Origin of the sequence: Burkholderia sp. BDU5 (assembly GCF_001522845.1) — a bacterium.
Lineage (GTDB): Bacteria > Pseudomonadota > Gammaproteobacteria > Burkholderiales > Burkholderiaceae > Burkholderia > Burkholderia mayonis.
This window is the reverse complement of record NZ_LOWC01000157.1, coordinates 114,355-171,276: the sequence shown is the minus strand read 5'-3', so window position 1 is coordinate 171,276 and position 56,922 is coordinate 114,355. Positions and strand designations below refer to the sequence as shown.

Here is a 56,922-nt window from a genome sequence, read left to right as displayed (position 1 = left end):
ACCTCTTCGGCGGTGTTGTGATCCGCAGCATCGTGAAGAAGATGGAGGACAACGAAAAACGAGACGCCGGCATCCTGCGCGAGTTCGCTGCGTTCCGCGAGACCGTGGCACGCGATTACGTTCCGCGCAGCGAGCACCGTGAGATGCGCGACGAATTCCGTGACGGGTTGGTGAGCATCGACATGAAGCTCGCCGACATCAATAACAAGCTGGACAGGAAACAGGACAAACCATGACCGAGGACGTGAAGTCGGGCGACAGCCCGGAAATGCGGATGCTGAAGAAGATCGACGCGGGGATCGACGAACTGAAGGATCAGGTCGCCAACGTCGAGAAGCGCGCCATCAAGTATGGGGCAGCAGCCGGTGCGGGTGCAGGTGCAGTTGCAGGCGGCATCGTCGCAATGGGCATCTCGTTCGCCCGCGCGAAGCTGGGTCTGTAACACATGGCTCACCCGAAGGAAATCCGGGACAAGGTCCGACGTGCGTTTGTGTTCGACCGCTTCTCGCTCGAAATTGCGGCGGCCAAGCATGGTGTCTCGTATGCGACAGCCCGTCGATGGAAGGCGGATGCGCTCATTCAGGGCGATGATTGGGACAAGGCCCAGGCTGCGCAACTGATGGCGGGTGGCGGCATTGAAGGCGCGGCTCGTCAGATGCTGGCCGGCCTGGTCACGCAATACCAGGCGACGATGGACGAGTTGGACGGCGCGGAGATGAAGCCGGCCGACAAGGTTGCGCTGCTCGCGAGTCTCGCTGACGCGTACAACAAGACGATCAACGCGTCGAAGCGCATCCTGCCCGAGACGAATGAACTGGCAATCGCGATGGGCGTTGTGCAGCGGTTGGCTGCGTTCATCAAGGAAAGGCATCCGGAACACGTCGGCGCATTTGCCGATGTCCTCGGCCCGTTCGGCGACGAGCTGGCCACTGCCTACGGTTAAAGGAGCGTCACATGGACAATCAGCATCGCATGATCGCGGGATACAGTGAGTTGGACCAAGAAGATATCGACGTGATAAACGCGATCAAATTGCAAGGTGAAAACCTTGGCACACTGTTTGACATGCTCGATCAGAGTCCAGACGTTGACAAGCGTTGGCTGGCGATTGCCAAGACGGATATCCAGAAGGGCTACATGGCGCTTGTTCGCGCGATTGCGCGGCCGACCACGTTCATCTAATGGTCCAGAAATTCACCGAAAAGGATTTCCACAAGGAAATCGCGGAGCTGCAGGCCGATCTGCGGCGCGACATCGAAGCCCATGCAACGGGCCTCGATCCGTCGCCGGCCGCGCGCCTGGAACGCCGTCGACGCGTGCTCGTCGACGGCGATTACCAGTTCTTCGCGTACACGTATTTCCCGCATCACATTCGCGGGACGCCGTCGCTGTTCCAGGCCCACTTCTGCGGCCGGTTTCCGAAGCTGCTGCGCCAGGCTGGCGGCACGCGCGAATGGTGGGTCGCGCCTCGCGGCGAGGCGAAATCGTCCATGTGCACGAAGATCGGCCCCGTGTACATCATCGTGCAGGGGCTGCTGCAGCGCGAGGAAATCCGGCGCGAGGTCGGCTGGACCGGCGAGCTGCCGTCGTTTCTCGACTACGTCATCTTGCTCGGCGCGGAGACATCGCTGCCGACCAAGCTGCTCGAAGTCGTTAAAACGGAGCTGACCGCTAACGCGGCGCTTCAGCTCGACTTCCCCGAGGTGTGCGGCAAGGGGCCGATGTGGAAGGTCGGCGAGTTCGTCACGAAGAACGGCGTGAAGGTCGAGCCGTTCGGTGCCGAGCAGGCGATTCGCGGCACGTTCCACGGCGCGAGCCGTCCCAAGGTGCTGATGGGCGATGACCTGATTACCGACGCGGAGGCGAAGAGCCCGACCGAGCGTCAGAATCGCTGGACATGGCTGGAAAAGGCGATCGACTACCTCGGTCCGCCCGATGGTAGCGTGAAATACATCGGCGTCGGCACGGTGCTGGACAAGGATGATCCGATCTCGCGCGCGAAGCGCACCATCGGTCACATCGTCCATCACTTCCGCGCGATTGCGCAGATGCCGACGAACATGGATCTGTGGCAGCGGTGCGAAGAGCTGATGCTCAACGACGACAAGCCGGCGATCGAAGAGGCCGCCGCGCGTGGTGAGGCGATCGCCGACACCGATCTCCCATCGTATCAGTTCTACCTGGAGCACCGGGCCGAGATGGACGCCGGCGCCGTCACGTCCTGGCCATCGGTGCGCACGCTGTTCTATCTGATGCGTCAGCGTGCGAAATCGCCGCGCGCGTTCGCGACCGAGATGCAGGGCGATCCGCGTACCGAAGAAGACAAGGTGTTCAGCCACATCACATTCTGGGTGCAGCGCCTGCCATCCTGGTTGATGTTCGGCGCATGCGACCCGTCGATGGGCCAAGGCAGGAAGTCGGACCCGTCCGCGATCCTGGTCGGCGGTCTGGACATCGTCAGTCGCAAGCTGCACGTCATCCATGCGGAGATCAAGCGCCGCGTACCGTCGAAGCTCGAAGCCGATCTAATCAGCGTCCAGCGTGAGTTTCGCTGCCGCGCGTTCGGCTTCGAGAACAACAACGCGTATGAATGGGCGCGACAGGACCTGATCAAGTCCGCACTGCGGGCCGGTGTGCCGCTGCCGCTCGTCGGCGTGACGGCCAGCGTCGCGCCCGAGTTGCGGATCGACTCACTGGAACCGTTCGTCACGGATCGGATTACGCCGTCGATTCTGTTCCACGCGACACAGACCGCACTGCTCGCCGAACTGGATGAATGGCCCGAACCGCAGGGGCATCACCACTTCGACGGCCTGACCGCGCTGCACATTCTCTGGATGATCGCGCAGTCGCGCGGCTACGGCATCACGGACGGTTACGAAGCCGTCACGTCCCGACCGATCGAGCGCGGTTCGGACGAGCCAGACGACGACTACGACTATCCGCAATCGAGCCGGCGCGGGTTTTGAGGAAATGAAAGATGGCACAAATTCTTGATATGTACGGGCAGCCGATCCAGCGCGAGGTGCTGTCCGAACCGCAGACGTCGAAGCTCGGCTGGATCACCCGCGACTTTGCGCAGCATCCGTCGCGAGGCCTCACGCCGAAGAAGCTGCATTCGATCCTGGAAGCAGCCGAGTACGGCGATCTGATGGCGCAGTCCGATCTGTTCACCGACATGGAAGAGCGTGACGCGCATCTGTTCGCGGACATGAGCAAGCGCAAGCGCGCACTGCTCACACTCGACTGGAACATCGTCGCGCCCGCGAATGCCAGCGCCGAAGAGAAGAAACAGGCTGCGCAGTTGGAGGAATGGTTCACTGACCTCGCAAACCTCGACGACGTGCTGTTCGATCAGATGGACGCGATCGGTCACGGCTTCTCGGCGCAGGAGATCGAGTGGCACCAGGTCGAGAAGGTGTGGCTCCCGAAAACGCTCACCCACCGGCCGCAGCGCTGGTTTCGCACGCCGCTGTATGACGGCAACGATCTGCGCCTGCGCGACAACTCGTCGGACGGTCAACCGCTCTGGCCGTTCGGCTGGCTCGTCCACAAGCATCGCGCGAAGAGCGGCTATCTGACCCGGGCGGGCCTGCATCGCGTGTTAGCGTGGCCGTACCTGTTCAAGACCTACGCGGTGTCGGACCTCGCCGAGTTCCTCGAAATCTACGGCTTGCCGCTGCGCGTCGGCAAGTATCCGCCCGGCTCGACGAAGGAAGAGAAAGCCACGCTGCTGCGCGCGGTCGCCGAGATCGGTCACAACGCCGCCGGCATCATCCCGGAGGGGATGCTGATCGAGTTCACGGAGGCCGCCGACGGTTCGAAAGACCCGTTCGAGGCAATGATCAACTGGTGCGAGAAGAGCGTGTCGAAGGCAATCCTCGGCGGCACGCTCACGTCGCAGGCCGACGGCAAGACGTCGACGAATGCGCTCGGCAAGACGCACAACGAGGTGCGACGCGACCTGTTGACGTCCGACGCGCGCCAGGCGCAGCGCACGCTCACGAACCTCTGCTACATGCTGTCGGCGCTGAACTTCGGCGCGTCCGATCCGCGCCGCTGTCCGCGCTTCGAGTTCGATACCCGCGACGCCGAAGACCTCGCGCTGTACGCTGATGCACTGCCGAAGCTGGTCGGCGCTGGCGTCAAGGTGCCGCGTCAGTGGGCGCAGGACAAGCTCATGATTCCCGAGCCAAAGGACGGTGAGGACATCCTGTCGGTCCCGAAGCCGCAGATGGCGCTCCCGCCGGCAGAACGACCGGACGAGCAGCCGCGCACCTCGACGATGCGCTATCGCGCCGTGCTGCGCAACGCGGCCGGCGAGATCGTCTATCCGGATCAGGACGAGCTGGATCAGACCGTCGCCGCGTTGCCGGCCGACGCGATCACGGACGCGTTGCGCGCCACGATCGGCCCGGCGATTGCCGCGCTGCGCCGAGGCGCGACTCCGGACGAAGCAATCGAGATGCTGCTCGAAGCGCAACCGGACATGGACGATACGGCGATGCAGGAGCTGCTCGCGCGCTGCATCTTCGTGGCCGATGTGTGGGGGCGGCTGAATGGCGGTTGATCTGGGCTATGCGATCAGTCTCGAACCGGAGAAGGCGATCGCCTACTTCGAATCGAAGGGCTACAAGATCGGTTTCCGCTGGCAGGATGTCGCCGCCGAGGCGCATGCGAAGGCGTTCACGGTTGCCGGCGTGATGAAGGTCGACGTGCTCCAGGACATTCGTCAGGCGCTTGCGACCTCGTTAAAAAAGGGCACGACGTTCGACGAGTTTAAACGGCAGCTCTCGCCTGTCCTGGAAAAGAAAGGCTGGCTCGGCCAGGGCATGATCGTCGACCAGGACACCGGCGAGATCGAAGGCAAGCGCCTGACGCCCCGCCGTTTGCAGACGATCTTCCAGACCAACATGCAGTCGGCCTACATGGCCGGCCGCTACGCGACGCAGCTCGAACAGGTCGACACACACCCGTATTGGGAATACGTCGCGGTGCTCGACAGCCGCACGCGGCCGGCGCACCGCGCGCTTGCTGGCGCGATCTACCGGTACGACGATCCATTCTGGCAGACGTTCTATCCGCCGAACGGCTACCGGTGCCGTTGCCGTGTGCGCACCCGCACGCGAGCCTACGTCGAGCAGAACGGTATCCCCGTGCGCAACAGCGACGGCGACCTGGTCGAAGTCGAGATCGTCGATCGTTCGGGCACGAAGCAGCCGGCGCTTGCCTACAAAGACCCGGCTACCGGGCAGAAGCTGCTGCCGGACCCTGGCTTCAGCTCGAACCCGGGCGCGCAGTGGATGAAGCCATTCACGCCGCCGCCGTCCGACAGCTTGCCGCGTACCTTCCCGGCCGGTGTCGAGCTGCCGACGTTGCCGACGCCGACCCCGGTGCCGGCGTCGACGCTGCTCCCGGCCGGTCTCGCGCCCGAGCAGTATGCGCTGGCGTTCCTTCGCGAGTTCGGCCTGAAGGCGGGCCAGTCAAAGGTGTTCGAAGACGTCACGCGTTCGGCGGTCACCATTTCGGAGGATCTGTTTCGGGCCGGCGACGGGAGCTGGAAGGCGGACAAGGATGGGCGCGGTGCGTACATGTCGCTGCTCGCCCGGGCGATCCAGGAACCCGACGAGATATGGCTGCGGTGGGAAGAGAGCCGCGCGCAGCCTGGCACGTGGCTGCTCAAGCGGCGTTACATCAAGTCCTGGTTGATCGATGGCCAGGACGGCGCGCAGTACGGTTTGAGCGTGTTCGAACTGGGGCAGGACAACTGGACCGGGTCGACGGCCATGATGGCGAATATCGAGCGCGGCGAGGAAGCGCGTCGCCGCTATATAGAGAAGCAGCGTGACGGCTTTCTGGCGTACCGCAAATAGAAAGGCCCGCGACGCCGACTCGTCGCGGGCCACCGTGCAGTTCCTTTGGTCGCGTCAGTCGGGAGCTTGTGCGACTGCAATCGGTATAGACGGAGTATAGCCCATGATCATTGAAATCGAGATCGATGACTCCCGGTACGCGGCGACCATGGAGCGCGTGCGGGCGCTGATGCAGGACGCGTCGCCCGTGACGGCGTTGATTTCCGGGCTGATGGCCGACGCGGTCGAAGAGAACTTCGCGCAGCAAGGCCGCCCGAAATGGCTGGGCCTGAGTCCGAAGACGCTCAAGCGCCGTCGCGAGGAAGCTGGCACCGGCAAGATTCTGCAACGCTCGGGGCGGCTGGCGTCCAGCATCACGTCGGCACACGACGCCACGACGGCGCGCGTCGGCACTAATATTGTATACGCGGCGATCCACCAGTTCGGTGGCGCGATCCAGCGTCATCCCATGTCCGGCTTCGTTAGACTGCGCAAGGATCGCAATGGCATGATCATGCGCCAGGCGAATCATCCGCACCTGGCCGTGTTCGCGAAGAATGGCCACAAGCGGGTCAAGATCGTGAAGTGGACCCGCAGCCAGGGCTGGACGATCAAGATTCCGGCGCGCCCGTTCTTCGCACTGACCGAGGCCGACAATATCGGGATCGAGTCGGAGGTTACCGCGTACCTGCGCCGATTGTTCGACCAGTAATTCCTGGCTGTTTTAACCGCCTGTCAGCATACCGGACACCCCAACATAGCCACTCGAGTGCGGGAGGCCGCTAAACCCCCCGCTAAATCGCGCCGAATCGGCATTTTGTCTGCGTATCTTCCCGCGCACCTCTATTCTCTGGCCTAGGTACTGACGCCGGTCGCCTAATTTTTGAGCGCCCCGACCGCCACCATGGCGGCATGGCTATCTTCTTCATCGCGGCGCTTTCGGCGCAAATCCAATCCACCGGCTCGACGCTCAAGCTGCTGCCGGCCGGCGAGTTCCGTGCGCGGGACGGCCGGCCGACCCAATGCGCAGCGTGGCGGCTCGATGCGGCTGGCGCGGAACGCCTCATCGCGGCGGCCAGCGCGCGCCAGACCCGCTATGTGATCGACTATGAGCACCAGACGCTGAACTCGGCAACGAACGGCCAGCCCGCGCCGGCCGCCGCGTGGTTCAAGACGCTGGAATGGCGTGAGGGCGATGGTCTGTACGCGACCGACGTCAAATGGACCGCTCGCGCTTCCTTGATGCTCGACGCGGACGAATACGCCTACATCTCTCCCGTGTTCGCCTTTGACAAGGCGGGCAACGTGACCGCGCTGCTCAATGCGGCGCTGACCAACGACCCCGCGCTCGACTGCCTCGACGAGGTGCAGCTTACGGCTGCCTGCTCGGCAGCGATGCATGCATTCGATTCCGCCGCAGTTGCGGCGCTTTCCACCGTCCCACCTATCGAGGTTCCCAATATGGAAGAACTCCTGGAACAACTGCGCTGGTTGCTGAACATGCCGGTCGGCGCGACTGCCGGCGACGTCACGGCCCAGCTCAAGAAGCTGATCGAATCGCTGTCCGGCGGCCAGGGCGTCGCGGCCGCGAGCGCCAACCTGCCGGCGTTGCTCGACGCGCAGCGCAGCCAGATCGCCACGCTCACGGCAAACCAGGCCGACCCGGCGCGCTTCGTGCCGATCGCGGTCATGACCGACCTGCGTACGCAGCTCGACGCCGCCAACGCGAAGCTCGCCGGCAACGAAGTCGAGGAACTGGTGACGGCCGCGCTGAAGAACGGCCGCCTGCTGCCTGCGCAGGAAGGCTGGGCGCGCGACCTGGGCAAGAGCAACGTCGCCGCGCTGAGGCAATTCATCTCGACCGCGCAGCCGATCCAGGCGCTCGGCGGCACGCAGACGGGCGGCAACCCGCCGGCCGACGACAGAACTGGCGCTGCCGCGCTGTCGGTCGAAGAACTCGCCGTGTGCAAGGCGCTCGGCCTCGATCCGGCGACCTACAAGACGTCGCAGCCGGCCGCCTGACGGTCGCGTGGCCGCTCGTTTCACTTCCACCAGGAGATTCACATGACTGCATTGACTGCCGACCGCGACACCGTCCATCGCGCCGGCCTGCTGTTCAGCTACCCGGCCAAGAGCGGCGTGCTGTTCTTTGTCGGCGCGATCGCCGCGATCGACACGGCGACCGGCTTCGCGACCAAGGGCGCGGAATCGACCACGCTCAAGGGCGCGGGCATCGTCCAGGAGCAGATCGACAACACGGCCGGCGCGGACGGCGCGACAAACGTGACGATCCGGCGCGGCCAGTGGCGTGTCGCGAATTCGCCCGGCGCTGACCAGCTCACGCTGAAGGACGTCGGCTCGACCGCGTACATCGTCGACGATCAAACCGTCGCGAAGACGGACGGCGGCGGCAAGCGCTCGGTCGCCGGCACCGTGGTCGACATCGACCCGGGCGGCGTCTGGATCGCGTTCTAACGCGATCCGCTACACCCCCATCGACTACTCCATAAGGAAAGCACATGGAAATCAATCGCGCCAACTTGCGCGTCCTGTTCACGGGATACAACACCGTATTCCAGCAAGCCTTCGACGGCGCGCCGTCCGACTGGAACCGCGTCGCGATGCCCGTGCCGTCGACCACTTCGCAGGAAGTCTATCCATGGCTCGGCCAGACCACGCGATTCCGCGAATGGATCGGCGATCGCGTGATCCAGAACCTGACGACGCACGACTTCGCAATCAAGAACAAGACGTTCGAGAACACGGTCGGCGTCGACCGCGAAGCGATCGCGGACGACACCTACGGCGTCTACAAGCCGGTGATCGCTCAGATGGGCCTGGACGCGAAACAGCATCCCGACGAGCTGGTGTTCAACCTGCTCAAGCAAGGCACGACAAAGACCTGCTACGACGGCCAGTACTTCTTCGACACTGATCACCCGGTGTTGCAGGAAAACGGCACGGTCGGCTCGGTCTCGAACTTCAAGGCCGGCGCAGGCCCGACCTGGTATCTGCTCGACATGACGCGCGTCGTCAAGCCGATCATCCTGCAGCAGCGCAAGCCGTACACGTTCGTCCCGATGGATCAGGAAACCGACGAAGTCGTGTTCTCGGCGAAGACGTACCGCTACGGCGTCGACGCGCGCTGCAACGTCGGCTTCGCTCTCTGGCAGCTCGCGTATGCGTCCCAGGAACCGTTGAACGAAGACAGCTACCAGGCTGCCCGCGAAGCGATGACCGGCATGAAGGGCGACAACGGCCGCCCGCTCGGCATCCGTCCGTCGCTGCTGGTCGTGCCGCCGATGTACGAAGGCGTCGGTCGGAAGATCCTTCACGCCGACTCGAACAACTACGGCGCGACCAACATCTGGAAGGGTTCGGCTGAGCTGCTGGCCACGCCGTGGCTGGCAGCGTAACGGGATAACACCCCGCGAGAGACGGCCGCGCGACGCCGATAAGCGCGGAGGAAGACTGTCCCGGAGCTGCGGCGCAATGGTGGGCTCCGGTTGGGTTCGAATTCACAGGAGAGGTTCATGAGCAAGAAACATCCGGCGATCAAGGTGGCGTCGGCGAAGGAAGGGTTTCGCCGCGCTGGCCATGTGTTCGGGATCGTGCCGAAAACGATCGCGCTGGCTGCGCTTCATCCGGACGCACACGCCGCAATCGTCGCCGACAAGTCCCTGGTCGTGGTCGACACGGCGATCCATCTCAGCGACGCGGAAGCGGCGGCGCTCCCGCATCACGACGCCGACCACGTGATCGCCGCGCTCGCAAATGCAGACACGCTGACGCTCGGCGTGAGCGAAGACGACGCGAAGCGCGCGCTGGCGCTGGCCGACATCGAAGCGGAGCTGGCGCAGCGCGAAGCGTCGATCAAGCTGCGCGAGGGCGATCTGAAGGCCGCCGAAGACGAATTCGAAGCTGCCGAAGCGGACCTGAAACGCCGCATTGCCGAATTCGACGAGCGCCACGCGGGCCTCGTCACGCGCGAAAGCGATCTGCTCGCGCGCATCCAGGCATTCGAGGCCGAGCAGGAAGCCGCGAAATCCGGCGGCAAGTCCGCGCAGTCGGCCGGCAAGAAGAGCTAACGCGCCATGTACGCCACCGTCGAATTCATGATCGGCCGCTTCGGACAGCGCGAGGCAATCTCGCTGTGCGATCGCGAGCGCACTGGCGACGTGAACGCCGTCGTGCTGTCCGACGCGCTCGACGAAGCGAGCGCCGAGATCGATACGTATCTGGCGGGCCGGTACGCGCTACCGCTCGATCCGCAGCCGAAGATGCTCGCGGGCGTGTGTTGCGACATCGCGCGCTATCGCCTGTGCGGCGGCGAAACCGTCATGACCGACGAAATCGACAAGCGTTACAAGGCCGCGATCGCGTTCCTGAAGCTCGTCGCGGCCGGCGACGTCACGCTCGGCTCGACGACGACGGGATCAATTCCGCAACCCGACAACTCCGTTCAGTTCGTGACCGGCACGCGCGTGTTCGCTCGCGAGAACCGATAACGCCATGCCCTACGTTCCGATCGTCACTGCAGTTGAGCTTGGCGTCGTCGACCGCCTCACGCGCGGCCTCGGCAATATGGTCGCCGAGGTCAAGACCTACGGCGGCGAATTCGATGACGACGAACTGGAATCCGTCGTGCGGCGCTTCCCGGCCGCGTGGGTGACGTTCGGCGGCGTGAAGCGCACCGATCCCGTCGCGACGAGTCGATCGAAGTGGAAGGCCGAGGCGACCTTCGTCGTGATGGTCGGCGCACGCAGCGTTCGGAACGAAGAAACCAGTCGGCACGGCGGGCCGGCGCAGATCGAGGTCGGCACGAACCTGCTGATCTCGGCCGTCCGCTACCTCCTGAACGAGCAGGACATGGGCCTGCCGATCCGGCATTTCGCGCCGGGCGCGATTCGCACGCTGTTCAACACGAAGGTCCGTAACGACGCCATGTCGGTCTACGCGCTCGAATTTCATACCGCGTGGGTTGAAGACACGCTATTCGTCGGCGCGTTTCCGCAAGGCAGCGTCGAAGGTCCGCTCGGCGAGGTGTTCGAGCAATACGACGGCCAGCTCGATCCGCCGACGCCGGACTGGAAGTCGACGCTGCTGCGCTACTACCTGCAACCCGGCACCGATCGCCCGGCCGACGCGGTGGATCACATTGAGATGAAGGAGAAACCATGAAAGTGAAAGCCCGATCCGGGCTGCGTGTCCCGATGGAACACGCATCGCGCCAGTACATCACGGTCGCTGAAGCCGTCGATGTGCCGGATACCGCCTATTACCACCGCCGCGTCGCCGACGGCGATCTGGTTGTGGAAGCTGCGCCGGCCGTGGAGTCGAGCGTCGACGTCGCGCCGAGTCCCGCGGTTGAATCGAGTGCCAAAAAAGCTGCGAAAGGAGCCTAACCGATGGCAAGCCAGAACATCGCTTTCGATACGATCCCGTCGGGCATCCGCAAGCCGGGCAAGTATTTCGAATACAACACGAAGCTCGCCGTGCGCACGCTGCCGGCGAACGATCAGACCGTGATCATCGTCGGGCAGCGTACCGCTGACGGGACGGTCCCGGCGCTGAAGCCGATCGATGTGTTCTCCGGCGACCAGGCGGCGCTGTACTTCGGCGCAGGCTCGCTCGCGCACATCGCGGCCGTCGCGGCGATCACGGCGAACAAATACGTCAGCCTGACGGTCATCGCCGTCGACGACGCGCAGGCCGGCCAGCCGGCCAAGGGAACGGTCGAGTTCAAGGGGCCAGCGGCGACCGATGGCGCGTTCGCGCTGATCATCGGCAACACCCGGGTCGACATCGCCGTGTACGCGACCGACACGGAAACGGCGATTGCCACGCGTCTCGCGGCTCAGATCGCGCAGAAGACGGCGCTGCCGGTCACGGCGGATTCGGTCAACGGCAAGGTGACGTTGACGACGAAGAACAAGGGCGCGTTCGGCAACGACATCGTCCTGTCTCAGCTCAACCAGGCAGCCGGCGTCACGGCGACGATCACGGCGTTCACGGGCGGCCTGAACGATCCCGACATCGCCCCGGCGCTCGCGGCCGTGTACGGCGCGAAGTACAACGTGTATGCGACGTGCTGGCCGACGAAGGAATCATTGACGAAGCTGCGCACGCACCTGGACAGCATCTCGGGGCCGCTCGAACAGCGTCCGGCAGTGAGCGTCGCTGGCACGCCCGCGACGCTCGCCACCGCGACCACGCTGGCCGGCGACCTCGACGCGGGCCGGATCACGATCGGCTGGCACCCGGGTTCGGTGTGCTTGCCGGCCGAGATCGCCGCCGCCTATGCGGCCGTCATCGCCAGCGAGACGGACCCGGCACGGCCGCTGAACACGCTCGCGCTGACCGGTCTCGACGTGACGCCGATCCCGTCGCAGCCCGGGCGCACCGAGCAGGAGAAGGCGCTGCACAACGGCGTGACGCCGTTCGAGATCGGCCCGGGCAACGTCGTGCAGATCGTCCGGTCGATCACGACGTACACGAAGGATGCGCAGGGCATCGATGATCCGGCGCTGCTCGACATCACGACGATCCGCACGCTCGACTACGTTCGCAAGGCGTGTCAGCAGCGCATTGCGCTGCGGTTTCCGCGCGAGAAGCTGTCGGAGAAGACGCCGCCGAAGGTGCGTAGCGAACTGCTCGACGTGCTCTACAAGCTGGAAGAGCTGGAAATCATCGAGAACGTCGACGCAAACAAGGACAAGCTGATCGTCGAGCGCGATCTGCAGGACGTCAACCAGCTCAATGCTGCGATCCCGTGCGACGTCGTGAACGGGTTGCACGTGTTCGCCGGCCGGATCGACCTGATCCTGTAACACCCTTCGCAACACTATAGGAGCCAGCTATGGCATTGGAAGAATACGTTGGCGCGATCGTGCTCGAGGTCGACGGCCAGGAGGCCGAGGTCGTGAGCGTGTCGCCGACGTCGAAGACCGGCAAGAAGCCGGTCAAGACGATGAATCGCACGGGCCGCGTCAAGGGCTTCGCGCGTGGCGTCGAGGAACACGAGCTGAAGGTGACGGTCGTGATCCCGCTCGACGGCGACGAGATCGACTGGTTCAACATGGAAGGCGGCAAGCTGACCATGTTCCCGGTGTCGCCCGGCGGCCAGCGCGTGAGCTATTACGACTGCGTCACGCTCGACATGGGCGATCAGTACAGCGTGGAAAACGAGGCGCGCCGCGACCTCACCATCTTCTCGACTCGACGGGTGACGGAATGAGCATCATGACGGAAAAAGGTTCGCTGGACTACGGCATCGAATATCCGGCCGGCAGTGGCCAGTATCACTACGACTTCGAGCTGCGTCTCGCGACGGTCGACGACAACATCTCGGCCTATGAGCATCCGTCGATCCTCGGCGGCGGCGTGTCGAACATGCGCGTCAACGCGGCGATCATCTCGTCGTGCCTGCTGTCGCTCGGCACTGTCCCGAAGGAAGAGATCACGCCCGAACTGATCGGCACGGCGATCGACGTCGACTATGACCAGTTGTACGCCGTGCAGGAACTGCTCAAAAAAAAGCGAAAGGAAAGGAAACCCACCTCCGCAACTTCCGACTCGCCGTCCTCGTCCTCGGACCCTGCGGGTTCAGCGAAGAGCGAGTCCGGAACCTGAGCGAACCGGAGCTGGAGGGTTACCTGTCCGCGTTCGCCACGCTGCGCGGACAGGGTTCGAACGGTCGCCCCGGGAAGACCGGGCCGACCGTTAAAAGCATGCGGCGCAAACGCCGCAAGGGTAAATAGGAATGTCTCGCGATCTCGCCGTCGGCATGACCATTCGGATGCGCGACCAGGTGTCCGCGCCGGCGCAGCAATCCGAACGCAATGTCCAGCGCAGCGTGCGCCAGACGGCGCAGACCTATACCGACGCGTCGCGCGTCGCCGTGTCGACGAGCCGGATGCTGTACAACGTTCGCATGACATCCGGCGCGCAGGCCGAGCAAGCGGTACAGCGCAATGTCGCGCAGACCGAGGCGGCGTATCAGCGCGCGAACCGTAACGTGCTAACCGGGTCGCAACGGCTCGCCAATGCCCGTCAGCAGCTCGACATTCGATCGGAACAGACGATCCGGCGCGAAATCGATCAGACGGTCGCGTCGTACAACCGACTCGCGCGGGCCGGCTTCTCGTCGTCGAACGAACAGGCGCGCGCGTTCGCAGCCGTTCAGCGCAAGGTCGCCGAGCTGAACAAGGAACTTGGCAAGACGGTCGAACGGGAAAGCCTGCTGGCTCGCGGCTCGCACGGCATGCTGCGCGTCGGCGAAGGGATTGCCGGAGCCTATGCGGGCGCGCGTGTACTGTCCGGCCCGGTGGGCCAGGCAATGCGGTTCGATCAGCATCTGGCGATGATCGCGAACACCAGCTATCGCAACCTTGCACCGAAGGATCGCGTGAAGGCCACCGATGAGCTGCGAGCCGTTGTTTACGCGGCTGTTCAGGAAGGTGGCGGGACGCTCGACCAAGCGATGGAATCCCTCGAAAAACTGATGGCTCACGACGCGCTTGGACACAAAGCCGCGTTCGAGCTTCTGCCGAAACTGCAGCGAGGCGCGCAAGCCGAGGGAGCCGACCCGGTCGACCTGGGCAACGTCGCGGTCAAGGCCGTGCAGAACTTGCGCTTTGAAGAGCACGACACCGGGCGTGTGCTGGACATGGGGGCGGTCGCCAGCCACATGGGTGAATTCAAGTTCCCGGACCTGAGCCATTACCTTCCGGCGCAGATGGCGGCCGCAGGCAATGCGGGTTTCTCGGGCGCGCGCGGCTACGCGAAGATTCTGGCGCTGAACGAAACCGCGATGTCCACGGCCGGCACCGCCGGTCAGGCCGGCACGAACGTGACCGACCTGCTCAACCAGATGTCGAGCCGGGAGCTGGCGCACGCGGCGAAACGCGCCGGCATCAAGGATTTCGAGGGCGTCAAAATGCGGACCCTGGCGCGCGGCGGCGACATGCTCGACGCGATTGAGGCGACGATCGAGACGATCTTCAAGAGCGACAAGAAGTACCAGGAAATCCAGCGCAAACTGAAAACCGCCAAACCGGGCGAGGACAAGGAATTGCTGACGGACATGGCGAACCTGCTGCAGGGTTCGGCGATCGGCAAGCTGTTCGGCAACCAGCAGTCCGTGATGGCGCTGACCGGCTACATCACGCAGAAGCACAAGCGGCAGGAGGTGTATGAAGCCGCCATGCACGAATGGGATCGCGGAGGCGGCACGATCGCAGGCGACTTCGACGTCGTGAAAGCGATGGACGGGTTCAAGGCGCAGCAGCTCAAGAACGAGGCCGAGATCGCGGAGATGGACGCCCTGCGCGGATTGAATCACCAGCTCGGCGACGCGGCGTCGAAGCTCGCGAACTATGCGAAGGAATACCCGGGCCTCGCGAAAGCAATTGCCGGCACCACGCTCGCATTCGAAGGGCTGACGGCCATCCTCCTGGGCGCGGGTCTGATGCGGTTTGTGACCGGCGGCCGCGCTGCCGGCGCCGTGGCGGCAGCCGATGCCGGGCTGGCGAGCGCAGGTGTCGCAGGCGCGGCCAGCGCAGCGGGATTCGGCGCGCGGTTCGCCGGCATGGCGAAAGCCATCGGCACGCGTGGTGGCCCATTGCTGGCGATCGCAAGCGGCCTCGAGGCGTTTTCGATCGCGGGCGATCAGTCGAAGACGGCTGACGAGAAGAAAGCCGCTTACGTCGGTGTTGCCGGCGGTGCTGTTGGTGGTCTTGCCGGGATGGCTGCTGGTGCGGCGACCGGCGCGGCGCTTGGCTCGGTCGTTCCCGTCGCAGGCAACATCGTCGGCGCGGGCGTCGGGGCCGTCGCCGGATACTTCGGCCACGAATGGGGGGAGAAGCTCGGCAAGATGATCGGCGACTCGATCTTCGCGCAGAAGAAGGACGAGAAGCCGCCTGTTGTCGAGGGACACTTCACCATCAATCTGGACGGTCAGCATCTCTACGACTTCGTCACGATGGCCGGCCAAAAGGCGGCGCGGAGATTCTGATATGGCATGGAAAGATAGCCTGCTCGATGCTTCGTTTCGCGGCGTGCCGTTCGACGCGCAGCGCACGGACGATACGATCGACCGCGATACCGCTGAGTACGCGGTGCCGCACGTCGACGGCGAAGACGTTGAAGATCTCGGCCTGAAGGCGCACACCACCAGTATTACCGCGATCTTCTTCGGCGACGATTACGAGGATCGGATGCAGGCGCTGCTCGGCGCACTCGCGATCAAGGGGCCGGGCGAACTGATCCATCCGGTGTTCGGGTCGATGCCGAGCATGCAGCTCATTGGCGCGCACGTGTCGCATGATGCCGAGAACGTCGACGCGTGTGTGATCGAGATGCGGTTCAAGCGCTCGACGCCGGCCAATCCGTTCTTCATTGAGCAGCGGCCGACGCAAACCGCTGACGCCGCCGCGCAGCTCGCGACCACCGCGCAGGATGCCGGCACCAGCATGTTCGAGCGAGCAGTCGGCCTGCTCAAGACGATGAAGGCTGGCCTGCGCCGACTCAATGCTTTGCGCGATGTCCTGAGCGAGACGCTCGGTCCGATCACGGCGCTTGTCGTCGGCTTTCGACGTGCGACGGTCGATTATCTGTCCTGGCCGGGCGCGTTCGCGTCGGACCTGATCGGCCTGGTCAGCGGTATCGCGGATTTCCGTTCGTTCGATCCAGGACTCGTCATGTCTGACTGGAACGACATGCGCGACCAGATGAAGACGGTCGTGAAGCTGCCTGCCGCGTCGGCCGCTGGCCAGCCGCTCGTCATTCCTGGCACGCAGGCCACGACGGCCGCACCCAGCAGCTCGACCGACCCCGCCACGCCGTATGCGCCGGCACGTCCTAGCACCGTTGCCGCTGACGCATCGGACATCCAGCTCGTCACGGCCGTCACGGCGGTTGTCGTCGCCACGGTGACGGCCAGCGTCGCATCCGCCGTCCTGGCGAATGAGGCCGACACACCGACGCTGACGCCGGATCAGGTCGAGCAGATCGCGAACGATACGCGTGAATTGATCCAGGCCGCGATCGACGCCGTACGCGCGGCCGTGCCGGTCGAACAGGCTCGGCCCGTTATCGAGCCGTTAAAAGAGACGGCACTGTCGGTGCAGGAGCTGGCGATCAAGGTGATCGACGTCCTGCCGCCGATCATTTCGCGCACGGTTGATGCGCCGTCAAACCTCACGTTGCTGGCGCATCTCTGGTACGGAGACTATTTGCGCTCGACGGAGCTTCTTCGCCTGAATTCACAGATCCGCAATCCGAACTTCATTCAGCGAGGAGACATTGTCCGTGGCTTCGCCCAATAACGATGTGACGCTGCTGATCGGTGGCAAGGCGCATAGTGCCTGGTCGTCGTATTCGATCGATTCCGATCTGCTTACGCCGGCCGACGCGTGGGACGTGCGCCTCACGCGCCCGTCCGGCAAGATGCCGGACGCCGTCAAGTCGGGCGCGCACGTCGAGGTCAAGGTCGGCGACGATACCGTGCTCGTCGGCTACGTCGACCAGGTGCGTCGCCGCACCAGCAAGACCGAGAAGACGCTGTCGATCAGCGGCCGGGACTATGCCGCGATCCTGCGCGACTGCTCGGCACCGATTTTCACGGCTAAACAGGTCACGTTAGCGGAGGTGGTCGCGAACATCGTTAAACCGCTCGGGATCAGGAAGATTCGTATCGACACGGCGCGCGCGCAGTCGACGTGGGACAAGATCAGCGTCGACCCGGGTGACACGGCATGGGACGCGCTCGTTCACGCGGCCGAGGGTGAAGGTTTGTGGCCGTGGTTCGATCCGGACGGCACGCTCGTGGTCGGCGGGCCGGACTACAATGCCCCGCCCGTCGCGAGCCTGATCCTGCGCGAGGATGGTAAGGGCAACAACGTCGAGTGGTTCGACGAGGATTTGTCGATCGCCGAGCGACACTCGGAAGTGACGGTGCTCGGCCAGGCGCACGGCACCGGATCGAAGGCCGGCAAGCACGCCATCAAGGCGACCGTGAAAGACAAGGATGTGCCGGTGTACCGCCCCAAGATAGTCGTCGACCACGACGCGCCCAATCTGGCAGCGGCCGAAGCGCGTGCGCGCAAGATCATTTCCGACTCGGCACTCGCCGCGCACACGCTGCGCGCGAGCGTCAAGGGACACCGAACCTCGGACGGCGTGCTGTGGAAGCCGGGCCAACGGGTGCACGTCGTATGGGAGGAATACGGGATCGACGCCATCTACTTCCTGATGGCGCGTCGATTCACGGGTGGCCGTCCAGGCGGCACGCACACGACGCTGACCCTGAAGGAAGATGGCGTGTGGATTCTCGACGCGCATCCGCATTCGGGCCGCAAGCATCGGAAGAAGAAACGCGGCGGACCATCGATCGAAGTCACGGACGCCACCATCGACGCGAGCATCATGAAATGATCAAGGACATCGACAAGCGCATCCAGCGTGCGGTTTCCGGCATTCGGCAAGCCTTCCGAGGAATGATCGGTGGCGTGCAGACAAACGGCCCGACCGCGACCGTTCGCGGCGAAGGTCTCGCTGGCGAGAACATGGTCGACCTCGAACTATTCCAACACTACGGCTACACCAGTTCGCCGCCGGCCGGCACGATGATGGTCGTGGTGCCGGTCGGCGGCAAGACGAGTCATGGAATCGTCATCGCGACCGAGCATGGTCAGTATCGGTTGAAGGCGTTGAAGGCTGGCGAGGTGGCGCTGTACACGGACGAAGGTGATTCCATCGTCCTCGCTCGCGGCCGCGTCATCGACATCAAGACGAAGACGCTGAACATCGAAGCCGAAGAATCGGTCAACTTCAAGACGCCGACCGTCAATATGGATCACGCGCTCAACGTGGCCGAGCAGATCACCGGCAAGGGCGGCATGTCGATGTCGGGTGGCGACGGCGCGCGCATCGACAGCCTGAACGTCGACAAGGATGCCGTGATCAGCGGCAAGAGCTTCAACGGCCACAAGCATCCGGAAACGGGCAGCGTCACGGGCACCCCTGTCGCCTGACATCAGCGGCACTCACTGACCTCCATCATCTGAATTGTCCACGCGCGCGCGATCACAATCGCGGCATGGACGCACTTCTGAACCCGCAAACTGGCGGATATACCGGCACGCAAACGACGACGCTTGCGAATGCCGTGTATATCCGCCTTGCCACACCGCTCGGCTCCTGGTGGGCCGCGCTCGACGTCGGGTCGCTGCTGCATACGCTGGCGCGCGAGAAAGATACGCCCCGCGTGCGCCGTCTCGCCGTTCAATACGCCGAGCAAGCGCTCGCCCCGTTGGTCAAGGACGGCCGCGCGCGCAAGGTGTCGGTGTCGTCCGCGTCCGCCGAAAAAGGCTGGCTCATTCTGCTCATCGAAGTGGTCGACGCCACGGGCGACGTTCGCCACTTCCAACATTCGGTCAAGGTGTCGTAATGCCGGCAACCGTTCTGACTCTCGACCAGATTCGCGAAAACATTCTTCGCGAGATCAAGAATCAGCGCCCGGAAGCCGACGTCGGGCCGGATTCGGATCACTTCGTGCGCGCGAGCGGCACGGCCAGCGCGATCGAAGGGCTGTACGCGCACCAGGTCTGGACCGCCAAGCAGATTTTTCCGGACACGGCCGACGAAGACAAACTCATTCTTCACGCGCGCCTGCGCGGCATCGAGCGCAAGCCGGCCGTCGTCGCGAGCGGCACCGCGCGCGCGACGGGCAAGCCCGGCATCCAGGTCGCCAGCGGTATGAGCGCGAAGTACCAGGACGGCACGGCCTATGTGACGACGAGCGGCGGCACGTTCGACGCGACGGGCAATCTCGTTGTCGCCGTCTCGGCCGTCGACGCCGGCATCGTCGGGAATCGCCAGGATGGTGACGCGCTCACGCTCACCGTGCCGCCGGTCGACATCGACGCGACGCTGACGATCGTGAGCCTGCGCGGCGGCACGCCGATCGAAACGCTCGACAGCCTGCTCGCACGCCTGTTGCAACGCATCCGTCGTCCGCCAGCCGGCGGCAACAAATACGACTACTGGCAATGGGCGATGGAGGTGCCGGGCGTGACGGCGGCGTTCGTTTATCCGCTGCGACGCGGACTCGGCACGGTCGACGTGGTGATCGTGACCGAGGATGGCCTGCCTTCTAACGATGTGTTGAAGTCGGCCCAAGCGCACATCGACGATCAGCGGCCGGTGCGAGCCAAGGATACGCGCGTCGTCGTGCCGTCGATCAAGCCATACGACGTCACGGCGGCCGTCAAGCTGAACGGCATCACGCTCGATGCGGCCCAGGCCGCCGTGGAATCCGGTCTCGAAGCCTATAACGCGATCGTATCGCCCGGTGACACGGTCATTCGCAACCGCATCGGCGGTGTCATCAACGACACGCTCGGCGTCGACGACTACGTACTGGATAGCCCGGCGGCCAACGTCGTTCCGGTGGTCAATGCGCAGGTGATCGAGTGGTGCCGGCTCGGCAAGGTGACGTTGAGGCCGATGGTATGAACGAACACGCCGAGTTGCTCGGGCGGCTGCTCCCTCCCGTCTCATACGATCCGCGTGAGTCGCATCTCGCAGTCGAGCTGGCTGCCGAGGGGAAGGCGCTCGATCGCGCATTCGCCGACGCCGAAACGATCGTGAACGGCATCACGCCGTTCTTCGCACAGCAGCTATTGCCGGATTGGGAGCGTGTGTGTGGCATCACGCCGGCCGTGGACACGACGCTGCAGCAACGCGTGTCGATCGTCGTCGCGAAGGTCAATGAGACCGGCGGCATGTCGATTCCGTATTTCACGCGCCTCGCGGCCGCGCTCGGTTATCGCATCGAGATCATCGAGCCGGACCCGTTTCGCGTCGATGAAAACTCGGTGGGTGACGCGCTATGGATCGAGGACATCATCTACGAATGGGGCGTGATCGTACACGGCTCGCCTTCGCTCGAAATCTACTTCCGCGTCGACGAGAGCGCGGTTGGCGAGCCGCTCCTGACATTCGCAGACCCGATCCTCGAATCCGTGTTCCAAGACCTGAAGCCAGCCGACACGTTCGTCTACTTCATCTACCAGGAAGAGTAATCATGCAGCGAATCAACACGCCGGATGGCAACTGGCAAGCGGGCGATCCGTCGCAAGGGATCAAGGGAACGGTTGTTACGCGGCCCTTCATGCAAGCCGTGCAGGAGGAACTTGCTGCCATTCCGGAAGCTATTGGGTTGGTGCTTGATCCGAACAACAATACCCAAGTGTTGGCGGCACTCCGGTTGCTGTTTGCCAAGCTCAACGGCGACTCGACACAACTTTTCAGCATTGCACGTGCAACTCAAGCGCAGCATGCCCTGCGTTCCGACCAGGCGCTTGGCCTTTATCTCGGGGCGCAGGTGTTTTCCGCTAGTGGCACGTACATGCCGGGGACATACATCCTCGCCGGACGTATCGTAACGGCATCGAAAGCGCGCTTTCGGTTGGTGGGCGGCGGTGGCGGCGGCGGCGGATGCGGTGCGACCAACGCATCTCAATCTGCTGCTGCATGCGGCGGTAATGGTGGGGAGTACAAGGAATTTATCGTACCTTCCGGGCTTTCGAGTCAAACGATCACGATCGGCGCTGGCGGTGCCGGTGGCGCGGCCGGATTCAACTTCGGCAGTCAGGGCGGCACGACGAGCATTGGCTCATTAGTCAGTGTAGTCGGAGGTCTGGGAGGCTCGGCAGGAGGTGCTGGCGCGCCTCCGTACATCAACACCGGTCAGGCAAACAATGGCGGCGGCACTCCATCCGGAAACACCATTGTTTGGCGTGGTTGTTCATTGGGAGGGGCTGGATTAGCATCCTCTCTCGCCTATGTGCTCGGTGGTCAGGGCGGCGATTCGCCATTCGGCGCCGGTGGCAAAGGTGGCTCAGCACCGTCCTCACCTGGGGCAGGCGGTGGTGGTGGAGCCGTTGGTGCCGGCGCCACCGCTATTGGAGGCGCTGCAGGGTCAAACGGCTTAGTTCTTGTAGAGGAATACGCATGACAACCACAGGCTACGCAATTGTCGAAAACGGAGTGGTGACGAATGTCGTCGTATGGGATGGCAATACCGAATCGTGGCAACCACCGGAAGGTACGACGGCAAATGTCTTGCCGCCGGACTCGCCTGTCGGCGTGGGGTGGACGACGGCCGACGGCGCGAATTACATGCCGCCGCCGCGTCCCGACCATTAACGCGGCCGGAGGAATACGAGCGTTTGGAACGGGTCCTGCAGAAAGCAATCAGTTCCAACGATGTCCCAATCTTGCCAGTTGGCGCGGATGTAATCGAGTGAGATCGACGTATCGCCATATGTGATGTCGCCGTCGATGGCTTGCCGATCGTGAGGGGTATAGGCAAAGCCTCGCGTGGCGTGATCTCGTTTCATTTGCTCGCGATCGACCTTGTTTTGCGCCTCTTCGTGGTGGTCCCAGTAGGACAGCGGTCGCACGGTAATCACCATCATGCCGTTCTCCTTGATGGACTTGCGGCATGCAGTGATCGCGGCAGTGGCGGCCCGCTCGGAGAGGTGTGTGAAGACGGAGAAGGAGTAGATCAGGTCGAACTTCGCCTCGGGGAACGGCAGCGAAAAGGGCAAGTAGTCCGAGACGGCCAGATGGGCCTGGACATTGCTCTGTTTGCAGAGTTCGATCGACCGATCCCACGGATCGCAACCATAAATATTATCCGGAGCAGTGAACTTGTACATGAGCCGAATCAGGCGGCCCCATCCACACCCGAAGTCGAGAATCTCCGCATCGTCGAGTCCGCGACCGTTGAAGCGCCTATATCCATTCTCGAGCGCGCGCACGAATGCGCAACTCTGCATGAGTAAAGGGTATCCGGCCGAGCCAGTCCACGAAATCTGCACACCCTCTGGTGCCATCGCGGGGATGGCAGCGCGCACGTTGACGTATTCTGCAGGCACGTAGTTCAAGACGTCGGCTACGGCATCGATGGGCATGGAGCGGAGTGCTCTGAAGATGGCAGCTTTGTCGTTCCCGGCCATGGCAAGTGTTTCGTAGAAATCTTGGCGATCCATTGTTCCCCTCGTGGACTTGTTTGTTTGCGGATGATACCGCGTCTGGGTGACAGACCAGAATTTCCACTCTTCCAGTGATATCCAGAGGGCGGTTGCTTCACGTGCCAAAACATGCGCGAAACCGACCATGAAACCCATGTGTTTTTACTGTAACCAACCTGCGACGTTGCTCTGTGACTTCAAGCTTGGTTGGCCAATCGGTGGCTATGAACGCGGCCGCGACGGCATCGAGTTCCCGGTTCGCGCCTTAGCCGCACCATACACGTGCGATGTGCCGCTATGCCGCGAGCATGCCCAGTATCGCGGTTGGCTGCATGTTTCTGCCGGTCGCAAATCGTACTTCGACAGCTACGACTACTGCCTGGAGCACATCGACGTACCCGATGCGAGCACGACCCTGATGCCGGAATCTGAGGCGGATCGTCTACGGCGCGCCGTCCGGGCCAATGCGCAACGTCGTCTCATGCGAAAGCGTGGAGTGCCATATCCGATGCCAGAGATGCCCCAGCAGGGCGAATTGTTCTGATGAATACTGAGGCAATCTCTTTGCGTTCCTTTTGTGCCAATTCCAGCGCGAAGGGCGGTGCTGGTGGGAGTGCTAAAACGGTCGCGAAACAGTGTCAAATCGCGCGCGACGTTACAGGATGCCCGCTATCGCCAGCAGTTCCGCCGGGAACGATTATGACTTCGTTTGCCACCACGTAGTCCCCCTCATAGTCCAGCTCCGCCGTAATCCATAGTCTGCTGCCCAACGGGACGACAACTCCCGTCGCATCGTCGAACTCAACCTTGGGCAGAAATGTGTACCCATCGGGAGGCATCATGTTTATCGTCCGAGAGAACAGCCCGGACACCGGGGAATCCTGTGGATCGACGACAGTCCCCACGGGCTTCCCTTCAGGAATCTGCTGTATCGCCACCTTATAGGCGTCCCTCTTGGGATCTAGGCTCACCTCGTTGTCGAGAGGATTCTTCGAACAGACGTGAATCACGAGCAACCCAAGATTGTCGTGGTAAGGAAAAACTTGCGCTGATACCGACAGGTTGATCGCCCAGTCTGTCGCACCAGCGATGGCAAACTTATAGAAGGCCCATCCACCGCCAGCGAATACGGCGATGATTGCCGCCCACTTTGAAAGCGGGTCCGCAATACGCGCCAGGCATCGAATGAGCGACCTCAACGCCCTCGGAATCGCGATACGAAGGACTTCCAGACGCCTGCGACCGGGCTGCTCCATCGATGCCCCCGTTTGCGATCCGCAAAGAGTTTGGGCACTTCTCAACCACGCTTACTCGCTCTGCCGTTTCAATCTCAGCCGTATCCCACCGCCCCTGCCGCATTGCCTCAGCGAGCATCCTGGAGCAGCCCAAGCGTCAACGGGACAAGCTCAGGGTCTCGGTACTTCTTGGAAAATAGCCCAAGGACCGACTTGATCACGTCGAGACTCTCGGGGCCGAAGTACCGGTTGTATGGAAAGCCTTGAGCTGCAACGCCGAATGTCTCAGCCCATTTATCAATGAACTCAACGGCATCAAGACCAGTCAGGCGAAGGTCCTCTTCAAGTCGGCTGTCCGGCGTCAATTTCAGCGAACCTCCGAAGATCGGCCGCCCAAGCTCTTCACGAGCGAAGGCTTCGAGTTGATCCCAGATTGCATCTGCCATTACTGCACCCGATCTTCTGGTTTCACGATCCGGTTATGGTCCGCGTCCGCGCAAGACGAAGCGCGACGCCGCAATTCGTTTAATCGAAAACGAAACGACACGCCAGGCCCACGCCGTCGATCATTCGATCACGCTATTCCGATCGCCCTTCAATAAAAGCTGCGGCACCTGACTAAACCGATACTTCCCGCTCGCGGCATCGAGATCGAACACCCAGACGAGATCGAAGCGATCGTCCGGCCATTTCTGCGGCACCGTGTCCTTGCCGAGCGGAATCGCATCGGCGATCGTCGGAATATCCTCGTGCTGCCACGCGATCAGCACGCTCCCCTTGCTCGCGACGGCCGCCTCCGCCAGCGCCTTTTCCTGTCCTTTCGTGTAAGTGTCGCAGATCGCGAGCCCGAGCTTGTGCGCGAGCGGCGTGATCGTGTCGATCGGCCGCTCGCTCTTCGCATGCTTCGCGACCGCCGCCGCGAACAGGCAATCGGGCGTCGCGAGCCCGGCGCTCTGCAGCGAACCGCGGCTCGGCGCGAACAACACCGCGAGCGCACCCGCGCGTTGCCAGCCGAACACGGTGAGCGCTTCGACGTCCTGCTCGCCTTTCGCGTTCACGCCGTACGGCGCATCGTCGCCGGTCGATTTCTCCGCGTGCCGGACAATCATGATCTTGTGGGCGGTCGGGCTGGCCATATGCACATCCTCCTTATCGTTCTTCGTCGACGGCGAGCGAACGCCACTCGATGCGAGCATCCGCTGTCATCCGTGATAGCAAGCGAATCCGGCAAAAGCAATGGTGTCGCGCGGCCCGCGTGCAGATCAGGCGTCGCCGTTCGATCTGGATGCGTGCGCGTCGCGTCGTGCGAATGCCATGTCGCTGCCGGCCGGCGGCTCGGCGACCGCAAGCCGCCCGCGCACAACAGACGCCGCGCGGTCGACGCCGAGGTTCTCGCCGCTCGCATATCGGTGCGCGACGATCGCGGCGAATGCGACGAGCAGTCCCGACAGCACGTCGATCAGATAATGCCCGCCCTGCGTCGGCGTCGACGCGATCATCCAGCCGTTGAACAGCAGCGCGAGCGGCGCGACGACGCTCACGCGCCGCAGTGCATACGCGAACAGCACGCCGAGCACCGTGTGGAACGACGGCAGCGACACTGTGCCCTGCAGCGCCGCGGGGTCGAAGGCGTGCAGCGTCCCGTCCCGCAGCCGCACGAAATCGCTCACGCTCGACAATGCGGCCAGATCGGACACCCGGAAATGCAGGAACGCGCTCGCCGCCGGAAACGGCGCGGAAATCAGGAGCACCAGCACGCTCGTCATCATGAAGAGCACGACGAACTCCGACAGTGCTTCGTCGCGCCCCGTCAGGCCCAGCCAAATCGGGATTCCGATCAATTGCCACTTCGCGCTGTCGTACGCGAACGCGAACGCGCGCTCCAGCGCCGGATGCGAGAGGACCCGGTCGTAGACGGCCGGCCAGTCGAAGCCGAAACGTGCGTCGAGGCGAATCAGCACGTCGTCGACGAGCGGCGGCCTCAATGTCACGCAGAGATAGGACAGGATGCCCGCCGCCGCGACGAACGCGGCCAGGAGCGCCAGCCACGCAAGCGTGCGGCTGGCCTCGCGATAGCGGAAGCGTGTCGCGGCCTTCGCGTAGCGCGGCACGCGCGCGACGCCGTTCAACACGATCGAGAACGCCGCGCACACGGCGATCGCCCGCGCGGCGGCAGCGACACCCGACCATTGCAGCGCGTAGCCGCCCGCGCGCAGCCACGCAACATCGACGAGCGTCACCGCGGCGCACCACGCCCAGCCGAGGCGGTAGCGGCGCCGCGCGTGCGTGCCGCGGCACGGGGCGTCGGATGGAACGGCGTCGGCACGATGCATCACATGTTCACTCTTGTCGTACGAATGGTCGCACACGGCGCGCTTTCCGGCGCGGTTCGATGGATGCGGTCGCGTGCGGCGTGCCCAAGACGGCGGGACCGATCGCTCGGGTGTTGTGCATCGCCCATCATAGATCGCATGCCACGCTAGAGTCGATCGCTGAGAACGCGCATGTCCCCAAGCGCACATCGCTCATGTGCACGTCGCCTACGCGCACGTCGCCTACGCGCACGTCGCCCACTCGCGCATCGCGTCCCCCTCGCTGCAAATCCGCACGCCTCCAACCAAGCTGCTCGCAGACGCGCCCGTCTCACCCCCCCAAGCCAATCCGCCTGCGCGTGCCGAACGTTTTCGCTATCATCAGGCGAACTGCGCCGACGAGTCCGCACCGGCAACCCGCGCCGATCCGTCAGGCTCGAGAGAAGAAAGCCGATCGAAAGGACCGCGACCTCGATGCCGCACACGACGCCGCACACCTTTCCCGCCCGATTCCGATCAATCGGCCCACCTTGGGCCGCCGACAACCTGCCGCCCGTCCGGCATTCACCATCGCATGAACGATTCACTCCGCCTCATCATCCGACTCCTGATCCCGATCGCGACGCTCGCAAGCGCATCGCCCGCGCTCGCCGATGCACAAGTGCTCGACGCCGCGCTCGACTGCTCGTCGACAGGCCACGCGTTCGTCGCGCCGCTCGTCGCGAGCGGCGCGATCCGCTCGCAGCCGATGCACGTCGAAGCGAACTCGATGAACGCGTTCCGCACGAACCGCTCGCTGACCGCGTACGGCTTTCCGGTCTACGTCGTACTCGGCTATCAGGCGAACGATCCGATCTTCACGCACGGCGACGGCGAGCCGATCGGCGACTGGGCGTACGGCGTCGTCGTGCGGGGATCGAAGAGCGCAGTGGAAGCGAAGGTGCGCGAGGCGGGCAGCCAGGCGGTCGTCAAGAATGCGTTTCCGTTTCTGACGGCGATCGTCTGCACATCGCCGTAAGCATCTCGAAATGTGCGGCCGCTTGCGCCGCGTGGCCAGCACCGCGTCGACGGCCCGCCCCATCCCGCCCAGGCTTGCGCACGATGCGCACGGCGGCATGCGCGAGCCGAAGCTCGACACGCGCATATGCGGCAACGGTTCGGCGCGCCGATCGCGCGACGGCAAAGGAAAACCCGCGTACCCGCGCTCGCGGCACAAACGCGGCAACAAACGCAACCACAAAACGTGCCGCGACGCCGCAACCGAATCACGCCCCCGTATAGACGACGCGATACGGAATCCCGACCTTCTCCCACTCGGCCGCCTCCTGGCTGAGGCTGTAGTCGGTGAGCGGATTCTGCTGAACCCACGCGCTCGGCAGGTGCACTTCGTAGCCGCCTTTTTTCATCTGCGCGACGTTGATCTCGGGCAGGCCGGCGTCGTTGCGGCGCCGGCACAGCAGCGCGGCGAGGCGCAGGCAGAACAAGAGCGGCCATTCGACGTCGCGCGACTGCGACAGCTTGCCGAGCTTGCCCACGTGACCGAGCACGAGCGCCGCGAGGCGCGCCTGGTCGGTGCGCGAGAAGCCCGGCATGTCGGCGTTGCTCGCAATGTACGCCGAATGCTTGTGGTAGGCGCTGTGCGAAATCGACAGCCCGATCTCGTGCAGCGCGGCCGCCCAGCCGAGGAAGGTGCGGCTTTCCTCGCGATCCTCGCCTTCTGGCTCGCCGAGCTGATCGTAGAAGCGCGCGGCGAGCGCGCCGATGCGCGCCGCCTGTGCGCGATCGACGCCGTAGCGTCGCATGAAGCCATCGACCGTCACCGCGCGCATGTCCTCGTGCTGGGTCCGGCCGAGCAGGTCGTACAGCACGCCGAGGCGCAGCGCGCCGTCCGTCGTGTCGACGTAGTCGATGCCGAGCTCCTCGAACACCGCGAGCATGATCGACAGTCCGCCCGCCAGCACCGGCACGCGGTCGGATTTCAGTGCGACGAGCTTCAGGCGGTTCACGTTCTCGGCCTTGATGATCGCGCGCTTCAGGCGCTCGAGGCCGCCGCGCGAGATGCCGTGCGACACGCCCGCGTCATTGAATCCGTTCGCCTCGACGAGCTCCGCGAGCGCGCGCGCGGTGCCGGACGAGCCGATCGCCTGATCCCACCCCGCCTTCTTGTAGTCGCCGGAGATGATCTGGATCTCGCGCTTCGCCGCGAGCTCGGCCTGCCGCATCGTGTATTCGTCGACGTTGCCGGCGGGGAAGAACGCGCGGCTGTGGCTCACGCAGCCGATGTAGAGGCTTTCCATCACGAGCGGCGTGTAATGCTGGCCGATGATGAACTCGGTCGAGCCGCCGCCGATGTCGACGACGAGCCGCTTGCCGGCGCTCGCCGGCACCGAATGCGCGGCGCCCGCGTAAATGAGGCGCGCCTCCTCGCGGCCCGCGATCACTTCGATCGGGAAGCCGAGCGACGCCTCGGCCTCGGCGAGAAACTCGCCGGCATTCTTCGCGACCCGCAGCGTGTTGGTCGCCACCGCGCGCACGTGATCGGGATGAAAATCGCGCAGCCGCTCGCCGAAGCGCTTGAGCGCTTCCCAGCCGCGCTCCTGCGACGCGCGGTCGAGCATCTTGTCGCGAGACAGGCCGGCGGCGAGCCGTACGGGCTCGCGCAGCGCGTCGACGGGATAGATCTGGCTGCCGGCGGGCGTCTCCTCGACGCGCCCGACGATGAGCCGGAAGCTGTTCGAGCCGAGATCGACGGCAGCCAGTAAATGCGGGGATGTAACCATCGAGGGGGCTCCGTTCTCGCCTGGCCGCGCAGGCGAGGCCGCGCGCACCGAAAAGATCAAAGGCGCCATTTTAAGCGCTGCGCGGCTTCCGGTGTCGGCGGCGGCCGGGTGTCGCATACCTTCATTGTATCTAGAGGGCACTTTTATGAAATCCCCGATTTTCGAGCGTATGATTTGGCGACCAACATCAAACCGTCATCACTACGTCATCGCACCGTGAGAATTTCCGAGCGACCTTTCGAGTCTGCGCCTGACTTTCCGTATTCTCTGCCGATGTCCCTCCGCTATCCGCTTCTGAATCGTGAACTCGGCATCCTGGGCTTCAACGAGCGCGTGCTCGCCCAAGCCGCCGATCCGCACGTCCCGCTCCTCGAACGCCTGCGCTTCATCTGCATCACGAGCAGCAATCTCGATGAATTCTTCGAAGTCCGGATGGCCGGGCTCCAGGAGCAGATGCGGGACAACCCGGGGGCGCTCGCGCCGGACGGCATGTCGCTGCAGCATGTGTACGACCTCGTCGTCGAGCGTGCGCAGCGGCTCGTGCACCGGCAGTACGCGATGCTGCACGAAACGATCCTGCCCGCGCTCGAACAGGAAGGCATCTATTTTCACGGCACCGAGACGTGGAGCGACGCGCAGATCGAATGGGCGCGCCGCTACTTCGTCGACGAATTGCTGCCCGTCCTCACGCCGATCGGCCTCGACCCCGCTCACCCGTTCCCGCGCGTGCTCAACAAGAGCCTGAACTTCGTGGTCGAGCTCGAAGGTCGCGACGCGTTCGGCCGCCAGGCGGTGATGGGCATCGTGCAGGCGCCGCGCGCGCTGCCGCGCCTCGTGCGGATGCCGCAGGAGCTGTCGGGCTTCCATAACGGCTTCGTGCTGCTGAGCTCGCTGATGCAGCGCTTCGTCGGGGAGCTGTTTCCGAAGCTCCTCGTCAAGAGCTGCAATCAGTTTCGGATCACGCGCAACAGCGAGCTCTTCGTCGACGAAGACGAAATCACGAATCTGCGCGTCGCGCTGCAGGGCGAGCTGCCCGCGCGCCATCTCGGCAACGCGGTGCGCCTCGAGGTGTCGGCGGACACGCCGCCGCATCTCGTGCGGCGCCTGCTCGACGAAAGCGGCCTGACCGAGAAGGACTGCTATCGCGTCGACGGCCCCGTCAATCTCGTGCGGCTGATGCAACTGCCGGACCTCGTCGACCTGCCGGAGCTGAAGTTCACGCCGTTCGCGCCGTCGATTCCGTCCGCGGTCGCGAACGCGCCGTCGATGTTCGACACGATCGACCACGGCGACATCCTGCTGCATCACCCGTATGAGAGCTTCCAGCCCGTGCTCGAGCTGCTGCTGCAGGCCGCGCAGGATCCGAGCGTCGTCGCGATCAAGCAGACGATCTATCGGACGGGCACCGATTCGCCGCTGATGGACGCGCTGATGGAAGCCGCGCGCAACGGCAAGGAAGTGACAGTCGTCGTCGAGCTGCTCGCGCGCTTCGACGAAGAAACGAACATCAACTGGGCGTCGCAGCTCGAGGCGGTCGGCGCGCACGTCGTGTACGGCGTCGTCGGGCACAAGTGCCATGCGAAGATGATGCTGATCGTGCGGCGCGTGACGCACAACGGCAAGTCGATGCTGCGCCGCTACGTGCATCTCGGCACCGGCAACTATCATCCGCGCACCGCGCGCCTCTACACCGACTTCGGCCTGATGACGGCCGAGCCGACGCTCTGCGAAGATGTGCACCACGTGTTCCAGCAGTTGACGGGGATCGGCGGCGAGCTGAAGCTGCACGAGATATGGCAGTCGCCGTTCACGCTGCATCCGCGGCTCATCGAGCACATCCGCGCGGAAACCGAGAACGCGCGCGCCGGCAAGCGGGCGCGGATCGTCGCGAAGATGAACGCGCTCCTCGAGCCGACCGTGATCGCGGAGCTCTACGAAGCGTCGCAGGCGGGCGTGAAGGTCGATCTGATCGTGCGCGGCGTGTGCGCGCTGCAGCCCGGCGTGCCGGGACTGTCGGACAACATCACGGTGCGCTCGATCATCGGGCGATTTCTCGAGCATCACCGGATCTACTACTTCCATGCCGGCGGAGAAGAGCTCGTCTATCTGTCGAGCGCCGACTGGATGGACCGCAATCTGTTCCGCCGCGTCGAAGTCGCGTTCCCGATCCGCGACCGCAAGCTGAAGCGCCGCGTGATCGCCGAAGGGCTGTCGGTGTTCCTCGGCGACAATCAGTCCGCGTGGCTCATGCAGCGCGACGGCCATTATCGCCGCCGCCGTGCGGGCAAGGCGCCGCGCAATGCGCAGCTCGGGCTCCTCGCGAAATTCTGCACGTGACTGGCGACAGCGCGCGTCGCTCGAGCGGCGGCGCGCGGCCGTCGCGCGCCGTCCTTCGATTCGCGACGCCGGCTTGCTGCCGCCCTGTTCTCGGCTAAACCGGGAAGAAACGAAGCGACGGCCTCGGGCGGTGCGCACTCATCGAGCGCACCGCGCCACGCCGTACATCACGCCGCGTGCCGCCGGCTGATCGTGCGGTGCGCAGGAAAGCGCGCCGTGAACGTACTGCCACGGCCTTCCTCGCTCTGGACCGTCAGTTGCGCATCGTGCCGTTGCAGCACGTGCTTGACGATCGCGAGCCCGAGCCCCGTGCCCCCCGTGTCGCGCGAGCGGCTGCGGTCGACGCGGTAGAAGCGCTCGGTGAGCCGCGGCAGATCGGCGGCCGGAATCCCGAGCCCGCTGTCCATCACCGAGAACACCGCCTGTGCGCCGTCGCGGCGCCATTCGACGCGGATCTTCCCGCCCTCCGGCGTATAGCGGATCGCATTCGTCACGAGATTGCCGAGCGCGCTGAAGATCTCGGTCTGCGCGCCCGTCACCGCGAGCGTCTCGTCGACCTTGAACGAGATCTCGTGATACCCGTTCGACAGCGTTTGCGCATCGTCCTTCAGATGGTCGAGCACCGTGCGCATGTCGACCGCGCGATCGGCGGGCGGCTTGCCCTCGCCTTCGAGCTTCGCGAGCACGAGCAGATCGGTGACGATCGAACGCATCCGCAACGCCTGCTGCTCCATCAGCTCGAGATAGCGCGCGCGCTCGTCGTCAGACAGCGGCAGCTCGCGCATCGTCTCGAGAAAGCCCGACAGCACGGTGAGCGGCGTCTTCAGTTCGTGCGACACGTTGGCGACGAAGTCGCGCCGCATCGCGTCGGTGCGCTCGAGCTCGGTGATGTCCTGCGTGAGCAGCAGCTTGCGGTTCTCGCCGTACGGAAACACCTGTACGGCGAGCACGTTCTGCCGGTTGCCGCCCATGCCGCGCATCACGAGCGTCTCGTCGTAGTGCTGGCCGTTCAGGTAGCGGACGAAGTCCGGATGACGGACGAGATGCGTGACGTGCTGGCGCAGGTCGCGCTTCGCGTCGAGCCCGAAATGCACTTCGGCGATCGCATTGCACCACTCGATCTGATCGCGGTCGTCGAGCATCGCGACGCCGTTCGGCGACGCCTGGATCGCCTGGATGAAGCGCGAATGCTGCTGCTCGACCTGGCGCACCTGCGCGTGCCACTGCTTGGCGAGCTTGTGCAGCCGGTAGTAGATCTCGCCCCAGATGCCCGGCGCGCTCGGCACCTCGCCGTATACCGGCGCGTCGAGCAGGCGCCAGAGGCGCTGCGTGTGGAACGTGCTGAAGAAGCCCTGCGCGACGAGCATCACGAGCGCGAACGCGAAACCCGGCACCGGGCCTGCGAACACGCCGATCGCCACGCTGACGAACGCGAGCAAGACGAGCGACACCATAAAGCGCGCCCAGATGATATTCATGATTCGGCGCCCGACGAAAGATGAAAACGATGAGCCCGGCGCGGCGCGCACCCCACGCGCCGCGGGCCGTCACGCGTGCTTCGCGAGGCGATAGCCGCTGCCGCGAACGGTTTCGATCATAGCATCGCAGCCGGCGGGCTTGAGCGCGGCGCGCAGCCGCTTGATGTGCACGTCGACCGTGCGCTCCTCGACGAACACGTGGTCGCCCCACACCTGGTCGAGCAGCTGCGTGCGGCTGTGGACGCGCTCCGGATGAGTCATGAAGAAATGCAGCAGACGGAACTCCGTCGGGCCGAGATCGAGCTTGATCTCGCTGCCTTCCGCGTGCGCCGCGACGCGATGCGTCGCCGGGTCGAGTCGCAGCCCGTTGATCGACACGACGTCCTCGGTGAGCTGCGGCGCGCGACGGCGCAGCACCGCCTTGATCCGCGCCATCAGCTCCTTCGGCGAGAACGGCTTCGTCACGTAGTCATCCGCGCCGATCTCGAGGCCGAGCACCTTGTCCTGCTCGTCGCCGCGCGCGGTCAGCATGATGATCGGGATGTGCTTCGTGCGCTCGTTGTTGCGCAGATCGCGCGCGAACGCGATGCCGGACTTGCCAGGCAGCATCCAGTCGAGCAGCACCAGATCGGGCAGCACGTCGCTGATCAGGCTCTGCGCCTGTTCGGCGTTGTATGCGCGAATCGGGCAATGTCCCGCATGCTGGAGGTTCACCGAAATCAATTCGGAAATCGCGGGCTCATCTTCGATGACGAGAATGTTGCTGGGCATCGGCACCTCGGTCCGTCCTTGACGTCAGAGTTAACTATTGGCTTCGCGATCGAGCGTGTCGCGCGGCTGGTGCCGCACGTCGGTGCCCTTCACGATGTAGATGATGAATTCGGCGATGTTCTTCGCATGGTCGCCGATCCGCTCGATCGCCTTCGCAATGAACAGATAATCGAGGCCGACCGAGATCGTCCGCGGATCTTCCTGCATGTACGACACGAGCTTGCGCACGAACGCGCGGAATTCCTGGTCGATCTCCTTGTCGTCCTTGACGATCTGCGCGGCGGAAACCGTGTCGAGACGCGCGAACGCGTCGAGCGCGCGGCGCAGGATCGTCACGGCCATCTCGCCCGACACCTTGATCTCGGCGATGTTCACGGCGCGTGCGGCGGGCTCGTCGACGAGACGACGCACGCGCTTCGCGATCTTCTCGGCCTCGTCGCCCGCGCGCTCGAGGTTCGTGATCGTCTTCGAGATCGACATCAGCAGGCGCAGGTCGCGCGCGGCCGGCTGGCGGCGCGCGATGATGTTGCCGCACTCCTCGTCGATCTCGACTTCCATGTGATTGAGGCGCTCTTCCGCTTCGATCACGCGCTCGGCCGCCGCGCGGTCGAATTCGTTGAGCGCATGCATCGCCTCGGTGATCTGCGCCTCGACGAGGCCGCCCATTTCGAGCACCTTCGACGACACCGCGTTGAGATCGGCGTCGAACTGGCTCGACAGATGTTTATCCGACATTGTTGCTCTCCGTCATCCGGTCAGCCGAAGCGGCCCGTGATGTAGTCTTCCGTTTCCTTGCGCGTCGGCTTGATGAAGATCTTTTCCGTTTCGCCGAATTCGATCAGCTCACCGAGATACATGTACGCGGTGTAGTCCGAGCAGCGCGCCGCCTGCTGCATGTTGTGCGTGACGATCACGACCGTGTAGTCGCTCTTCAGCTCCGCGATCAGTTCCTCGATGCGCCCCGTCGAGATCGGATCGAGCGCCGAGCACGGCTCGTCGAGCAGCAGCACTTCGGGCCGGATCGCGATCCCGCGCGCGATGCAAAGACGCTGCTGCTGGCCGCCCGACAGGCCGTAGCCGCTCTGGCTCAGCTTGTCCTTCACCTCGTTCCAGAGCGCCGCCTTCGTGAGCGCCCATTCGACGCGGTCGTCCATTTCCGAGCGCGTGAGCCGCTCGAACATCTTCACGCCGAACGCGATGTTGTCGTAGATCGACATCGGGAATGGCGTCGGCTTCTGGAACACCATGCCGATCCGCGCGCGCAGCAGCGAGATGTCGAGCTTCGACTGAAGCAGGTTCTCGCCGTCCATCAGGATCTCGCCTTCGGCGCGCTGCTCCGGATAGAGCGCGTACATCTTGTTGAACGTGCGCAGGAGCGTCGACTTGCCGCAGCCCGACGGGCCGATGAAGGCCGTCACCTTGCCTTCGGGAATGCGCAGGTTGATGTTCTTCAGCGCGTGGAACTTGCTGTAGAAGAAGTTCAGATTATTGACTTCGATCTTCGGGTTCAGCGGCGCGAGCGGATGCTGCCCCGTCGCCGTGCCGACACCGGCCGGCGCCGCGGCGCGATGAGAAGGATCGAGGTGGCTTTCTGCCATGTTCATCGGATTGCTCCGCCGTTACTTTTTCGAGAAGACCGAGCGCGCGAGGATGTTGAGTCCCAGCACCCCGAGCGTAATCAGGAACACGCCCGCCCATGCGAGCGACTGCCATTCGGCGAACGGGCTCATCGCGAACTTGAAGATCGTAACGGGCAGGTTCGCAATCGGCTGGTTCATGTCGACCGAGAAGAACTGGTTCGACAGCGCGGTGAAGAGAAGCGGCGCGGTTTCGCCGGCGATCCGCGCGACCGCGAGCAGCACGCCCGTGATGATCCCGCCCACCGACGCGCGCAGCGTGATCTTCAGGATCATCCGCCACTTCGGCGTGCCGAGCGCGAACGCAGCCTCGCGCAGCGCGTTCGGCACGAGCTTCAGCATGTTCTCCGTCGTGCGGATCACGATCGGAATCTGCAGGAGCGCGAGCGAAATCACGCCGGCCCAGCCGCTGAAGTGGCCAAGCTTCGCGACGACGAGCGCGTAGACGAACAGACCGATGACGATCGACGGCGCCGACAGCAGGATGTCGTTGATGAAGCGCATCACGCTCGCGAGCCAGCTCTTCTGGCCGTACTCGGCGAGATAGACGCCCGCAAGGATGCCGATCGGCGTGCCGACGAACGTCGCGAGCGCGATGAGCAGCACGCTGCCGACGATCGCGTTCGCGAGGCCGCCGCCCGCCGTGTTCGGCGGCGGCGTCGATTCGGTGAAGAGCGAAAGCGATAATCCGCCGATCCCGAGATGCAGCGTCGTGTAGAGAATCCAGACGAGCCAGAGCAGGCCGAACGCCATCGCGGCGAGCGACGCGGTCAGCGCGATCACGTTGATCGCCTTGCGGCGGCGCTGCAGGCGCGCGCGCATCGCGTCGAGCACGGCGCCGCCGGGGCCCGGCATGTTGAGGACGGGCGAGCTCATTGACGGCCCTCCCCGCGTTCGAGGCGCAGCAGCATCAGCTTCGAGATCGCGAGCACGATGAACGTGATGACGAACAGAATGAGGCCGAGCTCCATCAGCGCAGATGTATGCAAGCCCGGCGACGCTTCCGCGAACTCGTTCGCGAGCGCCGACGTGATGCTGTTGCCGGGCGAATACAGCGACACGTTGTCGAGCAGGTTCGTATTGCCGATCACGAAAGTCACGGCCATCGTTTCGCCGAGCGCGCGGCCGAGGCCGAGCATCACGCCGCCGATCACGCCTGTCTTCGTGTACGGCAGCACGATCTTCCACATCACTTCCCAGGTCGTGCAGCCGATCCCGTATGCGGACTCCTTCAGCAGCACGGGCGTCACCTCGAACACGTCGCGCATCACCGACGCGATGTACGGAATGATCATGATCGCGAGAATCACACCCGCGGACAGGATGCCGATGCCGATAGGCGGTCCCTGGAACAGCGCGCCGATGACCGGAATCGGCCCCAGCAGCGCGCCGATGGGCTTCTGGAAATAGGTCGCGAAAATCGGAGCGAACACGAGCAGCCCCCACATCCCGTAGACGATCGACGGGATCGCGGCGAGCAGCTCGATCGCGATGCCGAGCGGCCGGCGCAGCCAGACGGGCGAGAGCTCGGTGAGAAAGAGCGCGATGCCGAAGCTCACGGGCACTGCGATGACGAGTGCGATGATCGACGTGACGACGGTCCCGTAGATCGGCACGAGCGCGCCGTACGAATCGGAGTTGGGATCCCATTCGGAATGCCAAAGGAACGGGAGTCCGAATTTTTCGATGGTGGGCATCGACGCGACGATGAGCGACACGATGATGCCACCGAGGAGAAGTAGCGTCACGATTGCCGCGAGACGCGTGAGGCCGCCGAACAGGAGGTCGCCGTATCGGCTCGGCGCGCGCTGCTGCGACTGGCCGCCGGACCGGGTCGACGCGAGAGGAATATCAGACATGGGAGCCTGTTTTTCAGTGGCGGACGGCATGCGCCTCCCGCCGGTACCGCACACGCCGCCCGGCCTTGCAGCCGGGCGGCGAACCGCTATGACGTCGCCGCCAAGCTTATTCGGCGAGCGGCTTGCCGGCCGTGTCCGTCACCTTCACCTTCCACTGCTTGCGGATTTCCGTCTCGACCGACGCCGGCAGCGAGATGTAATCCAGATCGTCAGCCGCCTTCGCGCCGTTCTTGAACGCCCAGTCGAAGAACTTCAGCGTTTCCGCGCCTTGCGCCGGCTTGTCCTGCTTCACGTGCAGCAGCACGAACGTCGCGCCGACGACCGGCCACGCTTCCTTGCCCGGCTGGTTCGTCAGAATCTGGTAGAACGACTTCGACCAGTTCGCGCCCGCGGCAGCCGCCTTGAACGTCTCGGTCTTCGGCTCGACGACGTTGCCCGTCGAGTTCTTCAGGTCCGTGTAGACCATCTTGTTTTTCTTCGCATACGCCCACTCGACGTAGCCGATCGCGCCCGGCAAACGCTGCACGAATGCCGCGACGCCGTCGTTGCCCTTGCCGCCCGTACCCGTCGGCCAGTTGACGGTCGTGCCTTCGCCGACCTTCGACTTCCACTCTTCGTTGACCTTCGACAGGTAGTTCGTCCAGATGAAGCTCGTGCCCGAACCGTCCGCGCGGCGAACCACCGCGATGTCCGTGTCCGGCAGCTTGACCTTCGGGTTCAGCGCCGCGATCGCCGGATCGTTCCACTTCTTGATCTTGCCGAGATAGATGTCGCCGAGGACGGCCCCCGACAGCACGATCTCGCCCGCCTTCACGCCCGGCACGTTGATGACGGGCACGACGCCGCCCACCACCGTCGGGAACTGGAAGAGGCCTTCCTTCGCAAGCTCGTCATCCTTCAGAGGCGCATCCGAGCCGGCGAAATCGACCGTCTTCGCGATGATCTGCTTCAGGCCGCCCGACGAACCGATGCCTTGATAGTTGACCTTCGCGCCGCCCGACTGCTGATAGTCGGCTGCCCATTTCGTATAAATCGGCATCGCGAAGGTGCTGCCCGCGCCGGTGATGTCGGCGGCGTGTGCGGCGACCGCGAAAAGCGCGCCGGCAAGGCCGGCGAACGCGGTTTGCATCAATTTCATGAGACCTCCAGTGTGTGAGCGGATGACTACGGCACCGCGAAGATTAGGGGCTGCTCATGACAGTAATGTGACAATCGATGAACCTGCCGTGACAGTAACATGACTCGATTGAAAGGCGGCAATGCCCGCTGTCGGGGCTGTCGGCAGGCCTGTTCATGCCGCCTGTAAAGCGTAGTAAAAAATTCACGCGAAGGAAAAGCCCGACGTTGGCGAGAGATGTCGGATGTTGAATCGACAGGTCGGAGGATCGGTGCGCCAGCGCCTTTATGTTTAGTCGAACGAATTCGCGCGGCGCACCGGAGCACGGCGGGGCTGCCGACCCGATAGGATCGGCGGCCCCGCACAACGCAGTCGGATTCGAGCGAGGCTTCGACCCCGAGTCGGCTGAGTCGACTCCGGCCGCCAGCGCTGCGCGCTTACGCCGTCGCCTGCTTGACCGCGTCGGCAATCGCCTCCGCGTGGCGATTCGCGTCCGCGGCCTGCCGCGCCTCGACCATCACCCGGAGTACGGGCTCCGTGCCCGACGCGCGGATCAGCACCCGCCCGCTGCCCGCGAGCGCCTGCTCGGCGGAATCGATCGCGCGCCGGATCGCGTCGCTGCCCTTCCAGTCCGCGCCCGGCTTCATCCGGACGTTGATCAGCTTCTGCGGGAACAGCGTGACGCCCTCGAGCACCTGCGCGAGCGTCTTGCCGCTGCGCTTCAGCGCCGCGAGCACGAGGAGCGCCGACACGATCCCGTCGCCCGTCGAATGGCGATCGAGCGACAAGATATGACCCGAGCCCTCGGCGCCCAGCTGCCAGCCGCGCTCGCGCAGCTGCTCGAGCACGTAGCGATCGCCGACCGCCGCCCGTACGAACTGCACGCCCGCTTCTTTCAGCGCGACTTCGACGGCGAGATTCGTCATCAGCGTTCCCACCGCCCCCTTGACTTGACCGTTAGTTGCAATGCGATCCTTGACGAGCACATACAGCAGCTCGTCGCCGTTGTATAGCCGGCCGGTATGATCGACGACGAGCAAACGGTCCGCATCGCCATCGAGCGCGATGCCGAGATCCGCGTGATTCGCCCGCACCGCGCGCATCAGCGCGTCGGGCGCCGTCGCGCCGACGCCGTCATTGATGTTGAAGCCGTTCGGCGCGACGCCGATCGGAATCACGTCCGCCCCGAGCTCGTGAAACACGTGCGGCGCGACCTGGTATGCAGCGCCGTGCGCGCAATCGACGACGAGCTTCATCCCACGCAGGTCGAACGCGGCCGGAAACGTGCTCTTGCAGAACTCGATGTAGCGGCCGGCCGCGTCGTCGAGACGCCGCGCCTTGCCGAGCCCGTCCGACGGTGCGCAGTCGAGCGGCTTGTCGAGCCATGCTTCGATCGCCGCCTCGGTTTCGTCCGGAAGCTTGTTGCCGTCCGCCGAGAAGAACTTGATGCCGTTGTCGTGATACGGGTTGTGCGACGCGCTGATCACGACGCCCGCCGACAGCCGCAGCGCGCGCGTCAGATACGCGACACCCGGCGTCGGCATCGGGCCGGCAAGCATCACGTCGACGCCCGCCGCCGAAAAACCGGCCTCGAGCGCGGCTTCGAGCATGTAGCCGGACACCCGCGTGTCCTTGCCGATCAGCACGGTCGGACGCGCGCCCGACGCAGCGCGCCCCGGTGCGCTCGCGAGCACCTTACCCGCCGCGTAGCCGAGCCGCAACACGAAATCGGGCGTGATCGGCGCCTCGCCGACCTTGCCGCGAATGCCATCCGTGCCGAAATAACGACGTCCCATGTAGAACCTTCCTCCTTGTTTCGACTTATGCTAGCCGCGCGGCATCGCGCACGGCGCTCCATACTTTCAGTGCATCGACGGTCGCCGCGACGTCATGCACGCGCACGATCGCCGCGCCCCGCTCGGCCGCGCAGACCGCCGCGGCAGCGCTCGCCGCAACGCGCTCGGGTGCCGGCTTGCCGATCAGCACGCCCAGCATCGATTTGCGCGACATGCCGGCAAGAATCGGATACGCACGCCCATCGGGCCGGACGGGCGCCGTCTCCGGCAAATGCGCGAGCAGCGCATAGTTGTGTTCTATCACCGACTTGCCAAAACCGAACCCCGGATCGACGCTGATACGCCGAGGATCGACGCCTGCCCGCACGAGCGCATCGGCCCGCTCGGCGAGAAACGCGCGCACGTCGGCAACGACGTCTCGATAGTCGGGCTCATGCACCTGCATCGTCTGCGGCTCGCCCAGCATATGCATCACGCAAAGGCCACACGCGCTGTCGCGCACGGCTTCGATCGCGCCCGGCTGGCGCAGGCCCCAGATATCGTTGATCAGATCGGCGCCCGCCGCGAGCGACGCGCGCATCACGGCCGGCTTGTACGTGTCGATCGACAGTGGCACGTTCATGCCGCGCAGCGCCTCGACGAGCGGAATCACGCGCTCGAGTTCCTCATCGAGCGGCACGGGCGGCGCGCCGGGGCGCGTCGATTCGCCGCCGATGTCGACGATATCGGCGCCTTCGGCGACCATCCGCTCCGCCTGCGCGAGTGCGGCGTCACGGGCAACGTAGCGGCCGCCGTCGGAGAACGAGTCGGGCGTGACGTTGAGAATGCCCATCACGAGCGGCCGCTCGAAGGTCAACGTGAAACGGCCGCATTGCAACGGTTCGGGAACGGAAAAAGCGGGATCGGGATTGGGCACGAGCGGAGCGTCGGATCGAACGCGATGGAAAAGCGCCAAACAAGAATGCAAAACGGGCCGGTGTGACAGCCACACCAGCCCGTGAACGAAAGCCTTGATCGTTTATGCCGGCGCGGTGGCGTTGCCCGGCTTGACCTCGGCGCCGGACGAACCGCCCGACGGCGAGTCGCTCGCCGGCGGCGCACTCTTCGGCGAACGCGGCGGACGTCCTTCCATGATGTCGTTGATCTGATCGGAGTCGATCGTCTCCCACTCCATCAGCGCGGCCGTCATCGCCTCGACCTTGTCGCGGTTTTCTTCGAGCAGACGGCGCGCAAGGTTGTACTGCTCGTCGAGCACGTGGCGGATTTCCGCATCGACCTTCTGCTGCGTCGCCTCCGAGATCGTGCGCGTGAAGCCGCGGCCGAACGGGCTCGCATCGTTCTCGTCGTCGACGTAGACCATCGGTCCGAGCGCGTCGGTCATCCCGAAGCGGGCCACCATCGCGCGCGCAGTCTGCGTCGCCTTGTTGAAATCGTCCGACGCCCCCGTGCTGATCAGGTTCAGGAACAGCTCTTCCGCCACCCGGCCGCCGAACAGGATCGCCAGGCGATCGAGCAGGTAATCCTTCGAGTACGTCTCGTTGTCGTGCTCCGGCAGTTGCCACGTCACGCCGAGCGCACGTCCCCGCGGAATGATCGTGACCTTGTGGACCGGATCGGCCTTCGGCAGCAGCTTCGCGATCACCGCGTGACCCGACTCGTGGTACGCGGTCGCGCGCTTCGCTTCTTCGCGGATCACGGCCGACTTGCGCTCCGGACCCATGAAGATCTTGTCCTTCGCGTCCTCGAAGTCCTGCATCTCGACGATCCGCTTGCCGCGGCGCGCCGCGAAGAGTGCGGCCTCGTTGACGAGGTTCGCGAGATCGGCGCCCGAGAAGCCCGGCGTGCCGCGCGCGATGACCGCCGCGTCGACATCGTTCGCGATCGGCACCTTGCGCAGGTGCACGCGCATGATCTGCTCGCGGCCGCGGATATCCGGCAGACCGACATAGACCTGGCGGTCGAAACGGCCCGGACGCAACAGCGCCTTGTCGAGCACGTCGGAGCGGTTCGTGGCGGCGATCACGATCACGCCGGAATTCGCCTCGAAGCCATCCATCTCGACGAGCATCTGGTTGAGCGTCTGCTCGCGCTCGTCGTTGCCGCCGCCCATGCCGGCGCCGCGATGACGGCCGACCGCGTCGATTTCGTCGATGAACACGATGCAGGGCGCGTGCTTCTTCGCCTGCTCGAACATGTCGCGCACCCGGGCCGCGCCGACGCCGACGAACATTTCGACGAAGTCCGAACCCGAGATGCTGAAGAATGGCACCTTCGCCTCGCCCGCGATGGCGCGCGCGAGCAGCGTCTTACCGGTGCCGGGAGGCCCGACGAGCAGCACGCCGCGCGGGATGCGGCCGCCGAGCTTCTGGAATTTCTGCGGATCGCGCAGGAAGTCGACGAGTTCGGACACTTCCTCCTTCGCTTCGTCGCAGCCGGCGACATCGGAGAAGTTGACTGCATTGTTGTTCTCGTCGATGAGCCGCGCGCGCGATTTGCCGAACGAGAACGCGCCGCCCTTACCGCCCCCCTGCATCTGTCTCATCATGTAGAACCAGAACACGATGATGAGCAGCGTGGGACCGAGATAGTAAAGTGCGGAGACGAGCGCGTTCGGCTCGTCATCGGCCTTGCCGCTGACCTGCACGCCGTACTTCATCAGATCGCCGACCATCCAGATGTCGCCCGGCGACACGATCTGATATTTCTGACCATCTGCGGGAGTGACAGTGAGGTTGCGCCCCTGCACGACGACATTCTTGACCTTGCCGTTCTTCGCGTCATCCATGAACTGCGAATAGGAGACGCCTTCCTGGACGCGGGGCTTGTCGAACTGCTTGAACACCGTAAACAGCACCAGTGCGATCACGAGCCACACTGCTGCCTTCGAAAACATATTGTTGTTCAAAGCACCACTCCTTCACTCATAGACGAGCGCCTACATTTGCCTTGCGGCGCCCCTCAGGCATTCTAATCCAGTCCGCAGCCCCTCGCCATAAGGATTCGCTACCGCGCCGATAGGCGCGCGGCACGACTGGCAAGGGCTCCGGCGCATCCTGCCACGCCATGCCACTTCAGCGGGATTACTTTAGATGCCGACCCAAAATAAACGTTTCGGACGATTTGTCGCGGGAAGCTTTTGGCTTGCGCGGCGCCACCGTTTTAAATTGGTGCTTGAATTTCTCGACAATCTGGCTGTAGCCGCTGCCGTGAAAGCACTTGACTAAAAGGGCGCCATCCGGCTTCAGATGATTTTGCGCAAATTCGAGCGCCAGATCGCAGACATGCTCGATGCGCGCCGCATCCGCGACCGCCACGCCGGACAGGTTGGGGGCCATGTCGGAAATTACAAGGTCGACCGGGCGTCCGGCGAGCAATTCCTCCAATTGGTGCAGCACGTCGTCCTCGCGGAAGTCGCCCTGGATGAAATGGACGTCGGCGATGGGCTCCATCGGCAGCATGTCGAGCGCGATGATCGTCCCGTCGATGCCACCCTCGCGCACCGTGTCGCGCCGCTTGCCCTGCGCGAGCTTGTTGCGCGCGTACTGGCTCCAGCTCCCCGGCGCCGCGCCCAGATCGACGATCACCTGGCCCGGACGGATCAGCTTGTCCTGCTCGTCGATTTCCTTCAGCTTGTACGCCGCGCGCGCGCGATAGCCCTCCCGCTGCGCCATTTTGACGTACGGGTCGTTGATGTGGTCGTGCAACCAGGAATGGTTAAAGCGGTTCTTTGCCATGCGATGGAGAGATTACTGCCGATTGCTTCGTGAAGCCGCGCTTTTAGCGGATAATATGGCTCTTATTGGCGCGGCTTTCGGCCCCGATGGGCCCAAGCCGCGATTTTACGTGGTTTCGGCGCGCCGCCGCGGAAAAGCTTCACCGCTTGCCCGGTTGGTCCGCCTTAAATTGATTCGAATTCCTCATTCCGATGCCCGCCCTTTCGCTTTCCCCCGCCGAGCGCTCCGCGCTGCGTTCCCAAGCCCATGCGCTCAAGCCCGTCGTGCTGATCGGCGCTGAAGGGCTCACCGACGCCGTGCTCGCCGAGATCAAGGTCCACCTCGCCGCTCACCAGTTGATCAAGATCCGCGTGTTCGGCGACGAGCGCGACGAGCGCGTCGCGATCTACGACGAAATCTGCGACCGCCTGAGCGCCGCGCCGATCCAGCACATCGGCAAGCTGCTCGTGATCTGGAAGCCCGAGCAGGCCAAAGAGGCACCGCAGCGCGGCCGCCGCGGCGTGCCGAGCGCACGCGAAGCCGCCCGCGCGGGCGCTCGGCAAGCAGCCGACGACGACCGCGCCGCAAAGGGCCGCGCACCGCGCGTCGTCAAGGTGGTCAAGCAGTCGCCGGACAAGCCGGTGCGTCGGCCGAAGCCGCAACAGGTGCGCGTGCTCGGCAACGAGCGCGTGACGGCGGGCGGCAACGTCAAGCGTGCGAAGAAGCGCCAGTCTAGCGCGAAGCGCCAGCACCAGAACGGGAAGTGATCATCGTCGGGCTTGTCGCGCCTGGTCGGCCGGCCAGCAAGCCCGCACGCCGAACGAAGCACGCAAGCGGCGCGCCGGCTCAGACGCGCCGCTCATCACCGAGCGGACTCGCGTCGCCCTTCCCCGGCAGCCGCCAGATCAGCCATACACCGAGCAGGCTCTCGATGAGGTAGAAGAAGCTCGACACGCCGTGCAAGAGCGCGAAGCGCCCCGCATAGGCGGAATGGCCGACGTCGGTGCCCGCCTCGAGCGCCGCGACCCGCAGCGCGTTCATGAACGGCTGGAGCGCGAAATAGCCGATCAGCACGCAGCCGAGCATCGCCGCGAGCAACAAGCGCAGCGGCCGATAGGCGTCGTGGCCGCGCCGCACGAGCAGATTCGACAAGCCGATCAACAGCACGCCGCACACCGCGCCGATTGTCGCCTCGATGCTGAAGAGGCGCGCGGCGACGGAGCCGGCCGTCATCCGCTCGAGCGTCGCGAACAGCACCGGCGCGACCGCATAGCCGATCGTCAGCAGACTGCCGACCCAGACAGTCGCCAGCAGGCGAAACAGCCGGTGCGGCGCGGCGGAAGCAGCCATCAGATGTACAGCACCGAAATGATCTCGTACTCGCGTACGCCACTCGGCGCCTGGACCGCCGCGACGTCGCCTTCGGACTTGCCGATCAGCGCGCGCGCAATCGGCGAGCTGACCGAGATCAGGCCGTGGTCGATGTCGGCTTCGTCGTCGCCGACGATCTGGTACTTGACGGTGTTGCCCGTCTCGAGATCCTCGAGCTCGACCGTCGCGGCGAACACCACACGGCCGTCGGCGTCGACAGCGGTCGGATCGATGATCTGTGCGGCCGACAGCTTCGATTCGATTTCCGCGATACGACCCTCGATGAAGCCCTGTTTTTCCTTCGCGGCGTCGTATTCGGCGTTTTCGGACAAGTCACCCTGCGCACGCGCTTCGGCGATCGCGTTGATGACGGCCGGTCGCTCAACTGACTTGAGGCGCTGCAATTCGTCGCGCAGTTGATCTGCGCCACGCTTCGTCAACGGAATGGTGCTCATAAACGATTCAATAGCTAATAACGGCTATAAAAAAAATCACCGCGATTAAGCGCATTTCCGGAACATCGGAAACGCCGCTTAATCGCGGCACGTGTTGCTTCGGCAGGTAACTGGAGGCTTAGTTTAGGCGACCATGCAGACCTTGTAAATCATAGACTTCCAAGTTCTTGAGATAGCGAAGCCCCTCCACCGCCGCGCGCGCGCCGGACATCGTCGTGTAGTACGTGACCTTGTGCGCCTGCGCGCTCATCCGGATCGAACGCGAATCGGCGATGGCCGCGCGCGTCTCGTCGACGGTCGTGAACACGAGCGCGATCTCGCCGTTCTTGATCATGTCGACGATGTGCGGGCGACCGTCCTTCACCTTGTTCACGACCTTCACCGGCACGCCCGCAGCCTCGATCGCAGCGGCGGTGCCGCGCGTCGCGACGAGCGGATAGCCGAGATCGTGCAGCATCCGCGCGACTTCGACCGCCTTCGGCTTGTCTGCGTCCATCACCGTGAGGAGCACCGTGCCCGACTCCGGCAAGCGCGAGCCCGCCGCGAGCTGCGACTTGAAGAGCGCTTCGCCGAACGTCGTGCCGACGCCCATCACCTCGCCCGTCGAGCGCATCTCCGGTCCGAGCACCGGGTCGACGGTCGGGAACTTGATGAACGGAAACACCGCTTCCTTCACGCTGAAGTACGGCGGCTCGACTTCCTTCGTCACGCCCTGCTCCGCGAGCGTCTGGCCGACCATCGCGCGCGCGGCGATCTTCGCGAGCGGCAGGCTCGTCGCCTTCGACACGTACGGCACCGTGCGCGATGCGCGCGGGTTCACTTCGAGCACGTAGATGATGTCCTCTTTCGAGCCGTCCGCCGAATTTGCGTCGGCGGGCACCTGCTGAATCGCGAACTGCACGTTCATCAGGCCGACGACGTTCAGCGCCTTCGCCATCGCGCCAGTCTGGCGCTTCAGCTCGGCGACCGTTTCCTTCGACAGCGAATACGGCGGCAGCGAGCATGCCGAATCGCCCGAGTGGACGCCCGCCTGCTCGATGTGCTCCATCACGCCGCCGATGAACACGGCATCGCCGTCGCAGATGCAGTCGACGTCGCATTCGATCGCGTCGTTCAGGAAGCGGTCGAGCAGCACCGGCGAATCGTTCGACACCTTCACCGCCTCGCGCATGTAGCGCTCGAGATCGCGCGGCTCATGGACGATTTCCATCGCTCGTCCGCCCAGCACGTACGACGGGCGCACGACGAGCGGATAGCCGATTTCGTCGGCGAGCGCGAGCGCTTCGTCCTCGGCGCGCGCGGTGCGGTTCGGCGGCTGGCGCAGGCCGAGGTCCTGCAAGAGCTTCTGGAAGCGTTCGCGGTCTTCGGCCGCGTCGATCATGTCGGGCGACGTGCCGATGATCGGCACGCCGTGCGCTTCGAGATCGAGCGCGAGCTTGAGCGGCGTCTGGCCGCCGTACTGGACGATCACGCCGACGGGCTTTTCCTTGTCGACGATCTCGAGCACGTCTTCGAGCGTCAGCGGTTCGAAGTACAGACGATCGGACGTGTCGTAGTCGGTCGACACCGTTTCCGGGTTGCAGTTGACCATGATCGTCTCATAGCCGTCCTCGCGCATCGCGAGCGCCGCGTGCACGCAGCAGTAGTCGAACTCGATGCCCTGGCCGATCCGGTTCGGGCCGCCGCCCAGCACCATGATCTTCTTGTTCGCCGTCGGCTGTGCCTCGCACTCTTCCTCGTAGGTCGAGTACATGTAGGCCGTCTTCGTCGCGAACTCGGCCGCGCAAGTATCGACGCGCTTGTAGACCGGGCGCACGTTCAGCTCGAGACGGCGCGCGCGCACGTCGCCGGACGTCGCGCCGAGCAGTTTCGCGAGGCGGCGGTCGGAGAAGCCGCTCTGCTTCAGATAATGCAGCTCGTCCTTCGTCAGGCTCGCAAGCGTGCGGCCGGAGAGCGCCTTCTCCTTCAGCACGATCTGCTCGATCTGCTCGAGGAACCACGGATCAATCGCCGTCTCCTCGAAGATCTGCTCGCGCGACATGCCGACGCGGAATGCATCGCCGACGTACCAGATCCGGTCCGGACCCGGCTCGCCGATTTCGCGGATGATCTCGTCGCGGCTCGTCGTCTTCTCGTCGAGGCCGTCGACGCCGACTTCGAGGCCGCGCAGCGCCTTCTGGAACGACTCCTGGAACGTGCGGCCGATCGCCATCACTTCGCCGACCGACTTCATCTGCGTCGTCAGGCGCGAATCGGCCTCACGGAATTTCTCGAACGCGAAGCGCGGAATCTTCGTGACGACGTAGTCGATCGTCGGCTCGAACGACGCCGGCGTCTGGCCGCCCGTGATCTCGTTCTTCAGCTCGTCGAGCGTGTAGCCGATCGCGAGCTTCGCCGCGACCTTCGCGATCGGGAAGCCTGTCGCCTTCGATGCGAGCGCCGACGAACGCGACACGCGCGGGTTCATTTCGATGACGACCATCCGGCCGTCCTTCGGATTGATCGCGAACTGCACGTTCGAGCCGCCCGTGTCGACGCCGATCTCGCGCAGCACGGCAAGCGACGCGTTGCGCAGGATCTGGTATTCCTTGTCGGTGAGCGTCTGCGCCGGCGCGACCGTGATCGAGTCGCCCGTGTGCACGCCCATCGGGTCGAGGTTCTCGATCGAGCAGACGATGATGCAGTTGTCGGCGCGGTCGCGCACGACTTCCATCTCGTATTCCTTCCAGCCGAGCAGCGACTCTTCGATCAGCAGCTCGCGCGTCGGCGACAGGTCGAGACCGCGCTTGCAGATCTCTTCGAACTCTTCGCGGTTGTACGCGATGCCGCCGCCCGAGCCGCCCAGCGTGAACGACGGACGGATCACCGACGGGTAGCCGCTGCCGCCCGTGGCCGCCGCGATTTCCGCTTGCACCTTGAGCGCTTCGTCCATCGAGTGCGCGATGCCGGACTTCGCCGAGCCGAGGCCGATCTTCGTCATCGCGTCCTTGAACTTCTGGCGGTCTTCCGCTTTGTCGATCGCCGCGGGCGACGCGCCGATCAGCTCGACCCCGTACTTCTCGAGCACGCCGTGGTGATGCAGGTCGAGCGCGCAGTTGAGCGCGGTCTGGCCGCCCATCGTCGGCAGGATCGCGTCCGGGCGCTCCTTCTCGATGATGCGCTCGACGACTTCCCACGTGATCGGCTCGATGTACGTGACGTCGGCCGTGTTCGGATCGGTCATGATCGTCGCCGGATTGCTGTTGACGAGGATGACCTTGTAGCCCTCTTCACGCAACGCCTTGCATGCCTGCGCGCCCGAATAGTCGAACTCGCACGCCTGGCCGATGATGATCGGGCCGGCGCCGATGATGAGGATGCTGTTGATGTCTGTGCGTTTTGGCATGGCTCTTGGGATTCAAAAAATAATCGTTGATGCGCGATCGGCGGGCGGCGACGCTCAGCTCATCGTCGCGAGCGCGAGCTTCACGGAAAAGCCGACGAACAGGCCGCCCACGCCACCCGACGCGCTCGCCGCGAGCTTGCGGCGGCGGCGGAAATGGTCGGCGAGACGCGCACCCGTGAAGATCAGCGTGCTCAGGTACAGGAAGCTCGCGAGCTGCGCGATCGCGCCCAGCACGACGAACGACAGCGCCGGATGCGCGTAGGCCGGATCGACGAACTGGATGAAGAACGAGATGAAGAACAGGATCGCCTTCGGATTCAGGAGGCTCACGACGAGCGCCTTTCGGAACGGCCGCTCGCCGTCCACCGCGGGCGGCGCGTCGCCGCCCGCATCGGCGCGCCGGGCGAGTTTGCGCCATGCGCCGCGCAGCATGCCGACGCCGATGTACAGCAGGTACGCGGCGCCGCCGTACTTGACGACCGAGAACAGCAGCGGGTTCGCCTTCAGCAGCGACGCGACGCCCGCGGCCGACAGCACCATCAGCACGGCGTCGCCGAGGAACACGCCGCACGCGGCCCGATAGCCGGCCTTCACGCCGCGCTGCGCGGCAAGCGACAGCACGTACATCGAGTTCGGCCCGGGCAGCAGGATGATGAACACCACTCCGAACACGTAGGTCCAGAGATCCGTGATGCCGAGTGCGTGACCGAACATGATGCGAGACTCCTTGATCGAAATGCGGCGGCGTCAGGCGCTGCGCGCCTTCGCCGCATCCATCAGCGCGGTGAAGCGGTCGAACAGATAGCCGATGTCGTGCGGACCGGGCGACGCTTCCGGGTGGCCCTGGAAGCAGAACGCGGGCTTGTCGGTCAGCTCGAAGCCTTGCAGCGTGCCGTCGAACAGCGACACGTGCGTCGTGCGCGCGTTCGCGGGCAGCGAATCGGCGTCGACCGCGAAGCCGTGGTTCTGCGACGTGATCACGACGCGGCCGTTCGCGAGATCCTTCACCGGATGGTTCGCGCCGTGGTGGCCCGTCTTCATCTTGAGCGTCTTCGCGCCGACCGCGAGGCCCATGATCTGGTGGCCGAGGCAGATGCCGAAGGTCGGCACGCCGCGCTCGATGAATTCCTTCGTCGCGGCGATCGCGTAGTCGCACGGCTCCGGGTCGCCCGGGCCGTTCGACAGGAAGATGCCGTCCGGATTGAGCGCGAGCGCGTCGGCCGCGCTCGACTGCGCGGGCAGCACCGTCACGTGGCAGCCGCGCTCGGCGAGCATCCGCAGAATGTTGTACTTCACGCCGAAGTCGTACGCGACGACGCGGTAGCGGGGCGTCTCCTGCATCCCGTAGCCGCTGCCGAGGCGCCATTCGGTCTGCTTCCACTCGAACGGCTTCGTCGTCGACACGACCTTCGCGAGATCCATCCCCGCGAGGCCCGGGAACGAGCGCGCGAGCGCGATCGCCTTCGCTTCGTCGTCGGAGCCCGTCAGGATGCAGCCGTTTTGCGCGCCCTTGTCGCGCAGGATGCGGGTCAGCTTGCGGGTGTCGAGGCCCGCGATCGCGACGACGCCTTCGTCGCGCAGGTAATCGCCGAGCGAGCGCTCCATCCGGAAATTCGACGCGAGCGCGGGAAGATCGCGCACGACGAGGCCGGCGGCATGGACTTTCGTCGCTTCGACGTCTTCGGCGTTCACGCCGACGTTGCCGATGTGCGGATAGGTCAGCGTGACGATCTGGCGCGCATAGCTCGGATCCGTGAGGATTTCCTGATAGCCGGTGATCGCGGTGTTGAACACGACTTCGCCGATCGTATGGCCGGCCGCGCCGATCGAATAACCACGAAAGACCGTGCCGTCGGCGAGTGCGAGCAAAGCGGGAGAAAAAGACGGCAACACGGGGGGCTCCTTGGGGGACACCCTTGCCGCCGACCTGTCTATCCTGCCGCGCGCTTGCGGGCCGCGTGATGCATCACGGCGCGCGTGGGCGCTTGCGCGCGCGGGCTTGCGGTCGAGCGCGAAACGGCGCGCGCGGGCGCGGGTTTCGCGGCATCGCCTGCGTCAAGCGGCGTGCGGCGGACGAACGGGATGAGGGAGGTAGGCGCTAGGGTGCGAGGTTGATTAGCACAAACTTTTAAATTATAGCGTGAAATTGGCCTTATCTTCAATCGATTAGCGCATGTCGTGCGGGCTCGCGCGTGCCCGGACGCCGGCGCGGCAGGCATCGCCCACGCCTTCGCCGACCGCGGCGAACCGGCGCGCGCCGCGCACGGCCCACCCGCTCCGCGTCACGCGGACCGCCGATATTCGTTGGGCGACATCACCTTCCACCGCCTGAACGCGCGCGCGAACGCGGACGGCTCCGAATAGCCGAGCCAATAGCCGAGCCGCTCCGAGATCTCCGCGACGGTCAATGCCGTGGTCGCGAGCAGCGCTTCGGCCAGCGTTTCGCGAATCTCGTCGACGACCGTCTCGTAATCCGTCCCCTCGTCCGCGAGCCGCCGCCGCAACGTGCGCGCGCTCACGCCGAGTTCCGCCGCGAGCGCCGTCATCGTCGGGCCGCGCGCCGAATCGCCCGCGAGGTGCCGGCGCACGCGCCCGGCCCAGCCTTCGCTGCGACGGCGGCGTTCAAGCACGCGCCGGCATTCGTCTTCGCAAAGCCGCCGCGTCAGCGAGTTGCGCTGCGGCAGCTTCAGATTCAGACAGCGCGCGTCGACCGTCAACGCGTTTTCCGCCGCACCGAACTCGGGCGACGCGCCGAACAACGTTCGGAAGCGATCGGCATACGACGGCGCCTCCATCTTGAGCGCAAGGCGCTTGACCGGCAAGTTCGCCGCATCGAGATCGAACTGCAGCGTGATCAATGCGGCCACGGTGATTTCGACCAGCACGTCGCGCACGTCGCCCGGCAGGTCACGGTCGTCGATCACGAGCGTCGCGTCATCGCCGCGCGTGGTCGGCCGGATGTCGCAGAAGGTCGACGTCAACTGAAGGTAGCGCAGTCCAACCGACACGGCGTGGGCGAACGTCGCGCTGCTCAGGAGCGCGAATCCCCAGATTCCGTAAGCGGTCGCATGGTAGCGCCGGCCGACTTCAACGCCGAGCGGAAAATCCGGCCCCAGAAACCGCATCAGATTGCGGACGATGCGCAACTCCTGTGCAGCAGCCACGGTGGCCTCCGGCCGATCGAGCAGCTCTGGCGCGACGCCGCTGCCATCCAGACACTGAAGTAAATCCAATCCTTGCTCGACGCCCACGTCCACCAGCACGCGCGTCGTGTTGACGGGGCGAACGAAATCCCAGCGAGCGAGCTTGACGATCAAGGTGGCCTCAAATGTCTAGAGCACGCCCAATATGCCATTATCCGATGTAACGCTCAATGCGATCTTTCCCGCACGGTCCGGGCCTCGACAACGGCCCAGAGGGCCGCCGCGCACCGTCGTTGCTCACGCCTCCTACAGCGTCGGCGCGGCCGACGGCAGGCGGCATATCGTGACGTGACGCCCGCGCGCCCTGCACATTTTCCGACACGACAAACAGCCGTGATTCGAGCTCGCTGACGCCCGGGAGACGCAAGCTGTGCCACGGCAGCCAACCAGTTCGTTGTGCAGCCAGCGGCAGCTCGGCGACAACTGAAGTTTGAAGCAAATCGAAGACACAAGGAAAGGAGAAGACATGAGCACCGCCATCGACACGAGCGCCCCGCCGCGTCCGCGTTGCCCCCGATCGACAGCGCGCACCGTCACCGCGGCTGGCGCGGATTGCGCGGCTACGCGCTGGCCAAGGTGGCCACGCAGATTCTGCGGCCCGTCGAGCCATCCGCGCGCCACGGCCTGCCCGCGCCGACGATCTTTCCGCCGGACGGCGGTGCGCGCCGGTTCGGCCTGATGCACTACGGCATCATGATCCCGGATCTGCCTGCGCCCCACCATTTCTTGGCCAGCGCGATCATCCTCGGCAGCGCGGGCATGCGCGTGTTCGACACCGATTTCGCGGCCGCGCCGGGCGACGGCCCGCTGCAGACCGCGACGCTCGTGCACGGCACGGCGGCCGCCGTCGATCGTCACTTCACACGCTATTCGACCCCGCGCGACACGGAATGGCGCGCGGACGGCAGCCTGCTGCGCCTCGGCGAGGATATGGAGCTGAGCGGCCGCTATCCCGATTTCCGGCTGAAGAGCCGTCGTCAGGGCTTCGCGGTCGAGTTGTCGCTGACGGCCACGGGCGACGTCACATGGTTCGCGAAAGGCGTCTTCTATGAACACATCGCACTCGTCACCCGCTATCGGGGCACGATCGAGCAGGAAGGCGCCGCGACCGAGGTGTCGGGCCTCTGCACCTATGAATACGCGCGCGGCACCTCGCCGTATCTGCTCTACAACCGCTTCCTGCCGAAAGCCGCAAAGCTGCCCTGGGACGTGTTCAGCTATCAGGTGATCGATCTCGATGCCGATACACAGTTGCTGCTCGCGCACGTCCACGTCGACGGCCATCCGGCGTTGACGAGCGCGTATCTGCGCATCGTCGGCCAATGCGCGCACCGGCTCGACGCCGATGTCCATTTCCGGGTGCTGAGCACGCAGGCGCAGCCGGCCGTCGCGCCGGACGGCTCCGAGATGCGGCTGCCCGAGACATTCGCGTGGCGCGTGCGCGACCGGCAAGGCCGCAATCTGTTCGCCATCGACGCGACGGTCGACACGCCGATGCTGTTCGGCATCGGCACGGACTACGTCGGCGGCTATCGCTGGGAAGGCGAGCGTGACGGACGGCCGGCGAGCGGGCGCGGATACATCGAGTACGTCGACCAGCGCAGATGAAGCGCGCGACGCCGCCGACGCGCAGTCGCGGCCGCAGAAAGACAAGCGCGCGGCGTCTCGCACGCCTTTCGCCGCTCCGATCCGGGCCGGTACGCCACTTCGCCCGCGACGCGCGCGGCTAACGCGCGCATCAGCCCGCGTGCCGCGCCGACTTGCCGAGCGCGCGGTCGGGCAGCACGTACCAGACCGCGCTCGCGATCTGCAGCGCGACGAGCACGCCCCAAGCGGTCAGGTGCGCGCCCGCCGGGTAGTGCCCCGCGTGCGTCGGCCACCGCGACAGCACCGCGCCCACACCGACCTGGAAGCCGAAGATCAGGACGAAGATGACGAGCGTGAGCGTCGTGTTCGCGCGGCCGATCAGATGAACGGGGAAGTACTCGGCGAGCACCGCGTAGCTCAGAATGCCGACGCCGCCGAACACGCCGTACGCTGCCCACAGCACGACGGCGGGCAGCGGCGCGCGCAGCATGATCGCGAGCTGCGTCGCGACGAAGAGCGCCATTCCCACTCCACAGAACGCGTACAGCGACACGCCGCGCCGCTCGAGCCCGCGCGCCGCCGCGCCGAAGCCGACGCAGCCCGCCATCATCGCGAAGCCGAGCACCGATACGAGCGCGGCCGCGTCGCTCGGCGCGAAGCCGCTCACGTCGCGCAGGTACGCGCCGACCCATAGCGACTGCATCGCATAGAACACGCCCTGCGTGACGACCGAGAACGATGCGATCTTCCAGAACGCGCGGTCCGCGATGATCCGCCAGGTGCCGGCGAACTGCGCGGCGACGCTCACGTTTTGGCGGCCCTGCTCCGCTTCGGGCGCGAACGTCCACAAAGCGGCCGCGACCGCCACCGTGAACGCGCCGAGCCCCGCGCACACCGCACGCCAGCCGGCGAAGCCGAGCAGCCATTCGAGCGGCGAGCCGACCGCGACGCCGCCCAGGCCGCCCACCGCCATCACGAAGCCGTTCAGGAGCGGCAGCCGCGCGACCGGGAAATGCTGCGCGAGCGCCTTGAACGCGCCGCCGAGGCACACCGACACGCCGATGCCGATCAGAAGCCGCCCGGCCATCATCGTGCCGACGTCGTGCGCGGCGCCGAACACCCACGCGCCCGCCGCCGCGACGAGCAACAGCGCAGCGCTCACGCGGCGCGGACCGTAGCGGTCGAGCAGCACGCCCGCCGGAATCTGCGCGCACGCGAAGCCGAGGAAATAGAGACTCGTCAGCAGGCCGAGGTCGGCGGCGGACAGGCCGAGGTCGCGCGTGATGAGCGGCGCGAAGCCGAGATTCACGCCACGAAAGACATACGAAACGAAGTAGCCGATCGCGAACAGCGCGAACACGCGAAATTGCACAAGGGACATCTTGATCACCGATGAAGCGCCCGGCCGGCGAATCCGCGGCAAAGCACACAAACGAAAACGCCGTCACCCAAGTGACGGCGTCCGGCGATGATAGTCGATTGCGCGGCGGGGATCGGAAAGTCCCCGCGGCACGCACGCCTTTCGTCTTACTTTTTCTTTGCCTTGTGGCTCGCGGACTTCGCGGGTGCGGCCTTCGCGCTGCGCTTCGTCGCGGCCTTCGCGGGCGCCTTCGCGGCGACGGGCGCCGCCTTGCGGCCGCGGCTCGCCTTGCCGCCCGTATGCAGGCTCGCGCGCTCGATGCGGCCGCCTGAAACCGACGTCGCGATCCGCTCCGGACCCGGCTCGGCCGGCACCGCGCGGCCGACCGGCACGTGCAGCACCATCGTTTGGCCCGGCATCACGACAGCGCGGCGCGTGCGGTTCCACCCGCGAAGCTGCGCGACCGACACGCCGTAGCGGCTCGCGAGCGCTTCCATCGACTGCTTGCGGCGCACGCGAATCAGCATCTTGCGCGTATCCGGCACGTCCGGCTCCATCGCGAGCGCGCCGTTCTCGGCGACGTCGGCGCTGATGTCCTCGTCGTCGTCGTCGGTGCGCGGCACGACGATCGTCGAACCGGGCTTCAGGCGCATGCCGGCCGGAATCTTGTTCACCTGCATCAGCGTGTCCGCGTCGACGCCGATCTTCTCCGCGATCGCGGCAGGCCGCGAGCGTTCAGTCACGGTGTACGCCGTCCACGACGACAGCTGGCCGTCGTACGACTTCAGGCCCTTCTCGAACGCCGTCGCGTTGTCGAACGGCAGCAGGATCTGCGGCTGCGTCGCGCCGAGGATCACGGGCTTCGAGAACGACGGATTGAGCGACTTGAATTCGTCGAGCGGCAGGTTCGCGAGCTTCGCGGCGACCGTCACGTCGATGTCGCGCGACGTCGTCACCGTCACGAAATACGGGTGGTTCGGGATATCCGGCAGCGTGAGGCCGTACTGCTGCGGATTCGCGATGATGTTCTTCACGGCCTGCAGCTTCGGCACGTAGTTGCGCGTCTCGTTCGGCATCCGCAGGCTCTGGTAGTCGGTCGGCAGGCCGGCCGCCTGGTTGCGCGCGATCGCGCGCTGCACGTTGCCCTCGCCCCAGTTGTACGCGGCGAGCGCGAGATACCAGTCGCCGAACATGTCGTGCAGGCGCGAAAGATAGTCGAGCGCCGCGCTCGTCGATGCGAGCACGTCGCGCCGCTCGTCCTGCCACATGTTCCGCTTCAGGTTGTACGTGCGGCCCGTGCCCGGCATGAACTGCCACATGCCGGCCGCCTTCGCGACCGACAGCGCCTGCGGGTTGTACGCGGACTCGATGAACGGCAGCAGCGCGAGCTCGGTCGGCATGTGGCGCGCCTCGAGCTCCTCGACGATGTGGTACAGGTACTTCTGCGAGCGCTCGGTCATCCGCTGCACGTAGTCGGGGCGCTGCGTATACCACGTGGTCTGCATGTCGACGAGGTCGCTCTGCAGATCGGGCACCTGGAAGCCGCGGCGGATGCGCGCCCAGAGATCGCTGTCGTTGGTGGTCAGGTCGCCGACCGATTGCTTGTCGACGTCGACGGTTTCTTTCGCGGTG

56 protein-coding genes and 1 pseudogene (2 of these 57 cut by a window edge) are annotated in these 56,922 nt (G+C 64.9%); 32 read left to right on the top strand and 25 right to left on the bottom strand.

Translation table 11 applies throughout. The features are described from left to right. From WS69_RS24905 to WS69_RS32190, 27 genes are all read left to right on the top strand, one after another. Positions 1 to 236 carry the 3' portion of a hypothetical protein gene (locus WS69_RS24905; protein WP_231747211.1) on the top strand. 67 nt of this gene lie to the left of the window's left edge, so only the last 236 of its 303 coding nucleotides appear in the window; its start codon lies off the left edge, out of view; the stop codon is at positions 234 to 236. Further along, positions 233 to 442 (top strand): hypothetical protein, encoded by a 210-nt coding sequence (locus WS69_RS24900; protein WP_059473314.1) that lies wholly within the window; start codon positions 233 to 235, stop codon positions 440 to 442. Before WS69_RS24905 ends, WS69_RS24900 begins: the two co-directional genes overlap by 4 nt. 3 nt (positions 443 to 445) lie before the next feature. Next, a complete protein-coding gene (locus WS69_RS24895; RefSeq protein WP_059473313.1) occupies positions 446 to 943 on the top strand; it encodes a DUF1804 family protein in 498 nt (165 codons plus the stop codon). An 11-nt stretch (positions 944 to 954) separates the two neighbouring features. Then, positions 955 to 1,182: an Acb2/Tad1 domain-containing protein gene (locus tag WS69_RS24890; protein WP_059473312.1), complete on the top strand. Its 228-nt coding sequence runs from the start codon at positions 955 to 957 to the stop codon at positions 1,180 to 1,182. After that, positions 1,182 to 2,969 carry a hypothetical protein gene (locus tag WS69_RS24885; RefSeq protein ID WP_059473311.1) on the top strand — a complete coding sequence of 596 codons (1,788 nt, stop codon included), beginning with the start codon at positions 1,182 to 1,184 and terminating at the stop codon, positions 2,967 to 2,969. Before WS69_RS24890 ends, WS69_RS24885 begins: the two co-directional genes overlap by 1 nt. 11 nt (positions 2,970 to 2,980) lie before the next feature. Next, on the top strand, positions 2,981 to 4,570 hold the full coding sequence (locus tag WS69_RS24880) for a DUF935 domain-containing protein (RefSeq protein WP_059473310.1): 1,590 nt from the start codon (positions 2,981 to 2,983) through the stop codon (positions 4,568 to 4,570). After that, the gene (locus WS69_RS24875) at positions 4,560 to 5,873 is read left to right on the top strand and encodes a PBECR2 nuclease fold domain-containing protein (RefSeq protein WP_059473309.1); all 1,314 of its coding nucleotides are present in this window, start codon (positions 4,560 to 4,562) and stop codon (positions 5,871 to 5,873) included. Before WS69_RS24880 ends, WS69_RS24875 begins: the two co-directional genes overlap by 11 nt. 103 nt (positions 5,874 to 5,976) lie before the next feature. Then, positions 5,977 to 6,564, top strand: coding sequence for a phage virion morphogenesis protein (locus WS69_RS24870; RefSeq protein ID WP_197419305.1), 588 nt, complete (start codon positions 5,977 to 5,979; stop codon positions 6,562 to 6,564). A gap of 200 nt (positions 6,565 to 6,764) precedes the next feature. Then, on the top strand, positions 6,765 to 7,874 hold the full coding sequence (locus WS69_RS24865; RefSeq protein ID WP_059473308.1) for a phage protease: 1,110 nt from the start codon (positions 6,765 to 6,767) through the stop codon (positions 7,872 to 7,874). A 42-nt stretch (positions 7,875 to 7,916) separates the two neighbouring features. Beyond that, complete coding sequence (locus tag WS69_RS24860) at positions 7,917 to 8,327, top strand: hypothetical protein (RefSeq protein WP_059473307.1); 411 nt, start codon at positions 7,917 to 7,919, stop codon at positions 8,325 to 8,327. A gap of 44 nt (positions 8,328 to 8,371) precedes the next feature. Continuing rightward, positions 8,372 to 9,268: a Mu-like prophage major head subunit gpT family protein gene (locus WS69_RS24855; protein ID WP_059473306.1), complete on the top strand. Its 897-nt coding sequence runs from the start codon at positions 8,372 to 8,374 to the stop codon at positions 9,266 to 9,268. Positions 9,269 to 9,385: 117 nt separating this feature from the next. Next, a complete protein-coding gene (locus WS69_RS24850; protein ID WP_059473305.1) occupies positions 9,386 to 9,940 on the top strand; it encodes a hypothetical protein in 555 nt (184 codons plus the stop codon). Positions 9,941 to 9,946: 6 nt separating this feature from the next. Then, positions 9,947 to 10,360, top strand: a complete 414-nt coding sequence (locus WS69_RS24845; RefSeq protein ID WP_059473304.1) for a gp436 family protein — start codon at positions 9,947 to 9,949, stop codon at positions 10,358 to 10,360. A gap of 4 nt (positions 10,361 to 10,364) precedes the next feature. Next, on the top strand, positions 10,365 to 11,033 hold the full coding sequence (locus WS69_RS24840; protein ID WP_059473303.1) for a DUF1834 family protein: 669 nt from the start codon (positions 10,365 to 10,367) through the stop codon (positions 11,031 to 11,033). After that, on the top strand, positions 11,030 to 11,257 hold the full coding sequence (locus WS69_RS24835) for a DUF2635 domain-containing protein (RefSeq protein WP_059473302.1): 228 nt from the start codon (positions 11,030 to 11,032) through the stop codon (positions 11,255 to 11,257). The genes WS69_RS24840 and WS69_RS24835 overlap by 4 nt, the downstream gene beginning before the upstream one ends. Before the next feature lie 3 nt (positions 11,258 to 11,260). Next, positions 11,261 to 12,682: a phage tail sheath C-terminal domain-containing protein gene (locus WS69_RS24830; protein WP_059473301.1), complete on the top strand. Its 1,422-nt coding sequence runs from the start codon at positions 11,261 to 11,263 to the stop codon at positions 12,680 to 12,682. Between the two features lie 29 nt (positions 12,683 to 12,711). Continuing rightward, positions 12,712 to 13,089, top strand: coding sequence for a hypothetical protein (locus tag WS69_RS24825; protein ID WP_038779318.1), 378 nt, complete (start codon positions 12,712 to 12,714; stop codon positions 13,087 to 13,089). Continuing rightward, positions 13,086 to 13,484: a hypothetical protein gene (locus tag WS69_RS24820; protein ID WP_059473300.1), complete on the top strand. Its 399-nt coding sequence runs from the start codon at positions 13,086 to 13,088 to the stop codon at positions 13,482 to 13,484. The genes WS69_RS24825 and WS69_RS24820 overlap by 4 nt, the downstream gene beginning before the upstream one ends. A gap of 130 nt (positions 13,485 to 13,614) precedes the next feature. Further along, positions 13,615 to 15,867: a phage tail tape measure protein gene (locus WS69_RS24815; RefSeq protein WP_059473299.1), complete on the top strand. Its 2,253-nt coding sequence runs from the start codon at positions 13,615 to 13,617 to the stop codon at positions 15,865 to 15,867. Position 15,868: 1 nt separating this feature from the next. After that, on the top strand, positions 15,869 to 17,179 hold the full coding sequence (locus WS69_RS24810) for a DNA circularization protein (protein ID WP_059473298.1): 1,311 nt from the start codon (positions 15,869 to 15,871) through the stop codon (positions 17,177 to 17,179). Further along, a complete protein-coding gene (locus tag WS69_RS24805) occupies positions 17,163 to 18,287 on the top strand; it encodes a phage baseplate assembly protein (RefSeq protein ID WP_059473297.1) in 1,125 nt (374 codons plus the stop codon). Before WS69_RS24810 ends, WS69_RS24805 begins: the two co-directional genes overlap by 17 nt. Further along, positions 18,284 to 18,886, top strand: a complete 603-nt coding sequence (locus WS69_RS24800; RefSeq protein WP_059473296.1) for a phage baseplate assembly protein V — start codon at positions 18,284 to 18,286, stop codon at positions 18,884 to 18,886. Before WS69_RS24805 ends, WS69_RS24800 begins: the two co-directional genes overlap by 4 nt. A 65-nt stretch (positions 18,887 to 18,951) precedes the next feature. After that, positions 18,952 to 19,302: a phage GP46 family protein gene (locus tag WS69_RS24795; RefSeq protein WP_059473295.1), complete on the top strand. Its 351-nt coding sequence runs from the start codon at positions 18,952 to 18,954 to the stop codon at positions 19,300 to 19,302. Further along, on the top strand, positions 19,302 to 20,369 hold the full coding sequence (locus WS69_RS24790) for a baseplate J/gp47 family protein (RefSeq protein ID WP_059473294.1): 1,068 nt from the start codon (positions 19,302 to 19,304) through the stop codon (positions 20,367 to 20,369). Before WS69_RS24795 ends, WS69_RS24790 begins: the two co-directional genes overlap by 1 nt. Next, positions 20,366 to 20,938, top strand: coding sequence for a YmfQ family protein (locus WS69_RS24785; RefSeq protein WP_059473293.1), 573 nt, complete (start codon positions 20,366 to 20,368; stop codon positions 20,936 to 20,938). Before WS69_RS24790 ends, WS69_RS24785 begins: the two co-directional genes overlap by 4 nt. A 2-nt stretch (positions 20,939 to 20,940) precedes the next feature. Continuing rightward, on the top strand, positions 20,941 to 21,873 hold the full coding sequence (locus WS69_RS33770; RefSeq protein ID WP_156438380.1) for a glycine-rich domain-containing protein: 933 nt from the start codon (positions 20,941 to 20,943) through the stop codon (positions 21,871 to 21,873). Then, positions 21,870 to 22,064, top strand: coding sequence for a hypothetical protein (locus WS69_RS32190; RefSeq protein WP_082716456.1), 195 nt, complete (start codon positions 21,870 to 21,872; stop codon positions 22,062 to 22,064). Before WS69_RS33770 ends, WS69_RS32190 begins: the two co-directional genes overlap by 4 nt. Here WS69_RS32190 and WS69_RS24780 read toward each other — a convergent pair. Further along, positions 22,061 to 23,050, bottom strand: coding sequence for a class I SAM-dependent methyltransferase (locus WS69_RS24780; RefSeq protein ID WP_082716455.1), 990 nt, complete (start codon positions 23,048 to 23,050; stop codon positions 22,061 to 22,063). The genes WS69_RS32190 and WS69_RS24780 overlap by 4 nt on opposite strands. Here WS69_RS24780 and WS69_RS32185 point away from each other — a divergent pair. Next, positions 23,040 to 23,438: a hypothetical protein gene (locus WS69_RS32185; protein WP_082716454.1), complete on the top strand. Its 399-nt coding sequence runs from the start codon at positions 23,040 to 23,042 to the stop codon at positions 23,436 to 23,438. The two genes, WS69_RS24780 and WS69_RS32185, sit on opposite strands and share 11 nt — an antisense overlap. Before the next feature lie 94 nt (positions 23,439 to 23,532). Here WS69_RS32185 and WS69_RS34330 read toward each other — a convergent pair whose 3' ends face one another. The 4 genes and pseudogenes from WS69_RS34330 to WS69_RS24760 all read right to left on the bottom strand — a co-directional run bounded on the left by WS69_RS34330 (position 23,533) and on the right by WS69_RS24760 (position 26,462). Continuing rightward, on the bottom strand, positions 23,533 to 24,150 hold the full coding sequence (locus WS69_RS34330; protein ID WP_197419310.1) for a hypothetical protein: 618 nt from the start codon (positions 24,148 to 24,150) through the stop codon (positions 23,533 to 23,535). Positions 24,151 to 24,217: 67 nt separating this feature from the next. Beyond that, a pseudogene (locus WS69_RS24770) lies at positions 24,218 to 24,575 on the bottom strand (DUF1493 family protein); the annotation flags it as partial. 120 nt (positions 24,576 to 24,695) lie between these two features. Further along, positions 24,696 to 25,265: a hypothetical protein gene (locus WS69_RS24765; RefSeq protein WP_059473343.1), complete on the bottom strand. Its 570-nt coding sequence runs from the start codon at positions 25,263 to 25,265 to the stop codon at positions 24,696 to 24,698. 126 nt (positions 25,266 to 25,391) lie between these two features. Then, entirely contained in the window at positions 25,392 to 26,462 is a 1,071-nt protein-coding gene (locus WS69_RS24760) for a phosphatase PAP2 family protein (RefSeq protein ID WP_059473290.1), read from the bottom strand. Positions 26,463 to 27,015: 553 nt separating this feature from the next. Between WS69_RS24760 and WS69_RS24755 the strand changes: the two genes are divergently transcribed. Next, positions 27,016 to 27,459: a hypothetical protein gene (locus WS69_RS24755; protein WP_059473289.1), complete on the top strand. Its 444-nt coding sequence runs from the start codon at positions 27,016 to 27,018 to the stop codon at positions 27,457 to 27,459. 247 nt (positions 27,460 to 27,706) lie between these two features. Here the strand turns inward: WS69_RS24755 and ppx are convergent, their stop codons facing one another. After that, positions 27,707 to 29,221: an exopolyphosphatase gene (gene ppx / locus WS69_RS24750; RefSeq protein ID WP_059473288.1), complete on the bottom strand. Its 1,515-nt coding sequence runs from the start codon at positions 29,219 to 29,221 to the stop codon at positions 27,707 to 27,709. Positions 29,222 to 29,494: 273 nt separating this feature from the next. On the opposite strand from ppx, the gene ppk1 reads away from it, so the two are divergent. Further along, positions 29,495 to 31,558 (top strand): polyphosphate kinase 1, encoded by a 2,064-nt coding sequence (ppk1, locus tag WS69_RS24745; protein WP_059473287.1) that lies wholly within the window; start codon positions 29,495 to 29,497, stop codon positions 31,556 to 31,558. Positions 31,559 to 31,725: 167 nt separating this feature from the next. Here ppk1 and phoR read toward each other — a convergent pair whose 3' ends face one another. The 11 genes from phoR to WS69_RS24690 form a co-directional block, all read right to left on the bottom strand. Next, the gene (gene phoR, locus WS69_RS24740) at positions 31,726 to 33,036 is read right to left on the bottom strand and encodes a phosphate regulon sensor histidine kinase PhoR (protein ID WP_059473286.1); all 1,311 of its coding nucleotides are present in this window, start codon (positions 33,034 to 33,036) and stop codon (positions 31,726 to 31,728) included. Positions 33,037 to 33,105: 69 nt separating this feature from the next. Next, positions 33,106 to 33,807, bottom strand: coding sequence for a phosphate regulon transcriptional regulator PhoB (phoB, locus tag WS69_RS24735; RefSeq protein WP_010102857.1), 702 nt, complete (start codon positions 33,805 to 33,807; stop codon positions 33,106 to 33,108). 30 nt (positions 33,808 to 33,837) lie between these two features. Continuing rightward, positions 33,838 to 34,542 (bottom strand): phosphate signaling complex protein PhoU, encoded by a 705-nt coding sequence (gene phoU / locus WS69_RS24730; RefSeq protein ID WP_059473285.1) that lies wholly within the window; start codon positions 34,540 to 34,542, stop codon positions 33,838 to 33,840. Between the two features lie 20 nt (positions 34,543 to 34,562). Continuing rightward, a complete protein-coding gene (gene pstB / locus WS69_RS24725) occupies positions 34,563 to 35,411 on the bottom strand; it encodes a phosphate ABC transporter ATP-binding protein PstB (RefSeq protein ID WP_059473284.1) in 849 nt (282 codons plus the stop codon). Positions 35,412 to 35,426: 15 nt separating this feature from the next. Continuing rightward, entirely contained in the window at positions 35,427 to 36,320 is an 894-nt protein-coding gene (gene pstA, locus WS69_RS24720; RefSeq protein ID WP_059473283.1) for a phosphate ABC transporter permease PstA, read from the bottom strand. Beyond that, positions 36,317 to 37,303 carry a phosphate ABC transporter permease PstC gene (gene pstC, locus WS69_RS24715; RefSeq protein ID WP_059473282.1) on the bottom strand — a complete coding sequence of 329 codons (987 nt, stop codon included), beginning with the start codon at positions 37,301 to 37,303 and terminating at the stop codon, positions 36,317 to 36,319. Before pstC ends, pstA begins: the two co-directional genes overlap by 4 nt. 106 nt (positions 37,304 to 37,409) lie before the next feature. Then, a complete protein-coding gene (pstS, locus tag WS69_RS24710; protein ID WP_059473281.1) occupies positions 37,410 to 38,441 on the bottom strand; it encodes a phosphate ABC transporter substrate-binding protein PstS in 1,032 nt (343 codons plus the stop codon). 416 nt (positions 38,442 to 38,857) lie between these two features. Continuing rightward, complete coding sequence (gene glmM, locus WS69_RS24705) at positions 38,858 to 40,216, bottom strand: phosphoglucosamine mutase (protein ID WP_059473280.1); 1,359 nt, start codon at positions 40,214 to 40,216, stop codon at positions 38,858 to 38,860. A 25-nt stretch (positions 40,217 to 40,241) separates the two neighbouring features. Continuing rightward, positions 40,242 to 41,048, bottom strand: coding sequence for a dihydropteroate synthase (gene folP / locus WS69_RS24700; protein WP_231747217.1), 807 nt, complete (start codon positions 41,046 to 41,048; stop codon positions 40,242 to 40,244). A gap of 186 nt (positions 41,049 to 41,234) precedes the next feature. Then, on the bottom strand, positions 41,235 to 43,121 hold the full coding sequence (gene ftsH / locus WS69_RS24695) for an ATP-dependent zinc metalloprotease FtsH (RefSeq protein WP_059473278.1): 1,887 nt from the start codon (positions 43,119 to 43,121) through the stop codon (positions 41,235 to 41,237). Between the two features lie 175 nt (positions 43,122 to 43,296). Next, positions 43,297 to 43,950, bottom strand: a complete 654-nt coding sequence (locus WS69_RS24690; RefSeq protein ID WP_059473277.1) for an RlmE family RNA methyltransferase — start codon at positions 43,948 to 43,950, stop codon at positions 43,297 to 43,299. Between the two features lie 191 nt (positions 43,951 to 44,141). On the opposite strand from WS69_RS24690, the gene WS69_RS24685 reads away from it, so the two are divergent. Then, positions 44,142 to 44,696 (top strand): YhbY family RNA-binding protein, encoded by a 555-nt coding sequence (locus WS69_RS24685; RefSeq protein WP_059473276.1) that lies wholly within the window; start codon positions 44,142 to 44,144, stop codon positions 44,694 to 44,696. Positions 44,697 to 44,775: 79 nt separating this feature from the next. On the opposite strand, the gene WS69_RS24680 is transcribed toward WS69_RS24685, so the two are convergent. The 6 genes from WS69_RS24680 to WS69_RS24655 form a co-directional block, all read right to left on the bottom strand. Beyond that, positions 44,776 to 45,279: a DUF4149 domain-containing protein gene (locus WS69_RS24680; protein WP_059473275.1), complete on the bottom strand. Its 504-nt coding sequence runs from the start codon at positions 45,277 to 45,279 to the stop codon at positions 44,776 to 44,778. Continuing rightward, positions 45,279 to 45,755, bottom strand: coding sequence for a transcription elongation factor GreA (gene greA / locus WS69_RS24675; RefSeq protein WP_010102831.1), 477 nt, complete (start codon positions 45,753 to 45,755; stop codon positions 45,279 to 45,281). The genes WS69_RS24680 and greA overlap by 1 nt, the downstream gene beginning before the upstream one ends. A gap of 118 nt (positions 45,756 to 45,873) precedes the next feature. After that, complete coding sequence (gene carB, locus WS69_RS24670) at positions 45,874 to 49,140, bottom strand: carbamoyl-phosphate synthase large subunit (protein WP_059473274.1); 3,267 nt, start codon at positions 49,138 to 49,140, stop codon at positions 45,874 to 45,876. A gap of 54 nt (positions 49,141 to 49,194) precedes the next feature. Continuing rightward, on the bottom strand, positions 49,195 to 49,854 hold the full coding sequence (gene leuE / locus WS69_RS24665) for a leucine efflux protein LeuE (protein ID WP_059473273.1): 660 nt from the start codon (positions 49,852 to 49,854) through the stop codon (positions 49,195 to 49,197). Between the two features lie 33 nt (positions 49,855 to 49,887). Then, positions 49,888 to 51,033 carry a glutamine-hydrolyzing carbamoyl-phosphate synthase small subunit gene (gene carA, locus WS69_RS24660; RefSeq protein ID WP_059473272.1) on the bottom strand — a complete coding sequence of 382 codons (1,146 nt, stop codon included), beginning with the start codon at positions 51,031 to 51,033 and terminating at the stop codon, positions 49,888 to 49,890. 389 nt (positions 51,034 to 51,422) lie between these two features. Next, positions 51,423 to 52,457, bottom strand: a complete 1,035-nt coding sequence (locus WS69_RS24655; RefSeq protein ID WP_059473271.1) for an AraC family transcriptional regulator — start codon at positions 52,455 to 52,457, stop codon at positions 51,423 to 51,425. Between the two features lie 393 nt (positions 52,458 to 52,850). On the opposite strand from WS69_RS24655, the gene WS69_RS24650 reads away from it, so the two are divergent. Next, positions 52,851 to 53,951, top strand: a complete 1,101-nt coding sequence (locus WS69_RS24650) for a DUF6670 family protein (RefSeq protein ID WP_059473270.1) — start codon at positions 52,851 to 52,853, stop codon at positions 53,949 to 53,951. A gap of 130 nt (positions 53,952 to 54,081) precedes the next feature. Here the strand turns inward: WS69_RS24650 and WS69_RS24645 are convergent, their stop codons facing one another. Together WS69_RS24645 and WS69_RS24640 are read right to left on the bottom strand one after the other, a co-directional pair. Then, positions 54,082 to 55,320, bottom strand: a complete 1,239-nt coding sequence (locus tag WS69_RS24645) for an MFS transporter (protein ID WP_059473269.1) — start codon at positions 55,318 to 55,320, stop codon at positions 54,082 to 54,084. A 137-nt stretch (positions 55,321 to 55,457) separates the two neighbouring features. Further along, positions 55,458 to 56,922, bottom strand: the 3' portion of a protein-coding gene (locus WS69_RS24640) for a transglycosylase SLT domain-containing protein (protein ID WP_059473342.1). The gene runs 125 nt beyond the window's last position; the window shows 1,465 of its 1,590 coding nt (coding positions 126–1,590); its start codon lies beyond the right edge, outside the window; it ends in the stop codon at positions 55,458 to 55,460.

Coding starts and splice junctions, on each gene's coding strand:
- WS69_RS24900 (WP_059473314.1), top strand. CDS start 233: ATGACCGAGGACGTGAAGTCGGGCGACAGCCCGGAAATGCGGATGCTG.
- WS69_RS24895 (WP_059473313.1), top strand. CDS start 446: ATGGCTCACCCGAAGGAAATCCGGGACAAGGTCCGACGTGCGTTTGTG.
- WS69_RS24890 (WP_059473312.1), top strand. CDS start 955: ATGGACAATCAGCATCGCATGATCGCGGGATACAGTGAGTTGGACCAA.
- WS69_RS24885 (WP_059473311.1), top strand. CDS start 1,182: ATGGTCCAGAAATTCACCGAAAAGGATTTCCACAAGGAAATCGCGGAG.
- WS69_RS24880 (WP_059473310.1), top strand. CDS start 2,981: ATGGCACAAATTCTTGATATGTACGGGCAGCCGATCCAGCGCGAGGTG.
- WS69_RS24875 (WP_059473309.1), top strand. CDS start 4,560: ATGGCGGTTGATCTGGGCTATGCGATCAGTCTCGAACCGGAGAAGGCG.
- WS69_RS24870 (WP_197419305.1), top strand. CDS start 5,977: ATGATCATTGAAATCGAGATCGATGACTCCCGGTACGCGGCGACCATG.
- WS69_RS24865 (WP_059473308.1), top strand. CDS start 6,765: ATGGCTATCTTCTTCATCGCGGCGCTTTCGGCGCAAATCCAATCCACC.
- WS69_RS24860 (WP_059473307.1), top strand. CDS start 7,917: ATGACTGCATTGACTGCCGACCGCGACACCGTCCATCGCGCCGGCCTG.
- WS69_RS24855 (WP_059473306.1), top strand. CDS start 8,372: ATGGAAATCAATCGCGCCAACTTGCGCGTCCTGTTCACGGGATACAAC.
- WS69_RS24850 (WP_059473305.1), top strand. CDS start 9,386: ATGAGCAAGAAACATCCGGCGATCAAGGTGGCGTCGGCGAAGGAAGGG.
- WS69_RS24845 (WP_059473304.1), top strand. CDS start 9,947: ATGTACGCCACCGTCGAATTCATGATCGGCCGCTTCGGACAGCGCGAG.
- WS69_RS24840 (WP_059473303.1), top strand. CDS start 10,365: ATGCCCTACGTTCCGATCGTCACTGCAGTTGAGCTTGGCGTCGTCGAC.
- WS69_RS24835 (WP_059473302.1), top strand. CDS start 11,030: ATGAAAGTGAAAGCCCGATCCGGGCTGCGTGTCCCGATGGAACACGCA.
- WS69_RS24830 (WP_059473301.1), top strand. CDS start 11,261: ATGGCAAGCCAGAACATCGCTTTCGATACGATCCCGTCGGGCATCCGC.
- WS69_RS24825 (WP_038779318.1), top strand. CDS start 12,712: ATGGCATTGGAAGAATACGTTGGCGCGATCGTGCTCGAGGTCGACGGC.
- WS69_RS24820 (WP_059473300.1), top strand. CDS start 13,086: ATGAGCATCATGACGGAAAAAGGTTCGCTGGACTACGGCATCGAATAT.
- WS69_RS24815 (WP_059473299.1), top strand. CDS start 13,615: ATGTCTCGCGATCTCGCCGTCGGCATGACCATTCGGATGCGCGACCAG.
- WS69_RS24810 (WP_059473298.1), top strand. CDS start 15,869: ATGGCATGGAAAGATAGCCTGCTCGATGCTTCGTTTCGCGGCGTGCCG.
- WS69_RS24800 (WP_059473296.1), top strand. CDS start 18,284: ATGATCAAGGACATCGACAAGCGCATCCAGCGTGCGGTTTCCGGCATT.
- WS69_RS24795 (WP_059473295.1), top strand. CDS start 18,952: ATGGACGCACTTCTGAACCCGCAAACTGGCGGATATACCGGCACGCAA.
- WS69_RS24790 (WP_059473294.1), top strand. CDS start 19,302: ATGCCGGCAACCGTTCTGACTCTCGACCAGATTCGCGAAAACATTCTT.
- WS69_RS24785 (WP_059473293.1), top strand. CDS start 20,366: ATGAACGAACACGCCGAGTTGCTCGGGCGGCTGCTCCCTCCCGTCTCA.
- WS69_RS33770 (WP_156438380.1), top strand. CDS start 20,941: ATGCAGCGAATCAACACGCCGGATGGCAACTGGCAAGCGGGCGATCCG.
- WS69_RS32190 (WP_082716456.1), top strand. CDS start 21,870: ATGACAACCACAGGCTACGCAATTGTCGAAAACGGAGTGGTGACGAAT.
- WS69_RS32185 (WP_082716454.1), top strand. CDS start 23,040: ATGAAACCCATGTGTTTTTACTGTAACCAACCTGCGACGTTGCTCTGT.
- WS69_RS24780 (WP_082716455.1), bottom strand. CDS start 23,050: ATGGGTTTCATGGTCGGTTTCGCGCATGTTTTGGCACGTGAAGCAACC.
- WS69_RS34330 (WP_197419310.1), bottom strand. CDS start 24,150: ATGGAGCAGCCCGGTCGCAGGCGTCTGGAAGTCCTTCGTATCGCGATT.
- WS69_RS24765 (WP_059473343.1), bottom strand. CDS start 25,265: ATGGCCAGCCCGACCGCCCACAAGATCATGATTGTCCGGCACGCGGAG.
- WS69_RS24760 (WP_059473290.1), bottom strand. CDS start 26,462: ATGCATCGTGCCGACGCCGTTCCATCCGACGCCCCGTGCCGCGGCACG.
- WS69_RS24755 (WP_059473289.1), top strand. CDS start 27,016: ATGAACGATTCACTCCGCCTCATCATCCGACTCCTGATCCCGATCGCG.
- ppx (WP_059473288.1), bottom strand. CDS start 29,221: ATGGTTACATCCCCGCATTTACTGGCTGCCGTCGATCTCGGCTCGAAC.
- ppk1 (WP_059473287.1), top strand. CDS start 29,495: ATGTCCCTCCGCTATCCGCTTCTGAATCGTGAACTCGGCATCCTGGGC.
- phoR (WP_059473286.1), bottom strand. CDS start 33,036: ATGAATATCATCTGGGCGCGCTTTATGGTGTCGCTCGTCTTGCTCGCG.
- phoB (WP_010102857.1), bottom strand. CDS start 33,807: ATGCCCAGCAACATTCTCGTCATCGAAGATGAGCCCGCGATTTCCGAA.
- phoU (WP_059473285.1), bottom strand. CDS start 34,542: ATGTCGGATAAACATCTGTCGAGCCAGTTCGACGCCGATCTCAACGCG.
- pstB (WP_059473284.1), bottom strand. CDS start 35,411: ATGAACATGGCAGAAAGCCACCTCGATCCTTCTCATCGCGCCGCGGCG.
- pstA (WP_059473283.1), bottom strand. CDS start 36,320: ATGAGCTCGCCCGTCCTCAACATGCCGGGCCCCGGCGGCGCCGTGCTC.
- pstC (WP_059473282.1), bottom strand. CDS start 37,303: ATGTCTGATATTCCTCTCGCGTCGACCCGGTCCGGCGGCCAGTCGCAG.
- pstS (WP_059473281.1), bottom strand. CDS start 38,441: ATGAAATTGATGCAAACCGCGTTCGCCGGCCTTGCCGGCGCGCTTTTC.
- glmM (WP_059473280.1), bottom strand. CDS start 40,216: ATGGGACGTCGTTATTTCGGCACGGATGGCATTCGCGGCAAGGTCGGC.
- folP (WP_231747217.1), bottom strand. CDS start 41,048: ATGGGCATTCTCAACGTCACGCCCGACTCGTTCTCCGACGGCGGCCGC.
- WS69_RS24690 (WP_059473277.1), bottom strand. CDS start 43,950: ATGGCAAAGAACCGCTTTAACCATTCCTGGTTGCACGACCACATCAAC.
- WS69_RS24685 (WP_059473276.1), top strand. CDS start 44,142: ATGCCCGCCCTTTCGCTTTCCCCCGCCGAGCGCTCCGCGCTGCGTTCC.
- WS69_RS24680 (WP_059473275.1), bottom strand. CDS start 45,279: ATGGCTGCTTCCGCCGCGCCGCACCGGCTGTTTCGCCTGCTGGCGACT.
- greA (WP_010102831.1), bottom strand. CDS start 45,755: ATGAGCACCATTCCGTTGACGAAGCGTGGCGCAGATCAACTGCGCGAC.
- carB (WP_059473274.1), bottom strand. CDS start 49,140: ATGCCAAAACGCACAGACATCAACAGCATCCTCATCATCGGCGCCGGC.
- leuE (WP_059473273.1), bottom strand. CDS start 49,854: ATGTTCGGTCACGCACTCGGCATCACGGATCTCTGGACCTACGTGTTC.